The 57235-nt window shown below is 64.5% G+C and carries 51 protein-coding genes and 1 tRNA gene (1 of these 52 running past the window's edge); 22 read left to right on the forward strand and 30 right to left on the reverse strand.

The window, feature by feature from the left end; genetic code table 11:
- Positions 1-48, reverse strand: partial view of a peptidase domain-containing ABC transporter gene (locus Q0L25_RS17380; protein ID WP_296616457.1) — the 5' portion only. It extends 2097 nt beyond the left edge of the window; only the first 48 of its 2145 coding nucleotides appear in the window; the start codon lies at positions 46-48; the stop codon falls past the left edge of the window.
- The gene (locus Q0L25_RS17385; RefSeq protein WP_296616459.1) at positions 45-1196 is read right to left on the reverse strand and encodes an HlyD family efflux transporter periplasmic adaptor subunit; all 1152 of its coding nucleotides are present in this window, start codon (positions 1194-1196) and stop codon (positions 45-47) included. The genes Q0L25_RS17380 and Q0L25_RS17385 overlap by 4 nt, the downstream gene beginning before the upstream one ends.
- A gap of 291 nt (positions 1197-1487) precedes the next feature.
- Here Q0L25_RS17385 and Q0L25_RS17390 point away from each other — a divergent pair, with 291 nt between their 5' ends.
- From Q0L25_RS17390 to Q0L25_RS17405, 4 genes are all read left to right on the forward strand, one after another.
- Positions 1488-1631, forward strand: coding sequence for a hypothetical protein (locus Q0L25_RS17390; RefSeq protein ID WP_296616460.1), 144 nt, complete (start codon positions 1488-1490; stop codon positions 1629-1631).
- Positions 1632-1914: 283 nt separating this feature from the next.
- Positions 1915-2814, forward strand: coding sequence for a HEAT repeat domain-containing protein (locus tag Q0L25_RS17395; RefSeq protein ID WP_296616462.1), 900 nt, complete (start codon positions 1915-1917; stop codon positions 2812-2814).
- 9 nt (positions 2815-2823) lie between these two features.
- Positions 2824-3729: a hypothetical protein gene (locus tag Q0L25_RS17400; protein WP_296616465.1), complete on the forward strand. Its 906-nt coding sequence runs from the start codon at positions 2824-2826 to the stop codon at positions 3727-3729.
- Between the two features lie 35 nt (positions 3730-3764).
- Positions 3765-4109, forward strand: coding sequence for a hypothetical protein (locus tag Q0L25_RS17405; RefSeq protein WP_296616466.1), 345 nt, complete (start codon positions 3765-3767; stop codon positions 4107-4109).
- Between the two features lie 48 nt (positions 4110-4157).
- On the opposite strand, the gene Q0L25_RS17410 is transcribed toward Q0L25_RS17405, so the two are convergent.
- From Q0L25_RS17410 to obgE, 6 genes are read right to left on the reverse strand one after another with little or no spacing between them, the layout of a single operon-like run.
- Complete coding sequence (locus Q0L25_RS17410) at positions 4158-6104, reverse strand: ATP-binding protein (protein ID WP_296616468.1); 1947 nt, start codon at positions 6102-6104, stop codon at positions 4158-4160.
- 49 nt (positions 6105-6153) lie between these two features.
- The gene (locus tag Q0L25_RS17415) at positions 6154-7416 is read right to left on the reverse strand and encodes an aminotransferase class I/II-fold pyridoxal phosphate-dependent enzyme (protein WP_296616470.1); all 1263 of its coding nucleotides are present in this window, start codon (positions 7414-7416) and stop codon (positions 6154-6156) included.
- A 23-nt stretch (positions 7417-7439) separates the two neighbouring features.
- The gene (locus Q0L25_RS17420; RefSeq protein WP_296616472.1) at positions 7440-7685 is read right to left on the reverse strand and encodes an acyl carrier protein; all 246 of its coding nucleotides are present in this window, start codon (positions 7683-7685) and stop codon (positions 7440-7442) included.
- Between the two features lie 60 nt (positions 7686-7745).
- On the reverse strand, positions 7746-8651 hold the full coding sequence (locus Q0L25_RS17425; protein ID WP_296616475.1) for an NAD(P)-dependent oxidoreductase: 906 nt from the start codon (positions 8649-8651) through the stop codon (positions 7746-7748).
- The gene (proB, locus tag Q0L25_RS17430; RefSeq protein ID WP_296616477.1) at positions 8648-9766 is read right to left on the reverse strand and encodes a glutamate 5-kinase; all 1119 of its coding nucleotides are present in this window, start codon (positions 9764-9766) and stop codon (positions 8648-8650) included. Before proB ends, Q0L25_RS17425 begins: the two co-directional genes overlap by 4 nt.
- Before the next feature lie 49 nt (positions 9767-9815).
- The gene (gene obgE / locus Q0L25_RS17435; protein WP_296616480.1) at positions 9816-10862 is read right to left on the reverse strand and encodes a GTPase ObgE; all 1047 of its coding nucleotides are present in this window, start codon (positions 10860-10862) and stop codon (positions 9816-9818) included.
- A gap of 134 nt (positions 10863-10996) precedes the next feature.
- Between obgE and Q0L25_RS17440 the strand changes: the two genes are divergently transcribed.
- A complete protein-coding gene (locus Q0L25_RS17440; RefSeq protein WP_296616481.1) occupies positions 10997-12004 on the forward strand; it encodes a helix-turn-helix domain-containing protein in 1008 nt (335 codons plus the stop codon).
- 209 nt (positions 12005-12213) lie between these two features.
- Here the strand turns inward: Q0L25_RS17440 and Q0L25_RS17445 are convergent, their stop codons facing one another.
- From Q0L25_RS17445 to hspQ, 6 genes are all read right to left on the reverse strand, one after another.
- Entirely contained in the window at positions 12214-12810 is a 597-nt protein-coding gene (locus Q0L25_RS17445; protein WP_296616483.1) for a helix-turn-helix domain-containing protein, read from the reverse strand.
- 73 nt (positions 12811-12883) lie between these two features.
- Positions 12884-13435, reverse strand: a complete 552-nt coding sequence (locus Q0L25_RS17450) for a GNAT family N-acetyltransferase (RefSeq protein ID WP_296616485.1) — start codon at positions 13433-13435, stop codon at positions 12884-12886.
- Positions 13436-13604: 169 nt separating this feature from the next.
- Positions 13605-13874, reverse strand: coding sequence for a 50S ribosomal protein L27 (gene rpmA / locus Q0L25_RS17455; RefSeq protein ID WP_066585833.1), 270 nt, complete (start codon positions 13872-13874; stop codon positions 13605-13607).
- A gap of 18 nt (positions 13875-13892) precedes the next feature.
- Positions 13893-14270: a 50S ribosomal protein L21 gene (gene rplU, locus Q0L25_RS17460; RefSeq protein ID WP_296616487.1), complete on the reverse strand. Its 378-nt coding sequence runs from the start codon at positions 14268-14270 to the stop codon at positions 13893-13895.
- A 139-nt stretch (positions 14271-14409) separates the two neighbouring features.
- The gene (locus tag Q0L25_RS17465; RefSeq protein ID WP_296616489.1) at positions 14410-16851 is read right to left on the reverse strand and encodes a TonB-dependent receptor; all 2442 of its coding nucleotides are present in this window, start codon (positions 16849-16851) and stop codon (positions 14410-14412) included.
- A 164-nt stretch (positions 16852-17015) separates the two neighbouring features.
- The gene (hspQ, locus tag Q0L25_RS17470) at positions 17016-17396 is read right to left on the reverse strand and encodes a heat shock protein HspQ (protein ID WP_296616491.1); all 381 of its coding nucleotides are present in this window, start codon (positions 17394-17396) and stop codon (positions 17016-17018) included.
- A 135-nt stretch (positions 17397-17531) separates the two neighbouring features.
- Here hspQ and Q0L25_RS17475 point away from each other — a divergent pair.
- Positions 17532-17621 (forward strand) — tRNA-Ser (locus Q0L25_RS17475).
- A gap of 81 nt (positions 17622-17702) precedes the next feature.
- On the forward strand, positions 17703-18389 hold the full coding sequence (locus tag Q0L25_RS17480) for a DUF4336 domain-containing protein (RefSeq protein WP_296616493.1): 687 nt from the start codon (positions 17703-17705) through the stop codon (positions 18387-18389).
- A 63-nt stretch (positions 18390-18452) separates the two neighbouring features.
- Here the strand turns inward: Q0L25_RS17480 and Q0L25_RS17485 are convergent, their stop codons facing one another.
- Entirely contained in the window at positions 18453-18641 is a 189-nt protein-coding gene (locus Q0L25_RS17485; protein ID WP_296616494.1) for a hypothetical protein, read from the reverse strand.
- Between the two features lie 112 nt (positions 18642-18753).
- Positions 18754-20877, reverse strand: coding sequence for an AsmA family protein (locus Q0L25_RS17490; RefSeq protein WP_296616496.1), 2124 nt, complete (start codon positions 20875-20877; stop codon positions 18754-18756).
- Positions 20878-20967: 90 nt separating this feature from the next.
- On the opposite strand from Q0L25_RS17490, the gene Q0L25_RS17495 reads away from it, so the two are divergent.
- The 6 genes from Q0L25_RS17495 (at position 20968) to Q0L25_RS17520 (ending at position 30137) form a co-directional block, all read left to right on the forward strand.
- Positions 20968-21702 carry a copper homeostasis protein CutC gene (locus tag Q0L25_RS17495; protein ID WP_296616497.1) on the forward strand — a complete coding sequence of 245 codons (735 nt, stop codon included), beginning with the start codon at positions 20968-20970 and terminating at the stop codon, positions 21700-21702.
- Positions 21699-22703, forward strand: coding sequence for a N(4)-(beta-N-acetylglucosaminyl)-L-asparaginase (locus tag Q0L25_RS17500; RefSeq protein WP_296616499.1), 1005 nt, complete (start codon positions 21699-21701; stop codon positions 22701-22703). Before Q0L25_RS17495 ends, Q0L25_RS17500 begins: the two co-directional genes overlap by 4 nt.
- A gap of 138 nt (positions 22704-22841) precedes the next feature.
- Positions 22842-23366 (forward strand): RNA polymerase sigma factor, encoded by a 525-nt coding sequence (locus tag Q0L25_RS17505; RefSeq protein WP_296616500.1) that lies wholly within the window; start codon positions 22842-22844, stop codon positions 23364-23366.
- A gap of 36 nt (positions 23367-23402) precedes the next feature.
- The gene (locus Q0L25_RS17510) at positions 23403-24344 is read left to right on the forward strand and encodes a FecR family protein (RefSeq protein WP_296616502.1); all 942 of its coding nucleotides are present in this window, start codon (positions 23403-23405) and stop codon (positions 24342-24344) included.
- A complete protein-coding gene (locus Q0L25_RS17515) occupies positions 24341-26785 on the forward strand; it encodes a TonB-dependent receptor (protein WP_296616503.1) in 2445 nt (814 codons plus the stop codon). Before Q0L25_RS17510 ends, Q0L25_RS17515 begins: the two co-directional genes overlap by 4 nt.
- Before the next feature lie 142 nt (positions 26786-26927).
- A complete protein-coding gene (locus tag Q0L25_RS17520; RefSeq protein ID WP_296616504.1) occupies positions 26928-30137 on the forward strand; it encodes an autotransporter domain-containing protein in 3210 nt (1069 codons plus the stop codon).
- A 98-nt stretch (positions 30138-30235) separates the two neighbouring features.
- Here Q0L25_RS17520 and Q0L25_RS17525 read toward each other — a convergent pair whose 3' ends face one another.
- From Q0L25_RS17525 to Q0L25_RS17540, 4 genes are all read right to left on the reverse strand, one after another.
- On the reverse strand, positions 30236-32290 hold the full coding sequence (locus Q0L25_RS17525; RefSeq protein WP_296616506.1) for an NAD(+) synthase: 2055 nt from the start codon (positions 32288-32290) through the stop codon (positions 30236-30238).
- Between the two features lie 50 nt (positions 32291-32340).
- Positions 32341-33261, reverse strand: coding sequence for a crotonase/enoyl-CoA hydratase family protein (locus Q0L25_RS17530; protein ID WP_296616508.1), 921 nt, complete (start codon positions 33259-33261; stop codon positions 32341-32343).
- Between the two features lie 114 nt (positions 33262-33375).
- On the reverse strand, positions 33376-35214 hold the full coding sequence (locus Q0L25_RS17535; RefSeq protein WP_296616509.1) for a biotin carboxylase N-terminal domain-containing protein: 1839 nt from the start codon (positions 35212-35214) through the stop codon (positions 33376-33378).
- Positions 35211-35714 carry a nuclear transport factor 2 family protein gene (locus tag Q0L25_RS17540; protein ID WP_296616511.1) on the reverse strand — a complete coding sequence of 168 codons (504 nt, stop codon included), beginning with the start codon at positions 35712-35714 and terminating at the stop codon, positions 35211-35213. Before Q0L25_RS17540 ends, Q0L25_RS17535 begins: the two co-directional genes overlap by 4 nt.
- A 76-nt stretch (positions 35715-35790) precedes the next feature.
- Between Q0L25_RS17540 and Q0L25_RS17545 the strand changes: the two genes are divergently transcribed.
- Positions 35791-36225 (forward strand): endonuclease domain-containing protein, encoded by a 435-nt coding sequence (locus Q0L25_RS17545; RefSeq protein ID WP_296616513.1) that lies wholly within the window; start codon positions 35791-35793, stop codon positions 36223-36225.
- 20 nt (positions 36226-36245) lie between these two features.
- Here the strand turns inward: Q0L25_RS17545 and Q0L25_RS17550 are convergent, their stop codons facing one another.
- Positions 36246-37847 carry a carboxyl transferase domain-containing protein gene (locus tag Q0L25_RS17550; RefSeq protein ID WP_296616514.1) on the reverse strand — a complete coding sequence of 534 codons (1602 nt, stop codon included), beginning with the start codon at positions 37845-37847 and terminating at the stop codon, positions 36246-36248.
- Between the two features lie 111 nt (positions 37848-37958).
- Here Q0L25_RS17550 and Q0L25_RS17555 point away from each other — a divergent pair, with 111 nt between their 5' ends.
- From Q0L25_RS17555 to Q0L25_RS17565, 3 genes are all read left to right on the forward strand, one after another.
- Positions 37959-40034: a M13 family metallopeptidase gene (locus tag Q0L25_RS17555; protein ID WP_296616516.1), complete on the forward strand. Its 2076-nt coding sequence runs from the start codon at positions 37959-37961 to the stop codon at positions 40032-40034.
- 5 nt (positions 40035-40039) lie between these two features.
- On the forward strand, positions 40040-41536 hold the full coding sequence (locus Q0L25_RS17560; protein WP_296616518.1) for an acetyl-CoA acetyltransferase: 1497 nt from the start codon (positions 40040-40042) through the stop codon (positions 41534-41536).
- A gap of 88 nt (positions 41537-41624) precedes the next feature.
- Positions 41625-44876 carry a DUF3857 domain-containing protein gene (locus Q0L25_RS17565; protein ID WP_296616520.1) on the forward strand — a complete coding sequence of 1084 codons (3252 nt, stop codon included), beginning with the start codon at positions 41625-41627 and terminating at the stop codon, positions 44874-44876.
- Positions 44877-44879: 3 nt separating this feature from the next.
- Here the strand turns inward: Q0L25_RS17565 and Q0L25_RS17570 are convergent, their stop codons facing one another.
- Positions 44880-46493 (reverse strand): DHA2 family efflux MFS transporter permease subunit, encoded by a 1614-nt coding sequence (locus Q0L25_RS17570; protein ID WP_296616521.1) that lies wholly within the window; start codon positions 46491-46493, stop codon positions 44880-44882.
- A gap of 56 nt (positions 46494-46549) precedes the next feature.
- Between Q0L25_RS17570 and Q0L25_RS17575 the strand changes: the two genes are divergently transcribed.
- The 3 genes from Q0L25_RS17575 to Q0L25_RS17585 are packed head-to-tail and all read left to right on the forward strand — an operon-like array spanning position 46550 to position 48698.
- Entirely contained in the window at positions 46550-47143 is a 594-nt protein-coding gene (locus tag Q0L25_RS17575; RefSeq protein ID WP_296616523.1) for a TetR/AcrR family transcriptional regulator, read from the forward strand.
- Positions 47140-47580, forward strand: coding sequence for a PaaI family thioesterase (locus tag Q0L25_RS17580; protein WP_296616524.1), 441 nt, complete (start codon positions 47140-47142; stop codon positions 47578-47580). The genes Q0L25_RS17575 and Q0L25_RS17580 overlap by 4 nt, the downstream gene beginning before the upstream one ends.
- On the forward strand, positions 47577-48698 hold the full coding sequence (locus tag Q0L25_RS17585) for an HlyD family secretion protein (RefSeq protein ID WP_296616526.1): 1122 nt from the start codon (positions 47577-47579) through the stop codon (positions 48696-48698). The genes Q0L25_RS17580 and Q0L25_RS17585 overlap by 4 nt, the downstream gene beginning before the upstream one ends.
- Here the strand turns inward: Q0L25_RS17585 and Q0L25_RS17590 are convergent.
- From Q0L25_RS17590 to Q0L25_RS17605, 4 genes are all read right to left on the reverse strand, one after another.
- Positions 48673-49239: a DUF4199 domain-containing protein gene (locus Q0L25_RS17590; RefSeq protein ID WP_296616528.1), complete on the reverse strand. Its 567-nt coding sequence runs from the start codon at positions 49237-49239 to the stop codon at positions 48673-48675. The two genes, Q0L25_RS17585 and Q0L25_RS17590, sit on opposite strands and share 26 nt — an antisense overlap.
- A 95-nt stretch (positions 49240-49334) precedes the next feature.
- The gene (locus Q0L25_RS17595; RefSeq protein WP_296616529.1) at positions 49335-49748 is read right to left on the reverse strand and encodes a LuxR C-terminal-related transcriptional regulator; all 414 of its coding nucleotides are present in this window, start codon (positions 49746-49748) and stop codon (positions 49335-49337) included.
- 6 nt (positions 49749-49754) lie between these two features.
- A complete protein-coding gene (locus Q0L25_RS17600) occupies positions 49755-50381 on the reverse strand; it encodes a glutathione S-transferase family protein (RefSeq protein ID WP_296616530.1) in 627 nt (208 codons plus the stop codon).
- 12 nt (positions 50382-50393) lie between these two features.
- A complete protein-coding gene (locus tag Q0L25_RS17605) occupies positions 50394-51548 on the reverse strand; it encodes an isovaleryl-CoA dehydrogenase (protein WP_296616532.1) in 1155 nt (384 codons plus the stop codon).
- A gap of 85 nt (positions 51549-51633) precedes the next feature.
- Here Q0L25_RS17605 and Q0L25_RS17610 point away from each other — a divergent pair, with 85 nt between their 5' ends.
- On the forward strand, positions 51634-52218 hold the full coding sequence (locus Q0L25_RS17610) for a hypothetical protein (protein ID WP_296616534.1): 585 nt from the start codon (positions 51634-51636) through the stop codon (positions 52216-52218).
- Between the two features lie 35 nt (positions 52219-52253).
- The gene (locus Q0L25_RS17615; protein ID WP_296616536.1) at positions 52254-53684 is read left to right on the forward strand and encodes an amino acid permease; all 1431 of its coding nucleotides are present in this window, start codon (positions 52254-52256) and stop codon (positions 53682-53684) included.
- A 3-nt stretch (positions 53685-53687) separates the two neighbouring features.
- Here Q0L25_RS17615 and Q0L25_RS17620 read toward each other — a convergent pair whose 3' ends face one another.
- The 4 genes from Q0L25_RS17620 to Q0L25_RS17635 all read right to left on the reverse strand — a co-directional run bounded on the left by Q0L25_RS17620 (position 53688) and on the right by Q0L25_RS17635 (position 57035).
- Positions 53688-54515 (reverse strand): oxygenase MpaB family protein, encoded by an 828-nt coding sequence (locus Q0L25_RS17620; RefSeq protein ID WP_296616537.1) that lies wholly within the window; start codon positions 54513-54515, stop codon positions 53688-53690.
- Positions 54516-54696: 181 nt separating this feature from the next.
- Positions 54697-55005, reverse strand: a complete 309-nt coding sequence (locus Q0L25_RS17625) for a zinc ribbon domain-containing protein YjdM (protein ID WP_296616539.1) — start codon at positions 55003-55005, stop codon at positions 54697-54699.
- Between the two features lie 22 nt (positions 55006-55027).
- Entirely contained in the window at positions 55028-56728 is a 1701-nt protein-coding gene (locus Q0L25_RS17630) for a SulP family inorganic anion transporter (protein ID WP_296616541.1), read from the reverse strand.
- Positions 56712-57035, reverse strand: a complete 324-nt coding sequence (locus Q0L25_RS17635) for a helix-turn-helix transcriptional regulator (protein WP_296616543.1) — start codon at positions 57033-57035, stop codon at positions 56712-56714. Before Q0L25_RS17635 ends, Q0L25_RS17630 begins: the two co-directional genes overlap by 17 nt.
- Between the last annotated feature and the right edge of the window lie 200 nt (positions 57036-57235).

Here is a 57235-nt window from a genome sequence, read left to right on the forward strand (position 1 = left end):
GCGCACGCGAGATTGCCGCCACATTCCTAAGTCGAGGACGGCGTTCAACGCGAGCGTACCGCGAACAGCGGTTCGAAAAGCCATCCGATCAGGCTGCGCTTCTCCGTGACGATCCGCGCCGAAAGCGTCATGCCGGGAAGCAATGGCTGCCGACGACCGAACGCCTTCACCCATGGCTGGGGTATGGTCGCAGTGACTAGGTAAACCGGAATCGCGCCGCTCTGCGTCTGCCTCGCTATGGTCGAACGGGAAATGGTGAGAATCCTGGCCTGAATCGTTCCGAACGTCTGATAGGGGAACGCATCGACGGACAGACGCACTTCCTGTCCGGACGCAATAAACCCCGCTGCGGTCGTTGGCACGTAAAGTTCCACGCGCGGTTCCGACTTCGCCGGAACCACTGCCATCAATTGCTGTTCCGGCGCGACCGACTGTCCGAGCCGGACCGTCATCGCGGTTACTACTCCGTCGACGGGCGAGGTCAGCGCATAGCCGCGGGCGAGGTCGGTTTGGACTCGTTGCTGCGAGAGCGAGGCACGAGTCGATTGCGCGCTCGCCGCTTGTGCTTGGGCCGAGATTGCCGATTGGGCAAGCGCCCATTGCGCTTCGGCAATTTGCGCGCGCGTGTCGGACAACGATTGCTCCAATTGTGCCAATTGCTGTCGCCGCGTCAGAATGGTGGCTTGACGCTGGTCCATGTCCCGCTTGCTGATATAGCCCCGCGCTGCGACTTCCACCGAATTGTCGAAGTCCGCTTGGGCGGACGCTATCAACCTTTTCTGATCGGCAATTTGTGATTCCAGCGTGGTGATCGCTGCCAGGTTTCCGCTAATCTGAGCTCGCAACCGTTGCTGATCAGCCATGGAGGCGTGCAGCAGCAACGTGCGCTGGTCTGCCAGTTGAGCATCCTGTTTTTCGATCGCGTCCGTGATCCGCTCCGGCCCGGTCGCGCCGCCGATCATTCTTTCCTCCACGCGAACGACCGCAAGCTTCTCGCCGGCCAAAACGGGCTGGCCCTCGGCCACTAGAACGCGCTCAATGACGCCGGCGCGCGTCGGGATGATCGTGGCCACGCCCCGGTCGAGCGCGACGACGCCGGAAACCGTCTCGATACGCGAATATGAAGCTACGCCGAGAAATATCGCTGTCGCGATCAGCGCAATGAATAGGAGGAACCCGACGACCTGCCAGGCCACCGGAGTGGCGATAGTGACGCTTCCGTGGAGCCGTTCCTCGCGGTGACGCAACGCCTCTGGTCTGAACAACGACCGACTATGTGCGTTCATCGACTCCGCTTCCACTCGCGAGTGCCCGCAGGTCACGCCGCCTAGTCATTCAACCCATTGTTCAATAGCTTTCTCTGTAGCGGAGAGCCAAGATAATTGGCACCATTTTGAATTGAAAAGTCGTTGCTGAAGGGAGGGGGGCAACCTAGCGTTTGACGCCCACAAAGATTCCTTGGGCGTTACTTGATGCAGGAGCTTACAATGGCGAACAATTCTTTGGATATTGAAGATCTGACTCTGGATGAGGCGGATGTCGTGTCGGCCGGCGCTCTGGAAAACCCGACACTTATTGAGGCAGCTGGCGTTTTCGGAGTAATCGTCGTTGCCGTTGTTATTTTTCTCTAAATAGCGATCTTAGGAGTACGGGTTCAGCTTCGCTGATCCTGTACTCTTCAGTTCATACCTTTCCACGGAAGAATTGTGACCTTGCGTTTCGCTGGCAGTTCAGAAGTCGCCGGATTGGAAAGCGCCAATCGGTTTTGAGTCGAGCGCTCGCCATCTGTGCAAATGGAGGGTCGGCCGAGGTTAGCGGCGGCCCATGCCGCCGAAGCTTGGGAATATGCTGCATTGGGCGGCCATCCCAGCCTGAACAGGTGCAGGGACAACGACCGCGGTCGGAGAGATGTTTGTGGATAATATTGAGAAAAAGTCAAAATATATTCCCTCCAAGCCCGACTTCGATCCGAAGGCTTGTCCGAATTTCCATCGTGTCGCCGAAATATTGGAAAAAGCCGATGGGGGAATTTCGTCAGTCCCGGAAATTCAATCAGCGCTGGACGCTTTTGCCGGTAGTCGGGAACTCACTGTTTTGGTTAGGAACGAAGTCCGGCGCCTCGCGGACGGCGGCGGCGGTCATCAACCGACGAACTGGAGCCATCTCACTCTCTATCAGGATGAGAAATTTGAACTGATCGTCGAGAGTCTGCAGCCGTTTTCGCCGGCCGGCTTTCTTGTGACGGCCGCAACCAGCAAGGAAATGAGGGTCGTCGGAAAGGGCGTGATCGAGTTTACGGTCTACCGAATTCCGGCGGCGACGGACATGGCTACGCTCGACAAGACGCTCCGGCCGGAATTCATCGAAAAGAAGCTGCTCACGCCCGACGCGCCAGGCGCGTCCGTACATCTCCTGGATATCGTCGACATCGGCGTGCTCTCACCCTCGATTACCATCGTTCTCTCGGAGCGTTCCCGCGCGCCGTTCACCTGGTCATTCGATCGCGAAAGCCTGGAACCGCTGATGGTATCGGCCTCGCAGACATCGCTCACGCGTTTTAGGACGCTCGTCGATTTGGTCGCGGCGTTTCAGGGAACCGAATTTCAATCGCCAGCAGCAGAGGAATTCCTCCTGCAACTCGGCAACCATGAACTGCATTTCTTGCGGTGGAGAGCATGCCAGGCGCTAGCCAAGATAAATCTTTCCAGAGCGCATCCGTTACTCACGCGCCTCGCGGATGATGCCCATCCGCAGATCAGGCGATTGGCGGCGGTAGCGTTGCAAAGAATCAATGAAACAACTTTGGCCGGGTAGGATTGACCTATGGCGTTCTCTTATACCTTCGAAGAAAACAAGCAGCTAACGCTGGAAGAATACATTCATTTCATCGAAGACAACATCGACGTACAAGATGAAGATTCTTTAAAAGAATCAGCGCGGGCGCTGAACGGATTGTCGATGAACAAATCTATATTCGACAAAATGATAGAAGATTCCGTAAAGAGAAGCGCTTCTTCGGGCGGGCTGCAGGATTTGAACACCTACACGGACGCCACGTTCATTATTGGAGACAGCCCAACAAAAACCTTCTTTGTAAGGGCCAATATATGGAAGCAGCCAAAAGAACTCATGGGGGCGATCGATTACGAGAATCGGTTATATTCCTATCATGAACCTCATGATCACAATTTCGATTTTGTGACGGTTGGATATTTTGGTCCGGGCTACACTACCCGGATATATGAATATGAGCATTCGCGCGTAGTACCCCGACTCGATGAGCCCGTCGATCTGCGGTTTCTCGAGGAAACCGGGCTCCCGGTCGGCAAGGTCATGATGTATCGGAAGTCGGTCGACATCCATACGCAGATGCCCCCGCCTTCGACCTCGATCTCCCTCAACCTGATGGTGCCTCAATTGCCGGGATGGCATGCTGAGCAATATTATTTCGACCTCGAAGCCAGCACGCTCAAGGGGTTTGTACGTGGTCGATCGGCCTATCAGGTGTCGATCCTGTCGCTGGCGGGGGATATTGGAGGCGAGGACGTTCTGGACCCCCTGATCTCGATTGCCCAAGGAAGCCCCTGTGAGCGTACGCGCGCCGCCGCTGTGGACAGCGTGCTTCGGATATCGCCATCGGCTGCGAGCTTGATGCTGTCTCGTTGTGGTGCCGACCCCAGTCCGTTGGTCGCGGATGCGCTCAGCGGGGCGCTTCAATCTGCGAAGTGAGCGATATGGCCGCGTGCCGGAGGGAGTGATGCAGGATGAACGCTGGTTCCATGATGGTAGAACACCTCGCTCCGTCCGGCGTGCTGGTCTGGATAACAGCAGCGTTATTGGGGATAAAACTTCTCTCGACCGTCGTCCTTCTGGCTCTACCGCGCGATAGCTGGTTCGATTCGCGGTGGACCGCCGGCCTCTGGTGGGCATCCAAGATCACGCCATTACTTGCTGTCCCCTGTATGATCGTCCTGGCACTCAAGGCGCAGCAATATGGCTGGGCGAGGGTGTTTGCGTGCCTGATGCTGTTCGTCGTCGTTGCGGTCCCGGTGAAGATCTGGCGGCGGTCCTACCGCGGCAGCGGAACGGGCAATCGCGCGGCGGGTTGAGGGTTGCTCCGTTGTCAGAAGTGCGCGATGATCCGCAGTGTGCCCAACCTATTCGGCGGCCAATTGGTCGGTCGGTGTCGGCCGGTCCGCGACCGCATCGGCGATCGCGCGTTCCAGCCCGGCGATCGTGAACGGTTTGCGCAAAACCGGTCGCCCGCCGAAATCGGCCGCCGACCCTTCGCCGGCATAACCGGTGACGAACAGCACCGACAGATCGGGCCGGCGTCCCAACAACCCGGCGATCATCTCGGGCCCGGTCTGGCCGGGCATCAGCACGTCGGTGATGACGAGATCGAAGGGCCCGAGATCGTCGAGGATGCGCGGCGCGTCCAACGGGTCGGGGCAGGGTACGGCTCGGTGCTTCAATTCCTCGAGCGCGCCGATCGTGGCGTTGAGTACGCGCGGATCGTCCTCGACCACCAGCACGCCGAGGCCGCGAATGGACGGCGGCGCGGACGGCGTCGCAATGTCCGCTTTTGCCACCACGTCTCCGGCGCCCACATGACGGGGGAGGTACAGCGTCACCGTGGTCCCTTCGCCCTCGACTGAGGTGATCGCGATCTCACCACCCGATTGACGGACAAAGGCGAAGATCTGGCTGAGCCCGAGGCCGGTGCCCTTGCCGACCGGCTTGGTCGTGAAGAACGGTTCGAACACCCGCTCCAGAACCTCGGGCGCCATGCCGCAGCCAGTGTCGCTGACCGCGATCGCGACATGGTCGCCCGCCAGGCAATGGCCGATCTCATTGGCCGCGAGCGTTCTGGCGCTGGCCCGAATCGTCAGCCGCCCGCGGCCATCCATCGCGTCGCGCGCGTTGACCGCAAGGTTGAGGATGGTGTTTTCGAGTTCGTGGCGGTCGGCCCAGACATGCCAAGACGATCCGTCGTCGCTCGTTTCCACCGTGATCGCGTCCCCCAACGTGCGGTCGAGCAGGTCGGACATGCCCTCGATCGTGGCGATCGGCGCGAGCGGCTCGGGGTTGAGCGCCTCCTCGCGCGAAAAAGCGAGCAGGCGCCGGGTCAGCGCGGCGGCGCGATTAGCGCCCTCGGTGGCATTGTCGAGATGACGACCGACGCCTGCCGGATCGCTCTTCAAGGTGCGTCGGGCGAGTTCGAGACCGCCCAAGACAACGGCGAGCATATTGTTGAAATCGTGGGCGATGCCGCCAGTCAACTGACCGACCGCTTCCATCTTCTGTACCTGGCGCAGCTTGGCCTCCTGCGCGCGCAAGGCCTGGGTGGCTTCGTTCACCGCATCCTCGAGCGCCGCCGACCGTTCGCGTTCGATGTCGGCGTCGGCTCGCGCGACGGCGCGCTCGCGCATCACACCGATCGTCAACCAGCCGAGTACGACCGCCGCTATCAGGATCAGCATGCCGAACACGGCCAGGATCATCGCTACGGTGTTGGACCGCTGGATCGACGCCGCGGCGGCTGCGACGCGTTGGTCGAGCAGGCCGTGTTCGGAATCGATGATTGCGTCGAGCTGGCGGTCGATATCGCGCAATGTCGCCGATTTGCCGGCGGCGTAGAAGCGTGAATAGGCTTGGCTGTCCTTCTTGTACGACGTGCTGAGCGCGGTGATCGCCAATTCCTTGCCGCGTTCCTCATAGGTCGCGCGCAACTGGTCGATCAGATGCTGCTGCATGGGATTGTCGCTGGTCAGCGCATCCAGCCGGTCGATCTGATTCCGCGCTGAACTCCATTCGTCGTAATATTCGCGGCCGACCAATTGGTCGCGGCTCATCACATACCGCCCCAGCGCCGCTTCGGCATGCGCGATCGTGCCCGACAGCGTGCGCGCCAGGATCATGACGTCATAGCTATGGCTCTGCGCCTTGAGCGCGCGATCGCGCTGCGCGGTCGTATCCGACAGGATGACGATCAGCGCGACGACGATGCCGGTGCCGAGTAACGCCATGACCGCCAGGGCTATGCCCCGCCAGACCGCGCGTGCCTGATCGACGAGCCTCGGCTCGGCGTCGTTCCCGCTCATGGCCGCCTTGTACCGAATCGCTCGAATCGATGAAACCCCGCAGGTTCCTTCAACTTAGCGCGTGCGCTGCCCGCCCTGCCGCTTCGAACCGCTCCAGCACAGTCGCAATCTGATCGGCTGTGTGTTCCGCGCACAGCGAGCACCGCAGCAGATAGGTGCCCGCAGGCGTTGCCGGCGGGCGTGCCATGTTCACATAGACCCCGCTGTCGAGCAGTGCCTGCCACATCATCACCGCTTGCGTCTGGTCGTCCAGGATCACCGCGACGATCGCGCTATCGGGATGTCCGGTGCCCAGCTTGAAGCCGAGCCGGGTAAGCCCGCCATGCAATTGCCGCGCGTTTTCCCACAGATGTGCGCGCTTGTTATGCGCGTGCTGCAGCTTGCGGATCGACATCGCGGCGGTGGCGACGACCGACGGCGGCAGGCTGGCAGTGAAGATATAGGGCCGGCAGGCGAGGCGGATCGCCTCGAACTTCGGATGGTTGGACACGCAGAAGCCGCCGACCGTGCCAACCGACTTGGAGAAGGTGCCGACGATGAAGTCGACATCGCCTTCGCAGCCCTGCGCCTCGTACACGCCGCGGCCATTGGGACCGTAAAAGCCCATCGAGTGCGCTTCGTCCGACAACACCATCGCATTGTGCTTCTTGGCGACCGCGACCATCTCCTTGAGCGGGGCGACGTCGCCGAGCATCGAATAGACGCCCTCGAGCACGACCAACTTGCCCGGCTCCTTGGGCAGGCGGCCAAGCCTTTTGTCGAGATCCTCGATATCGTTGTGCCGGAACCGCACAATCTCGGCATAGCCTTGTTTGCAGCCGTCATAGATCGAGGCGTGGCTGTCGGCGTCGAGGACGACGTATTCGCCCTTGCCGGCGAGCGTCGAGATCATGCCGAGATTGGCCATATAGCCGGTCGAGAAGACGATCGCGCCCGTCGTGCCATAGAAATCGCGCAGCGCTTGCTCGACTTCCATATGGTCGCGGAAGGTGCCGTTGAGCATGCGGCTGCCGTTGGTGCCCGACCCGAACTGGTCGAGCGCGTCCTTGCCGGCCTGGATGACGTCGGGATCGAACGTCATGCCCATATAATTGTAAGTTCCGAGCAGGATCGTGTCCCTGCCCTTGATCACCGCCTCGGTCGGCGACTTGACCTGCTCCATCACGATCGCGAAGGGATCGGTCACGCCGCTGTCGAGCAATGCCTGGCGCTCGGCGATCAACCCGTCGAATTTCGACATCAGGTCGGTTTCCGGCGCGATCGGCACTGGGTTCTCGGGCAGGGCCTCGGCGGTATCGATGGCGTCGGTCATAGTATCTTCCTCATCCACCGAGTTCAGGCGGCCTTGAGCTTCTGGACGGCGTCGACGAGCTGGCCGACCGTCTCGATCTCGGCCTGCATGTTCATGGTGATGATGATGTCGAACTCGTCCTCGATCGCCGCCACGAAATCCATCACGGTCAGCGAGTCCCATTCCAGATCGTGCTGGAACGTGGTCGCGTCGGACAGTGAGACGCCCTTCTTGTTGAACGGCTGGATCAGGCCGGTGACGGTCTCGAAAATTGCTGCGCGGTCGCTCATGGTTGTTCCCTTGTTCTCGCGAAGGCGTTGCCCGCCAAATGCGGCGGGAATTGGCCGGCGTTATAGCAACCCTTGGGCGCGATACCATTGCGCCGTCGCTGCCAGCGCCGATAGGGTGTCCTGCCGGGGTGCCCAGACGTCCTCCGGCGGCGTCTTATGGCTGACCCAATCGGGGTGGCAGAAATAGGCGACGCGGTCGGGAGTCAGCTTGGCGTTCTTGCCGCGCAACAGGCCGTCGAGTGCGGCGATGGCGTTCAGTACCGGGCGGGGTAGGGGAAGAGGCAGGATTTTGCTGCCCATCGCCGTGCCGATCGCCCGGGCGAAGTCGCGATGGTCCCAGCCGTTGGGCGCGCCGTCATCGGGCTCTATAATCTCGCGGATCAAGGCGTTGCTGGCCGGAAGCGCCAGCAACAGGCGGACGAGTTCGCCGACCGCGATCGCCGACATCCGCCCGCCGGCCGGCGGCAGCGGCACGATGTGGCGCTTCGCCAGCTTGAACAGTTCGAGCATTTCCTGGTCGCGCGGGCCGAAGATCGCGGGCGGGCGCACGATCGTCCAGTCGAGCTTGCTCGCCATCAGCAACCGGTCCGCCTCGGCCTTCGACCAGCCGTAGAGCGACAGATCTGGTTCGCGCGCGGTCAACGACGAAACCTGGACGAAACGGCGGATCCCGGCGGCTTCGGCCGCGGCGATCAGGACGCGCGTGCCTTCGATATTGCCTGCCGCGAATCCCGCGCGATCGGGCGCGTTGATCACACCGGCAATGTGCAGGACGGCGTCCGCGCCCCGGACCAGGGCCGCCATGCTGTCGGCATTGCCGAGCGCACCTTCGACCCAGGTCACGCCGGCGCGGTCGGGCTGCGGCCGGCGCGTCAGTGCCCGCAATTGATAGCCTTCGGCAAGCGCGTGCTCGATCAGGTGACTGCCGACGAACCCTGTGCCGCCGGTGACTGCTATGAGCGTCACGCCAGCACCATATGGTTGCGATGGACCAGGGCAGCGCGCGGTGCATAGCCCAGGATTGCCGCCGCCTCGTCGCTGCGCTTGCCGGCGATCCGCGTCGCCTCGGCGGCGTCATATTCGGCGAGTCCGCTGGCGACGAGGCCGCCGGGACCGGCGATCGCGACCAGGTCGCCGCGGACGAATGCGCCTTCGATCCGCGTCGCGCCGGCGGGGAGCAAGCTTTTGCCTTCGTTGAGCGCGGTCACCGCGCCGGCGTCGATATGGATTGTCCCGCGCACCGTCAGCCGCCCGCCGAGCCACGCCTTGCGTGCCGGCGCGCTGCGCTGCGCGGGGAACAGTGTGCCGTGCCCGGTCTCGACATAGCGCGCGAAAGGATGGTCGACCCGTCCCGAAGCGATCGCCAGCGCGATGCCCGCGCGCGTGGCGATCTTCGCCGCCTGAATCTTGGAGATCATGCCGCCCGAGCCCATGCCGGACAATGACCCGCCGGCCATCGCCTCGATCGCACCATCGATCCGCGTCACGCGCTCGATCAGGGTCGCGCCGGGCCGAGAAGGATCGCGGTCGTAAAGGCCGTCGATATCGGACAGCAGCAGCACGCCCTGGGCGCCCGCCGCCTGCGCGACCCGCGCCGCCAGCCGGTCATTGTCGCCGAAGCGGATTTCCTCGGTCGCGACGGAATCATTCTCGTTGATCACCGGCACCACGCCGAGCCCGAGCAGCCGGCCCAGGGTTGCCGCGGCATTGAGATAGCGGCGACGATCCTCGAGATCGTCGAGCGTCACCAGCATCTGGGCCGCGGTCAGCCCTTCGGCGCCCAGACATTCGGCCCAGACCTGGCTCAGTGCGATCTGGCCGGTCGCCGCCGCCGCTTGCGCATCTTCGAGGCTCGCGCGTCCGCCCTTGGCGAGCTTGAGCCGCCGTGCGCCGAGCGCGATCGCACCCGACGAGACGATCGCGACCTGCTGTCCGTCTCGCGCTGCCGCGGCGATGTCGGCGGCGAGCCCCGCTAGCCAATCGCGTCGTACCTCGCCTTCCGGTGTCACGAGCAGCGACGACCCGACCTTGACGATCAGGCGCGGGCAGCGCGCGGCGGCAAAAGGCGAAGTCTCCTGCATCGCGCTTGCGCTTAGCGAGCGCCGCGCCGGCCCGCTACCGGCGAAACGATCAGAGCGGCGACCATTGCACTTCATCCTCGGCACCGTCGTCGTCGACCGGCGACTCGTTGTTCGGGATCGCTTCGAGCAATTTGTCGAGCACCCAATCCACCCCGACGCCACTCGCGCCGGAGATTGGGATCACCTGGGCGCCGCTCGCTTCTTCCAGTTCGGCGGACAACGCCTTAATCAACTCGTCGTCGAGCGTGTCGATCTTGTTGAGCGCGACCACCACCGGTTTGTCGATGAGCCCGCCGCCATAGGCTTCGAGCTCGTCGCGCACGACGCGATAGCTTTCGGCCACGTCGGGATCGTTGGCGTCGACCAGATGGAGCAACACGCGGCAGCGCTCGATATGCCCCAGGAAACGGTCGCCGATCCCGGCACCCTCGGCCGCGCCTTCGATCAGCCCGGGAATGTCGGCAATGACGAACTCGCGTCCCTTGTGCCGCACCACGCCCAATTGAGGCCGCGTGGTGGTAAAGGCATATTCGCCGACCTTGGCCTGGGCGTTGGTCACCTGGTTGATGAAGGTCGACTTGCCGGCGTTGGGCAATCCGACCAGCCCGGCATCGGCGAGCAGCTTCAGCCGCAACCACACCCATGCCTCTTCGGACGGCCAGCCGGTGCCGTGCTGGCGCGGCGCGCGATTGGTCGATGTCTTGTAGCTGGCGTTGCCGCGGCCGCCGTCCCCGCCGCGCAGGAACACGATGCGCTGTCCTACGCGCGTGAGGTCAGCGAGCAGTGAACGTTCCTCGTCATCGGCGAGGATCTGGGTGCCGACCGGCACCTTGATGACGAGATCGTCGCCGCCGGCGCCGGTGCGGTTCGACCCGGCGCCGCCGGTCCCGCGCGGGGCGCGAAAATGCTGGGTGTAACGGAAGTCGATCAGCGTATTGAGCCCGGCGACCGCTTCGAACACGATGTCGCCGCCCTTGCCGCCGTCGCCGCCATCCGGGCCGCCATATTCGATAAACTTCTCCCGCCGGAAGCTGACCGCGCCGGGGCCGCCGGCGCCCGAACGGACGAAGATCTTGGCCTGATCGAGAAAATGCATGGCCCGCTGTAGCGAGGGAAGGGCGTGCTGCTAACCCCCAACCGCCAATCCCGAAGTTGGACCGGATGGGCAATGCGATATTTACCTAATTTGTTGCGGCGCACATAAGAGAATCGGCGAGGGGGCGCGTCGTAGTGAATTGTATCCAATATCCAATCGGAACGGCGATCTTCACCGGGCGCTTTTCCACGGCCGACCTTCCGGAAAAGGATCGCCACGACGCGTGGCGCAGCCGGTCGCCTTCGACCGCCGGCCGTCTCTACGAAACGCGCCCTTACGAGCCGTTCGACATGACCACCGATCTGGTCACACTGGGACCGCTCAAGATCCATTTCTCGACGATCACCGGCCAGCATTTCGAGCGTACGCGAGCCATGGCGGCGGCCGATGGGGTCGACGACCTGGTGGTCAACGTCCGGTTCCGCGGCGGCGCGCTGGGCGATATGAACGGTACGGCGCTCGACGCGCCGGATGGATCGATCGTTCTCACCGACATGGCGCAGCCGCAAGGACATTTGTCGGACGCAAGTTCCACTGCCTATTTCCACGTGCCGCGGTCGCTCGCCGAGCAATTCCTGCCCAGCGTTCGCTCGCTGCACGGGCTGATGATCGCACCCGATACCGCGACGTTGCTGCGTGAGCATTTGCTGCAGGTCTGGCGCGGCGCGGATCGCCTGCCGGTCGAGCAAGGAGATCGTCTGGCGGGAACGGTGCTCGATCTGCTCGCGGTTGCCATCGCGCAGGATAACGGCGGGCAGGCGGCGTCCGATGCCGTTGCCGGGGCGGCGCTGATGCGGGCGCGCGCGGAAATCGAGGCGCGGCTTGGTTCGGCGACGCTTTCCGTCGCCAATCTATGCCGCACGCTGGGCATGTCGCGATCGGCGCTTTATCGCTTGTTCGCCGCGGAGGGCGGCGTCCACGCCTATATCATGCGGCGACGGCTCGAACGCGTGGCCGCAACGCTAGGCGATCCGTCCGCTCACGATCGGATTGCCGATATCGCCGAGCGCTGGGGTTTCTGCGACGCGGCCTATCTGGGGCGGTTGTTCCGCGAACGCTTCGGCATGACCCCGTCGGATTATCGCGCGTTCAGTCGCGGGCGTCCCCAGACGTCCGCCAGCCTGGCGCGCCACGTGGCCTGAACAGGTCGGTGCCGCAGCGTTTGCACTGGGCGCGATAACCGTCGCCCTCGTGCCAGACGCGCTGCGAGCGGCGATGGCCGAAGATCCGGCATATCAAACGATCAGTTTCGGGTACGAAAGGCATAGCCGTGATCTAGGATGCCTGACCCCTGCAGGAAGGCGGTCAGCGTCCCACCAGCTATTGACCGTGTTCCAATCGCGCCGGGACGTCAGCCTCTGATCGAATTTCCGGCGGCCAATGCCTCGAAGGCGAGCTGGCGCGCGCGGTCGCGCGGCAGGCCGAGGGCACGGGCGAGGGGCGCGCCGAACAAGGCGTCGCCCAGCGCCATGATGACGAGCTGCAATGTCTCGTCCTCGATCGGGCGATCCTGTTTCGAATGGCCTTCGGTCAGTTCGTCGACCAGATCGTGAATGGCTTTCAGGATCGGGTCGAGCGCATCCTCATTGCCCGACAGGATCATCCAACTGGCGAGCGCTCCCGCGCCTCCGGTGTCGAATGCGTCGAACGCCAAGTCGACGACTTCGCGCGGATTCTGATCGCCGGCGCGCTGGCGAATCACGGTTTCGCGGATGGTGGTCGAGATGAACTCCGCCATCCGCTCGATCAGCGCTTTCTGCAGGCCAGCCGCGGAACCGAAATGATGGAGCAGATTGGCATGCGTCCGGCCGATGCGCGCGGCTACCGCCTTCAGCGTCACCGCCTGCGGGCCAAGTTCGACCAACAGGTTGCGGGCTGCCTCCAGCGCGGCCTCGCGCGATTCCTCGGGGCTCAGGCGGCGGCGGATCGGAAGCGGGGTTACGGACATGGATGACCTCTCGGCGCTTCCGGGCGCGAAATCAATCCGCCGCCCGGCGCGGATCCGGGCGGCGGACCGAGACTCAGGCCGCGATCGGCATTCGGCAAAGCGGCGCATCCGCGTCGAGATCGAGCGCCAGCGTGACACTCTCGACCTCGCGGCCGCGCGCGAGGCTGTAGGTGTTCATCCGTCCGGTCGGCTTGAAGCCGAGCTTCCTCAACACGTTGCCCGAAGCTGGATTGTCCACGTAATAGCGCGAACGCAGAACCTTCAAGCCCATCGCATAGCGCGCGATGCCTAAGACGGCGCGGCCTGCCTCGGTCGCATAGCCACGGCCCCAGGCGTCCGGGGTCAGCCAATAGCCGAGCTCGTGGCCGTCCATATCCTCGGCAGGGTGGATGCCGATCCCGCCGACCAGCCGCGGCGTCGCTTCCTCGTGCGCGAGGATCGATAGCGACACATTGTCCTTGGCCCGCGGCGTCGCCAACCATTCGGCGGCATGCGCCTCGGTATAAGGCCAGGGCACCCGCGACAGCTTGGTCACGACTTGCTCATGCCCGATCGCCCGGGCGATCGCGGCGGCGTCCTCGGGCCAGTCGGGGCGTAATGTCAGTCTCTTGGTCCGCGCGAACATCTCACTCTCCGTGTCGTGCCGGGCCGCTCGCACGTCGATATGACGTTTCCGCGACCCGGAAGTGGAGGGAGCATGAAAAAAGGGAGCCGGGGCGACCCGTCTCCCTTGTTCGGTCTCTGGTTAGCCCGAGACCCGGGTCGCCCTGGTGGGCAACCCGTGCGGTTGCCCGTTATTCTGCGGCTTGCGCCATAATGTCTACCGAGCAGAACTTTCGGCCGAGCTTGCCCTCGTGGAAGGTCACGCGACCGTCGGTAAGCGCAAAAAGGGTATGATCCTTGCCCATGCCGACGTTGCGGCCGGCATAGAATTTGGTCCCGCGCTGACGCACGATGATGTTGCCGGCGACGACTTCCTGTCCGCCGAACTTCTTCACACCGAGGCGACGGCCAGCCGAATCGCGACCGTTGCGCGACGAACCGCCTGCTTTCTTATGTGCCATCTCTACTCTTCCTCGAACTTAAGCTTCGGCAGCCGGGGCTTCAGCGCCGGCCTCGTCGGTCTTCTTGGCGGCGGCCTTCTTGGGCGCCTTCTTCTCGGCGGCGCCGATCGACACGATCTTCAGGATCGTGTGGTTCTGGCGGTGGCCGTTGCGGCGACGATAATTGTGACGACGGCGCTTCTTGAAGACGATAACCTTCTCGCCCTTCGCCTGCGCGACGATCTCGGCGGCGACGGTCAGGCCGTCGGTCGACTGCAGGTCCGAGCCCTCGCCGGCGAGCAGGACGTCGCCCAGCGTCACCGAGCTACCGGCTTCTCCGTCGATCTTCTCGACGACGATCTTGTCTCCGGCGGCGACGCGATACTGCTTGCCGCCCGTGCGCACGACTGCGAACATGGCCCTATTTCTCTTTCAAATCCGTATGCCCGCGAAGGCCGGGGCCCCACGGTTGAAGGGGCGCGCCTAAGGTAGCGAGGTGATTCTGTCAACCGTGGCGGCGCGGTTTTGTGACCGCGCCGCCATGTCTTGCGTGTCCTTACCAGTTGAAGCCCACGCGCGCGTAGAGATAGCGCCCGTTGAAGCCGAACGGCGAATAGTAGGGGAAACCGACCACACCGGTGCTGTTATTCGCCGCAATGGTTCTATCTGGATAGACGTCGAACAGATTGTTTACCCCGAGCGCGACCTGCGCGCCCTTCTTGGGCTGATAGCGCAGTTCGAAATCGGTGATCGCGTGCTGGCCGGTATGGATATCGGCGGAACCGCTAGCGGCCGTGCCCGGCTGGTTGACGTCGCCATAATAGGTGACGCGGGCGGTCGCCGCGAGATTGTCGAGCGACCAGTCGATCGACCCGGTGATCTTCTCGCCCGGCGTGCCCTGCTCAAATGTCAGGATACGGCTGCGCGCAAACAAAGTAGGCGCCGGATTGAGGTTCACCGCGGTCGATGTTGGTACCTTGGTGATGTCTACCTTGTTGACATTGGCCGCGACGGTGAAGTCGAAGGTGCCGGCGCCGTCCGACTTCAGCCGGTAATGCGCCACCGCGTCGATGCCCTGCGTCGTCGATGCCAAGCCGTTAATGAAGAAACGCGCCGCCTGCACGCCGTAGGGCGCCAGGATTCCCGCGACTTGCGGGCTGAAGCTCGCCTGAATGTTCTCCGACAAACCGATCTGGTCGCGAATCTTGATGTAATAGCCGTCGACGGTCAGGTCGAACCCACCCACGCGGATCACCGTGCCCGCAGAGAAGTTGGTCGACTTTTCCGGCTTGAGCGGCAAGCCGCCCAACGCCGTCGCCACCGGCGAAACCGATGGATAGAGACCTGTCAGCAACGGCGATCCGTTCTGAATGACGGAGGCGACCGACGTGAAATATTGCTGCTGGAGCGCGGGTGCGCGAAAGCCGGTCGACGCCGTGCCGCGCAACGCGAACCACGGCGCGAAGTCGTAGCGCAAGGAAACCTTGCCGGTGCCCGTCGTTCCGAAATCGGAGTAATCCTCGCCGCGACCGGCAATGCCGATCAGGAACTTGTCCGTCACCTGCGCTTCTAAATCGAGATAGATCGATCCGTTTTGACGATGCCGCTTGATCGCGTTGACCGGTGCGAAGCCGACAAATCCCTGCGCGCCGGGCTGGGCGAGCGGGAACACCGTACCGGAATTGTATGACGCGGCCTCACCCGACTCGATCTGGAAGCCTTCGCGCCGCCCCTCGACACCGAAAGCGACGTTGAGCGATTGGAAAACGTCGAACTTGCGCGACACGTCGAGGCCGCCGACCAACTGGTCATAGATCAGCGCGCCGTCGGAGAAGCTGGTCTGTGTCGACGCGCCGTAAGTGTAGTTGGCCGAGTTCAGCGTGCGGAACCCGATCTTGTTGCGGCCATAGGAGACGTTCAGGTCGACGTCCCAACCGGCGACATCCCCCTTCAGGCCGAGCGCCGTGTTGAGATCGCGCGACTTGGTATTGATGATCGGCAGGAAACCGTTGGGATATTGCGTCAGTGTGTTGCCCACGGTGTTCGCGCCGGAGATCACGACGGTCCGCAGGCGCGGAAAGGCTGCACTGCGGCTATCGCGATCCTGATAGCCGGCCCAGCCATAAAGCTTCCAATTACCGCCGATCGACGTGCCGAAATTGGCGAACAGGCTATACTGCGTAACCTCCGGGTCGCCGAAGCGGCCGGTCACTACGCTGGGCGTCACGCGCGGGTCGAAATCGGCGCGATTGGTCGGCTGGCGGTTAACGAACTCGCCCGAGATGGTCAGATAGCCGTCCTGGCCAAAGCCGATACCCTGCCATCCCGACACCGATACGGTGTGCTCGCCATTGGTGTGGCGATCGCCACGCGCGGTCTCGATATCGGTATTGTAGAAACCGTAGGTGGTCGACACGCCGCCACCCGAACGCGCTTCGCGCAGGCGAAGGTTGACCACGCCGGCGATCGCGTCGGAACCGTATTGCGCCGATGCGCCGTCGCGCAGCACTTCGATGCGATCAAGCGCTACGGTAGGGATGGTGTTGAGATCGGTCGCGGCCGAGCCGCGGCCTACTGAGCCGTTGATGTTGAGCAGCGCGGAGGTGTGCGCGCGAACGTTGTTGATCAGCACCAGCGTCTGGTCGGGCGACAGGCCGCGCAGCGTTGCCGGGCGGATCGCGTCTGTGCCGTCGACGGCTGACGGGCGCGGGAAATCGATCGACGGAGCGACTGCGGCGAGCGCGGCGCCAAGTTCGGTCGTTCCCTGCTGACGAAGGCTGTTTCCGCTCAGCACGTCTACTGGCGACGCGGTGTCGAGCTTGGTCCGGCCAGCCACGCGCGTGCCGGTTACGATGATCTCCTGGCCAGGCGCCGCCTGATCCTCGGCTGCGGCCGCGGCATCGGGGGCCGGGGGCGTTTCCTGAGCGAACGCGGCATGGCTGGCTGCGAGCGCGATCGAGGAAGCGGCTATCGCCAATGCGGTACGGTTGAGCCTCATGATGTTACCCCTTTATACGCGGGGACGCACGCCCCCGATCACCCTGTCGCGACGAATATCGTCACAGGCCGGTAACATTCCTAGACGTGGGGCAGCACGAAGCACCGCAAGTTTTTCTTGCGGTGCACAAAAGTCACACATCGGTCGATCTGGGGGCGGCTGCCCTAGTGCCGATGCTCGCGGCGCAGATTGTAGCGGCCGTCGGCAAAGCCGGTGAACAGTCCGTCTATCGCCGGATGATCGACCGGTTCCTCGCTGTCATCGTGGAGCAGGTTCTGCTGGCTGACATAGGCGACGTAGCTCGACTCGCCGTTCTCGGCGAGCAGATGATAGAAGGGCTGGTCCTTCGACGGGCGCAGATCCTCAGGGATCGATTCATACCATTCGTCGGTATTCGCGAAGACCGGGTCGATATCGAAAATCACGCCGCGAAAGTCGAACATGCGGTGGCGAACAACATCGCCGATGGTGAACCGCGCGGTCGCGACGGCCGGCATAGGCACGCCGGATTGCGAAAGCACATCATAGGGTTCGGAACGAGTCATGATTACAATGTAGAGTTTCTTCGGCGCCGCACAAGCGGACCGCTTGCGTAGACGGACCGCGTACGTTAGAGGCGCCGCCTTCGACCGGCACCCGCGCTGTTCAGGCAGTGCATATGGGTGCGGAACCCCCAGCGCGGAGAGGTGCCAGAGAGGTCGATTGGGACGGTCTCGAAAACCGTTGTGCGGGTAACCGTACCGTGGGTTCGAATCCCACCCTCTCCGCCACCTAGCCTGAGAATTCGCGGCTGCCTCATGCGGCCGCCACGGCATTCGCAACAAAGTGGGACCAATCGGCATTTGCTCGACATGATGCTCGAGCAATTCGGCCCTTCGCTCTATCTCGCCAACGGACCGGACGTGTCGTTCCTCGGTTTCCCCTATCCCACGCGGATGGCGGTCGCGCGGCTTTCGGATGGTACGGCCTGGATTTGGTCGCCGATCGAATTGACCGCAGAATTGGCCGATGCAGTGCAAGCGGTCGGCCCGGTCTGCCACATCGTGTCGCCCAACAAGCTCCACCATCTGTTCCTCAAACAATGGGTCGAGCGGTGGCCTGAAGCGAGGGTATTTGCGCCGCCTGATCTGGCACGCAAACGGCCCGATCTACGGTTCGACGGCACGCTCGGCGATATGCCCGATCCCCGCTGGGCGGCGGACATCGACCAAGTCGTGTTCCGCGGCTCGTTCGCGATGGAAGAGGTGGTCTTCTTTCACCGCGCCTCGCGCACCGCCATCGTCTGCGACCTGATCCAGCGCTTTCCGTCGTCTTACCTCACGGGGCTCAAAGGCCTGTTGGTGCGGCTCGACGGACTGGCTGGTGACCGTGGCAGCACGCCCCGCGATTGGCGCGCAAGCTTCCTTCGTCGAGGCCCCGCGCGCGCCGCGCGTCGGACGCTGCTCGATTGGCAGCCCGAGCGGTTGCTGATCGCGCATGGCGTGTGCGCGCCCGCCGACGCGACCCGGATCATCCGCGACGCGCTGCGCTGGATTTGAGTGCCGTGCGGCCAGGCGGTATCGCCTGGCCCATCGACGGAAACCCAACGACCACCATCGGTATCACCACGCCCGTGGTGAAGATCCTACCCGCAGGGCGACCGCCGCTTCGATTTCATTCAGCTGCGCTTGCGACAAGACGCCGGCCAGTAGCAACCCGCGCATCAATTCGTCGGCCAAGGCGGCGAGGAAATGCACCTCGGCACGCTCGGCATGCGTATCTTCGCCGTCCGCGTTCACGTCGCTATCCATGCATCTCTCCTCCGGCGCAGCTGTCGCAGGTGCGTGAACGATCGATCAGCAAATTCGACGCAAACGGGCAGAGCCTCGGCGATTGTCGCGCTTGGCGCCTGCGTGTTTGCGTTCAGAAAATACCGAGAAACTTCTTCCTTTGTTTCTTGCGATCGGCGGCCGACTCCTTGCCGCTTTCCGATTTGGCAGTGGTACCATTCCCTACGTCGTCGCGCGGCTTGCCCTTCGTGGTCCGCATCGCCTGGGCGTGAGCGCCGGCCAGGATCGGCCCGCATGCAGCGCTTTTCGCGTCACCTACATCGATAAAGGCGAGAATGGCGGCGAGGGGACTGGCGACGGTGGCCAAACCTACGCCGCCGCCGGCGCGCGCGAGCAACTCCGGGCTGATCACCTGAATGCCCGGCCTGGCGAAATAGCCGTTGAGGCCGACCGGCGACTGGGCGGAAAACAAGGAGAATTGCTTGCCGTCGGCGCGAAATGCGAGGTCGAGGCTTTCATTCTTGAAGCTCAGCCCGCCACGGCCGAGGATGACGTTCTTCTTGGTGTCGATGATGATCGGATCGGCGGCGGCGATCCCGTCGCGCACGGTGAACGCGATGAGCCCGCAATTGATCTGCACCGGTTCCTTCAGTTTGTGCTCGAACATCTTCTGGATGAACGTGCCGATGTCGAGTTCCGACAGCTGGGCGTTCCGCGTCCAGAAGCTGCCGCTCGGCATGATGAACGCCACACGGCCGGAAGACGTCGCGAGCGAATCGTGGATGGTGTCGCCGCGCCCCTTCAACTGGATGCGACCCTTTATCGTGCCGCTCGTGCCTGACTCGTCAACGCCATAGCCGGCCAGTAGTCGGCCCATAGGCGTGGGCGATAGACGAATGTCGTAGGTGTCGAGGGCCGGTCGCGATCGTGTGTCGAAGATCAGGTCCGATGCGACGTTACCGCGCGCCATCGCGAAGCTCAGCGGCGACAACGCCAACCGTCCGCGGTCGAGCGCCAGCGTCAAGTCAACATGCGAAATGGGGACGTTGCGCGACTTGATATCCTGGATCGTCCAATGGAGCCCGGCATCGAAACGTTGCAATTCGGCCACCGGCAGCGCGGCATCGGGCAGCACGCGCTGGGGCGCGGCCCCGGTTGCCGCGGCGGCTGCCACCGCGCCTTTTGCCGCGACGATATCTGGATTGTATCCGATGAACGGTGCGGCATCGACGATATCGAGTTCACGCGTCGCCAATGCCGCATCGAGCCGCAGCCGCTCTCCATTGACGATCGTCAGCCGTCCGGCGAGGTCGCTGTCGCCGAACCGGCCGGCCATGTGCGTGAAGCGATATTCGGCTCCGTCCTTCACCAGTTGCGCGCGCAACGCATAGTCCCGGGTATTGGGCAGGACCACGCCGATAATGCCGAGCAGGTCGGCGAGGTTGCGGCCCCGTGCCCGCATGCGCAACGGCACATGCTCGATGTCCGTTGCCGAAGGCAGCGTGCCTGCGACATCGATGACATTGCCTGCGGCCCAGGCACGCGCGACCAGCTTGTTCTCGCCGCGATCGAGCGTCGCGTCGGGCGACTTCAATTGCGCGACAAGGCGAAACGGCGTGTCGCGGATTTGCCCAGTCCCGTGCAGTTCGACTTCCTTGCCGATCTGCTTGTTCGTGGCGGCGATCGGATCGAGCCCCAGATCGGCGAGCAGCCGCATCCGTGGATCGATATAGCGCACCTTTGTGCCGACGACCGTAGCGCGATCGATCCGCGGCAGTTTGAACGGCTTGCCGCCGGTGTCGGCGAACGTCCAGGTGTTGGCGGTATGGTCGGTATTCCATTCGAGGTCGCCCGAACCTCCGGTCAGGTCGAGCCAGTAGATACGGCGATTGCCGAACAGCAGGCTCAACGGCGAAACCCGCATATCGATCTTCTGTGCCTGAAACAGATTGGGCCTGCTCGCCCATTTCGGATTGGCGATGCTCAGGCCCTCCGCGTAAAATTTGATTTTCAGCGGCGCGAAATAGAGCTGGAAGTCTCCACCTACCTTTACATCTCGGCCCGCCATCCGCGTCGTGACGCTCTCGAAAGGCTGCTTCAGGAAGCGCCCCTTGGTGACGAACAGGACGAGCCAGATGATGAAGAGAGTCGCGAATATGCCGACCAAGGTGTTGCGAAGGATCCGCCAGGCGCGGCTGCCAAAAAAGCCCGTCGCCGGCGTCTCACCGGTCACGTCCTTGGGAGGAGGCGCGGTCATATCCATCGCCGCCTGAATCGCGCGAATGCCTTGAAAGGTTCATTCGCCACCACGCTGGCAAGATGGGCCGAAGCCGCCTAGGAATGAGCTGTGAGCGCTATCCTGGAAATCTGTGTGGACGATGCGGCTGGGGTCGATGCCGCGGTCGCCGGCGGGGCCGATCGGATCGAGCTTTGCTCGGCGCTCGAGCTCGGCGGCCTGACGCCGTCCGCGGCCCTGCTGGATCATGCACTGCGGACCGGGTGTCCGGTGCACATGATGATCCGCCCGCGCGCGGGCGGCTTCGTCTATAGCGAAGACGATGTGGCGTTGATGGTCGAGGAGATTGGCGCGGCCGGGGCGCGAGGCGTCGACGGAGTGGTGGTCGGTGCGTTGCGCCCCGATGGCGAACTCGACCGCGAAGCGCTGGCGCGGTTCCGTGACGCCGCGGGGGAGGCGGTGATCGTCCTGCACCGCGCGATCGATCTCGTCGCCGATCCCGTTGCGGCTGTGGGCCAGGCGATCGCGCTCGGCTATGACAAGATCCTGAGTTCGGGCGGGGCTGCAACCGCGGTCGAAGGCATGACAACGCTTGCGGCGATGGTCGCGGCGGCCGGGGAGCGGCTGTCGATCATCGCGGGATCGGGCATCTCGCCCGACAATGTCGAGCGGATCGTTGCCGCCACCGGCGTGCGCGAAGTCCATGGATCGGCCAGCCGTCCCGGCCCTGAACCCGACGAGGCGACGTTGCGGCTCGGCTTTGCAGCCGGGCCGCGACGCGCGACCGACCGGGCCATCGTGCAAAGGTTGCGCACGGCGCTGACAAAAAAGGGAAGTGAGACATGAACGACGGCATTTCACGGCGCGGTGCATTGGCGATCGGCGCGGCGGCCGTCTTCGCGGCAAGCGCGGCAGATGCGGCTGAGAGCGATCCGGTCGCTATCCTCTCTACTTGGGATTTCGGCAAGGCCGCCAACGAAGCGGCACTCGCGCGCCTCAGGGCCGGCGGCTCGGTGCTCGATGCGGTCGAGGCTGGGGCCAAGGTGCCGGAGGCCGATCCTACAAATCATTCGGTCGGCTATGGCGGTTATCCCGATCGCGACGGCCATGTGACGCTCGACGCGATCATCATGGACGATCGCGGCGGCGTCGGCGCGGTCGCCGCGCTGGAGGATATCGTCCACGCCATTTCGGTCGCGCGGTTGGTCATGGAAAAGACGCCGCATACGTTGCTGGTCGGGGAGGGGGCTACTCGCTTCGCTCTCGACCAGGGCATGAAGCGCACCAACCTCCTGACCCCCGAGGCCGAGAAAGGCTGGCGCGAATGGCTCAAAACCGCGAAGTATCAGCCGATCGCCAATATCGAGAACCGCCTCCCCGGACCGCCCGGTTCCAAGCTCAACCACGACACGATAGGGATCATGGCGCGCGGCCTGGACGGCGCGATGGCCGCGGCCTGCACGACGTCGGGCATGGCATTCAAGATGCGCGGGCGGGTCGGCGACTCGCCCCAGGCCGGGTGCGGGCTGTTCCTCGAAAAGGGGGTAGGTGCTGCCGCATCGACCGGCGTCGGAGAGGAAGTGACCCGGATCGCGGGGACCGCCCGAGTTGTCGCCTCGATCCGCGCCGGGCTGTCCCCCCAGGCGGCGTGCGAGGAAGCGGTCAAGCATATTGCCCAGATGCGCGGCGACGCGATCAAGGGATTGCAGGTGGGCTTTCTGGCTTTGGGTCAGGATGGCCGGGTCGGCGCCTATGCGCTGCTTCCCGGCTTCACTTATGCCGTGACGCGGCATTCGGGCGCGACCGAAGTGCTGCCTTCGGCCAGCCTGTTCAGCCAAGCCCCATAATCGTGCTTGCAGTCCAGGGGTCGCGGTCCAAGGTAGCGACTCGGCTGGGTGTTGCCGCCTGCAATGGGGCTGGATAAGCGGCGGCGCAGGCCGTACTGGGCGTCGCCATCCCTTTCGGGTTCATGCTCTTCGCCGCCTATGGACGATGTTCCTCCCTCCGGCCTTCAGGCCGTCATCCTCGCGAACAGGGAGAAGCTGTTGCGATTCCTGATCTCGCGCGGCGCCGGGGACGCGGCGGAAGACGTGCTTCAGGATCTCTATGTGCGGGTCGCGACCACCGACGGCGGACCGGTCGCTCAGCCTTTGTCCTATCTCTATCGCGCGGCAAACAATTTGATGGTCGATCGATTTCGCTCGCGGCGCCAGGCCGAGCGGCGCGAGCAGGATTGGAGTGATGCGGCGGGGCCGACAGAGCCCGACCGGTCCGACGCGCCGCCGCCCGACCGCAGTCTGGTGGCGCGCGAGACGCTGGCGGGCGTGCAGGCGGTGCTGGACGGATTGGGCGCGCGCACCGCGACGATCTTTCGCCGTCATCGCATCGATGGCGTCCAGCAACGCGATATCGCGCGCGAATTGGGGGTCAGCCTGAGCACCGTGGAAGCGGATCTCAGGCGCGCCTATCGCGCGCTGCTCGACTATCGGAGGTCGATCGATGAGGTTTGATCCGACCGAGTCCGTCTTCACCTACAGGAGGCGGACATGACCGACTGGACGCGCGAGATGGAGGAGGAAGCCATCGCCTGGCTGATCCGCCAGCGCGATCCCTCCTTTGACGACTGGGAAACGTTCGAGGCATGGCTTGCCGCGGACGCCGCGCATGCGCTTGCTTACGCCGAAACTTCCGCCGCCGACCGCGACCTGGATAAGCTGTTGGCGGGAGTGAGCTGGCCGGCCGAAGCCGAACCCGAATTCGACGACCCGATCGTGCCGACGCGTCGCCGCTGGCTGGGCGGTGCTCTCGCGGCCTCGGTCGCGCTCGCGGTTGCCGCCGGCTCCTGGCTCGCCTGGCCGTCGCGCGACCTTTACTCGGTGCAAACCGCCGCCGGCGAACGCCGCACCTTGGTCCTCGCCGACACCAAGCTGGAGTTGAACGGCGAAACCAAGATCGAGCTCGATCGCAAGGATCAACGGTTCGCGCGGATGGAACGCGGCCAGGTGCTATTCACCGTGAAGCACGATCCCGCGCGTCCATTCCGGCTGGAAACCGCCGACGCGACTCTGGTCGACGCCGGCACCACGTTCGAAGTGACGACCGGCGGCGGCGCGCTCGATCTCGCAGTGAGTGAAGGCATGGTCGTGGTCGATCCCGGCAAGGCGGATATCGACGTGCCGGCGGGCCAGCGCTTCACACTCGCCAAAGGGCAGCGCGCCGGCCGGCTGAGCGCAGTTCGGCCGGCCGATGTCGGTGCATGGCGTAGTGGCCAGCTTTTCTACGACGGAGCGCCGCTGTCGCGGGTCGCCGCCGACCTGCAGCGTAATCTCGGGGTGCCAGTCAGCGTCAGCGATGACGCCGCCGCGCGGCCGTTCCGTGGCGTCGTGCGGCTCGACGGTGGTGTCGAGCCGACCATGGCGCGGCTGAATATCCTTCTCGGCGCGAATGTGCGCCGTTCAGGCAAAGGGTGGGTGATCGCCGGACCATGAGGGGTTTCGCCGGCCCCGCGGCGCTGGCGGGGCTCTGCCTGATCGCATCGCCGGCCGAGGCGAAGGATCAGGCGATCGACATTCCCGCCGGGACGCTCGGCCAAGCGATCGCGGTACTCGGCGCGCAGGCGCGCGTCAGCATCGTCGTTGCGGTGAACGACCCCGGCTTGCTTCGCCGCCCGGTCGGCGCGGTGCGCGGTACGATGGGCGCAGGACGCGCCCTCTCGCTGCTGTTGAGGGGAACGTCGGCTCGCGCAGTATCTCCGGCGCCCGGCGTGTGGCGGATCGTCCCCGCTCCACCGCCGAAGCCCAAGCCGATCCCTCGCGCCATCGCGGCGAAACGGCCGGCTTCCCCACCGCCTGCGCCCCAGCCGCAGGCTGCGGACGATATCGTCGTGACCGCAAGCAAGCGCGATACCCGGCTGCAGAACTTTCCCGGCGCGGTCACCGTGATCGGGGGGCTCGACCTGGGCCGCGATCCCGATAATGGCACCGACGCCATCGTCTCGCGCGTTGCGACCGTGTCCTCGACCTATCTCGGTGCCGGCCGCAACAAGCTGTTCATCCGCGGCATCGCCGATTCGAGCTTCACCGGACCGACCCAGGCAACCGTCGGCCAATATTTCGGCGACGTGCGCCTGACCTATAACGCGCCCGATCCCGATCTCAGGCTTTACGATGTCGGGTCGGTCGAAGTGCTCGAGGGGCCGCAAGGAACGCTGTACGGCGCCGGATCGCTCGGCGGCATCATTCGTGTCATTCGCAACACGCCCGATCTCACGACTATCGGCGGGTCGCTGACCGGCGGCGTCTCGGCGACCTGGCACGGCGCGCCCGGGGCCGATCTCGCCGGGGTCCTCAACCTGCCGATCGCCGAGGATGCGCTGGGCATTCGGGTGCTCGGATACGGCATTACCGAGGGCGGCTATATCGACAACCCGCTGCTCGGAAAGAAGGATATCAACCGCTCCAACATCTTTGGCGGGCGTGCGACGCTGCGTGGCAAGGTCGGCGGCTGGACGATCGATTTGGGCGGCACCTATCAGAAGACGCGCAACCTCGACAGCCAATATGCCGATCGCGATGCGCCGCCGCTCACCCGGGACAGCCTGCTCCCGCAGGGGAGCGATGCGACCTATGCGCTGGGTGAGTTGGTCGCGAGCCGTCGCTTCGACAGCGGCTTGCTATTTGTCTCCTCGCTCGGGATCGCGCGCCAGAGGCTCGACGAGCGTTACGACGCCACCGAGCCGAACGGTCCCGAGCGGCTGTTCAAGCAGAACAACCATACCGACCTCTTCTCCTTCGAAAACCGCCTGTCGCGGCCGATGACCGATGGTCTGGGCTGGGTGTTCGGTGCCAGCGTGGTGCGCAATACGACCAGGCTCAGTCGAGCGATGGGCAATCCCGACATGCCTTTGCCGGCCACTGGCGTGGTCAATCGGATTACCGAGGCGACCGGCTATGGCGAAGTGTCGGTCGAATTGCTGCCCAAGCTGACGCTGACCGGGGGCGGCCGCTACAGCCATGTCTGGTTGACGGGCGAGGGGGCCGACGTCGTGCCGCTAATCGCCCGGCTCAATGCCGACGTGACGGCCGAACGCGAGGAAAGCGCCTTCCTGCCGTCGTTCGCGCTGTCGGCGACACCGCTCCGCCGGTTGACACTCTACGCCCGCTACCAGCAGAGTTTCCGGCCAGGCGGCCTGGCAATCGAGGGCGATTTCGTCCGGCGGTTTCGCAATGACCGCGCGGAGACGTTCGAATTCGGCATGCGGCATGGCGTGCCGGGCATCGACCCGATCGGCGTCTCGCTCAGCGTCTCGCGGACCCTGTGGCGCAACATCCAGGCCGATTTCATCGATGGCCGTGGGCTGCCGAGCACGGCCAATATCGGCGACGGGCGGATCTGGACGGTTTCCGCATCGGCCGACTGGCGCCCGGGGCCGGGGCTGAGCCTCGAGGCCGGCATTTCGCTGAACGACAGCAAGGTGGTCAATCCCAGCCCGTTCTTCCTCAGCTTCGTCATCCCCGGTCCGAACAGCCAGCCAGCTACATCGCACATCGTCAACGCGGTAGCCGCTGACGCGGTGACCTATGGGCGTGTGCCCAACATCGCCAATGTGGTCGCGCGCGGGGCGGTCAAATACGAATTCGCGGTGTCGGATACGGCGCAAATCTCGCTCGCGGCGTCGGCGCGCTATACCGGCCGCTCGCGATTGGGCGTGGGGCCGATCCTGGGAGCGGAGCAAGGCGATTATCTCGATACGCGGATCTCCGCGCGCCTGTCTTTCGATCGCTTCGCGGTGACGGCCAGCGTCACCAACCTGACCGATGAGGTCGGCAACCGCTTCGCGCTGGGCACGCCGTTCGCGGTCCCCAGCGAACAGCAGATCACGCCGCTGCGCCCGCGCACCGTCCGGATCGGGTTCGACGCAGCATTCTAGCCGCCGAGTCCCGCATGAAGCGCTCGGCGGACCTTTCATTCCCAAAAATTTACCTCGTGCTTCAAGGCTGCGCCGCCGCGGCGCCGTCATCGCCTTTGAACGGGTGCCGCTCCCCAACGGGCATCCGAAAAAGGGATTGCAGATGCGCGTATTGCTTGCTTCGACTTGCCTGACCCCCGTCATCCTGTTCGCCGCGACGCCTGCCGCGGCGCAAAGCACGATCTCCACCGCGATCACGACGCCGGTGAAGACGTCGACTGCGAATAACGGTGCGCCTTCCGACGTCAGCATCACCTCGGCGGGATCGGTGACCGTCACCAGCGGCACGGCGGTGACGATCGACAGCAACAACGGCGTCAGCAACGCCGGCACGATCCAGATCACCAATTCGGACAACGCGACCGGCATCGGCGCGGCTGCCGGAGTGACCGGTTCGATCAACAATACCGGCAAGATCATCGTCGACGAGACCTATACGCCGACCGACACCGACAATGACGGTGACCTCGATGGCCCGTTTGCTTCAGGCACCGGACGCGCAGGCATCCGCACCGCCGGTACCTTCACCGGCGGGATCACCAATGCGAAAGGCGCTTCGATCACGGTCGAGGGCAACAATTCCTACGGCATCCTGCTGGGTGGAACGCTCAACGGCAATTTGTCGACCGACGGCACGATCACGGTCACCGGCAACAATTCAGCCGGCGTCAAGACCGGCGATATCAACGGCAATGCGCGCATCGCCGGCACGATCACCGCGCAAGGGGGCGGGTCGAGCGCGGTACTGATCAACGGCAACGTTTCCGGCGCGCTGACGTTGCAAGGTACCATTTCCAGCACCGGCTACCGCTATACGACGGTGCCGAGCGATCCGAGCAAGCTCGACGCCGATGATTTGCTTCAGGGGGGACCCGCGGTCTCGATCACCGGCAATGTCGGCGGCGGCGTTATCCTCGCCGTAGCGCCGACGGCCAGCACGACCGATCCGGATACCGACAAGGACGGCATCCCCGACGCCGACGAAGGCTCGGCGGCGATCACCTCCTACGGCTCGGCTGCCGCGCTGCAGATCGGCGCAGCCGGTAACTCTGTCACCTTGGGGCCCGTCGCCAACACTGCCGGCTATGGCTTGATCGTCAACGGCACGGCGAGCGGCAACGGCCTCTATGCTGGCGTGAACGCCAATGGCGTCGTGATCGGCGGCCTGGGCGGGGCGGTCACCGTCACCAACGGCATGCAGGTCACCGGGGGCATAGCGGCGACCGCCAACGCGGCAAACGCGACCGCGTTGCGCATCGGTGCCGGCGCGACGGTCCCGACCATCGTCAATTCGGGCAAGATTACCGCCACGGGCGCCTCGACCGCCGGCCAGTTGTCGCAGGCCGTCGTGGTCGACGCCGGCGCCAACGTGACCTCGATCCGCAACACCGGCACGATCTCGGCGACTGCAGGAACCGCCGCCGGCGCGACCGCAATCGTCGACAAATCGGGCAGTGTGACCCTGGTCGAAAATGGCGGCGCGATCACTGCCAGCGGCGCCGACGCGGCATCGACCCGCAACATCGCCATCGACCTCAGCGCCAATACGACCGGCGCGACGGTCCGGCAGATCGTCGTCGCCAGCGGAACCGCGCCTTCCATCGCCGGCGACGTCCGCTTTGGTAGCGGCAACGATACGCTCGATCTGGGCGACGGCTCGCTTGCCGGCAATGTCACATTCGGCGCGGGCAATAACCTGCTCACCATGTCGGGCGACGCGACGATGACCGGCAACACCACATTCGGCGCGGGCAACGACACGATGACCCTGGCCGGCACGGCTGCCTATACCGGTGCGGTCGATTTTGGCGGCGGGTCGGACACGCTGACGATCGGTGGGACCTCGACCTTCTCGGGCACGCTCGCCAATGCGTCGGGCCTGGCAGTCACGGTCAACGGGGGCAAGTTCACCAACACCGGCACCACGCCGGTATCGATCGGCTCGCTGGCGGTGACCGGCGGCGGCACTCTTGGCGTCACCGTCAACACCACCACCAATACCGCGACGCAGTATAACGTCGCCGGGACGGCCAGCTTCGACGCCAATTCCAAGCTCGCGATCAAGCTGACCGGGCTCGTCACCGGGACCGGTCACTATACGATCCTGACGGCTGGCACGGTCACCGGCGCGAGCAATCTGACGACCTCATCCGTTGCGCTGCCGTACATGTACAAGACCAGCATCGCGACCGGCGGTCCCGCCAACCAGATCGCGATCGACATCGCCGCCAAGACGGCGAGCGAACTAGGCCTCAACCGTTCGGGTTCGGCGGCTTATGGCGCGATCTATGCCGCGTTGAGCCAGGACAGCAAGGTCGCGAATTCGTTCCTCAACATCACCGACGGCACTGCGTTCCAGACCGCGATCCGGCAGATGCTGCCCGATCATGCCGGTGGCACCTTCGCGGCGGTCAGCGCGGGCTCGCGCGCGATCGGCCGGATGCTGACCGACGGCGGCGCGCCCTATGTCGACAAGGGGCATTGGGGCTATTGGATCGAGGAAGTCGCCTATGGCGGGTCGAAGAGCTTCCTCAACACCGCGTCGTACGACATTAACGGCTGGGGCACGTCCGGCGGCGCCGAATACAAGACCAAGCTCGGCAATTTCGGCCTGTCGCTCGCCTATCTGCACGGCAACGACAACGACAACGGCACCGACAACACGGTGTCGTCCGACCAGTATGAGGTCGCCGCTTATTGGCGCGGCGAGTGGAGCGGTCTGCGTCCGTTCGCTCGCGTCTCCGCGGCGCGCGTCAATTTCGCCAGCGAGCGCAGCTTTACCGGCAACGACGGCACCAGCACGGCGGTTGCGCTCAAGAACAGCTCGAAATGGAACGGCAACCTGTTCTCGGCCACCGGCGGTGCCTCGTATGAGGGCGCGGTCGGCCACCTGACCTTCCGCCCGATCCTGTCGGTCGATTATTACCGCCTCGACGAGGACGCCCATACGGAAACCGGCGGCGGCAAGGCGTTCGACCTGTCGATCGCCAAGCGCACCAGCGACGAATTTGCCGCCAATGCGACGATGGCGGTGGGCCTCAGCTTCGGGTCGACCGAGGATGGCTGGTTCCATACCGAGATCGAGGCGGGTCGGCGCCAGATACTCGGCGGCGAACTGGGCGCAACCACCGCGAACTTTGCGGGCGGCCAGGCCTTCACCCTGATCCCCGACAAGCGGACCGATGGCTGGGTCGGCCGCTTCCGCGCTTCGGGCGGTTCGCCCGGCTTCCGCATCGGTGGCGAAGTGGGTGCCGAGGAGCAGCAGAGCCGCGCCGCGATCTCGCTGCGCGCGACGCTTCAGATCGGACTCTGATGTCGGTTGCGGTGCCGGTCCGTTTCCCACCCGGTCGGGTGGGAGAGCGGGCCGGCACCGTTCCCGTTTCAGTTCGGTTGAAACGGCATGAACGCGCCCTACGGTAGGTTCGCGGTCAACTCGTCGAGAAATGGCTGGGCAGTGCCGTCTGACGGCGCGCGCCAGTCGCCGCGGGGGGACAGCGCGCCGCCCGCCGAGACCTTGGGGCCATTGGGGATCGCCGAGCGCTTGAACTGGCTGATCGTGAAGAAGCGGAACAGGAACTTCTCCAGCCACAGGCGGATCGTCGCAAGGTCGTAAGCGTGTCGCGCGGCAGCGGGGAAATCCCGCGGCCAGCGGCCCGCGCTCGCATCTTCCCATGCCTTCAACGCTAGGAAGGCGACCTTCGACGGCACCAGGCCGTGACGCACGATATAGTGGGTGAAGAAGTCGTTGAGTTCGTACGGGCCGATCTTGCTCTCGGTAGACTGGATCGCGCCGTCGGCACCGGCCGGAACCAGTTCGGGCGAGATTTCCTGCGCCAGGATAGCGTCGAGCACGCGGTCGGTTTCGCCGTCATATTGGTCGGTGCGGATGCACCAGCGGATCAGGAACTGAATCAGCGTCTTGGGCACGCCGGCATTGACGGCATAATGGCTCATCTGGTCGCCGACGCCATAGGTGCACCAGCCGAGCGCGAGCTCGGACAGGTCACCAGTGCCGACGACCAAACCGTCATGCTGATTGGCCAGCCGGAACAGATAATCGGTCCGAAGGCCGGCCTGGACGTTCTCGAACGTCACGTCATAGACCGGTTCGCCATTGGCGAACGGGTGCCGCATATCCTCGAGCATCTGTCTTGCCGCCGGCCGGATGTCGATCTCGTCGCCCGCCACGCCGAGCGCGCGCATCAGCGCCCAGGCGTTCGATTTGGTCCCCTCGCTGGTCGCGAAGCCGGGCATCGTATAGCCCAGGATATGGTCGCGCGATCTGCCCAGCCGGTCCATCGCCTTGGCCGCGACGATCAGTGCATGGGTCGAATCGAGTCCGCCCGACACGCCGATCACCAACCGCTTGGCGCGCGCCGCTTCGATCCGGCGGATCAGCCCGGAGACCTGGATATTGAACGCCTCGTAGCAATCGCCGTCGAGCTTCTCGGGCGCATTGGGGACGAACGGAAAGCGCCGCACATCGCGCTTCAACCCGACATCGGCGAAATCGGGTTTTGCCTCGAAATGGATGAAGCGGAAATCCGAGTCGCCAACCCCGGCGAACCGGGCGGCGTCGGCAAAGGTGCTGTTGCGCATTCGCTCGTGCCGGACACGTCCACAATCGACATCGGCAACCAACAAGCCCGATGTCGCCGGAAAACGGTCGGACTCGGCAATCAGTTCGCCCAATTCATGCACCATGCCCTGGCCGTCCCAGGCGAGATCGGTGGTGCTTTCACCCGGACCCGCGGCGGAGAAGACGTAGGCGCACACCGCCCGGTCGGACTGCGATCCGGACAGGAGCATGCGCTGCCGCTCCTTGCCGATCAGGACGTTGGACGCCGACAGGTTGCAGCAGACGAGCGCACCAGCCAGCGCCGCCCAGGTCGAGGGTGGGACAGGCGCCCAATAATCCTCGCAGATTTCCGCATGGAAAATGAAATGCGACAGGTCGCTGGCGGCGAAGATCAGGTCGGTGCCGAACGGAATATTGGTTTGTCCGGCAATGTCGATCTCCGCCCCGACCACACCTTCGCCGCTCGCGAACCAGCGTTTCTCATAATATTCGCGATAATTGGGCAGGAATGTCTTCGGGACGATGCCCAGGATCCGGCCGCGATGGATCGCCACCGCGCAATTATAGAGCCGGCCATTGCGCGGGACCGCCGCGCCGACCAGCAGCACCGGGCGCAATTTGGCGGTCGCCTCGGCGACTTCGGTCAGCGCTGCTTCGGTCGCGCGCTGGATCGTCTGCTGCAGATGCAGATCATCGATCGCATAGGAGGTGAGATTGAGCTCGGGATAGACCAGCAGGTCGCACGCTTCCTTGTGACCGCGCTTCGCCAGCGCGATCGTCTCGCGGACATTGGCGGCGATGTCGCCGACGCTGGCCACCGGCGTGCAGGCGGCCACGCGCAGGAATTCATGCGTGTGGTGCGAGAAGAAACGATGGGTCTTCGCCATACCCGCCGCTTAGGCCTCACACTGGCCTATCGCAAGGTCGTGGCGGCGGCTCAGGTCGTATCCTCGCGCCACTCGAGCGGATCGAGCCAGGGCGAGAAATGCGGCAGGTCGGTCGAGACCTTGTCAGGATAGATGGCCGAGCGCTTTTCCAGGAACGAGGCGACGCCTTCCCGCGCGTCGGCACTGGCGCCGCGCGACCAGACGAGCCGGCTGTCGAGCCGGTGCGCGTCGATCGGCGAGGGCGCACCCATCATCCGCCACATCATCTGGCGCGTGAGGGCGATCGAGACCGGAGCGGATTCCGCGGTGAGCTCGCGGGCAAGCGCGCGCGCGGCGGTGAGCAGATCCGCCTGGGCATGGACCGAGCGCACCAACCCGGCGTCCTTCGCTTCGGCGGCGGCAACCAGGCGCCCCGAATAGCACCAGTCGAGCGCAGTCGAGATGCCGACCAGCCGCGGCAGGAACCAGCTCGATGCCGCTTCGGGAACGATGCCGCGCCGCGCGAAAACGAAGCCGAACCGCGCGCCCTCGGCGGCCAGGCGGAAGTCCATCGGCAAGGTCATCGTGGCGCCGATCCCGACCGCGGCGCCATTGATCGCGCCAATCACCGGTTTCCTCGACTGGAATATGCGCAAACTGAGCAGGCCGCCGCCATCGCGAATGCCTTCGTGGTCCCAATCGACCGTGCCGTCTGGACCGACCGGCGACCCCGCGTCTGACCAGCGCGGTCCTTTGGCATAGTCGAACGTCGCCCCGCCGGCGGAGAGGTCCGCGCCCGCGCAGAACGCGCGATCGCCGCCGCCGGTGACGATCACCGCGCGGACATCATCGTCCTTGTCGGCGCGGTCGAACGCCGCGACCATCTCGCGCATCATCTGTGCGGTGAAGGCATTCATCGCCTTCGGGCGGTCGAGCGTGATCGTGAGGATGTGATCGGTGACGTCGACGCGGATGTGTTCAGGCTCGTTCATCGACCATCTTCCAATCCGTCATGCCGGACTTGTTCCGGCGTCCAATCATCAACAGAGGATGGCGCTTGAGGCGCATTGGACCCCGGAACACGTCCGGGGTGACGAAAAGGTAAGTCACTCCGCCTTCTCGATCCGCACCAGCAAGGCGTCCACCTGCACCTGCGATCCGACCGTCGCGTTCAACTCCACGACTATTCCGTCGAATGGCGCAGTCAGGCCGTGTTCCATCTTCATCGCCTCGAGCGTCAGCAACTTCTGGCCCTTCGTCACCGCGGCATCGGCCGCGACGTCCACGGCGATCACTCGGCCCGGCATCGGCGCCAGGATCGCGCCATCCGCCGAGGCGCCCGCCGCACCCCCAGCCGCACGCCAGCGGCTCAATTGCCAGACCTGCCCGCCCTCGGCGATCAGCAGGCTGTCGACCGGTTCCGATCCGGCTTCGCCCGCGCCATGCTCGATCGCGACCGTCGCGCCGTCGAGCAGGAAGGTATCGGTGCGCCGAGGCTGGGCGTTGAGGCGGAAGCCCGCCATCGGCACTTCTCCGATCAGCGCAGCGGCGGCGTCGGCCAGCGCTTCGTCGGACGGCAGCGCGGGCGGCATCAGCGCATCGCCCTCGCGCGCGATCAGGCCGGTATCGACATCGCCTTCGGCGAACGCTTCATGTTCGAGCGCTTCGACCAGGAAGCCGGCATTCGACCGTACCGGCCAGACGATCGCGTCGGACAGCGCATCGGCGAGCAGCTCGCGCGCTTCCTCCCGATTCTCGCCCCAAGCGATGACTTTGGCGATCATCGGATCGTAGAAAGGCGAGATGTCGGCGCCTTGCTCGACGCCGGTATCGACCCGCGCATTCTCGCCCAGATCGAACGCTTCGAGGCGGCCGATCGAGGGCAGGAAACCCTTGGCGGGATCCTCGGCATAGAGCCGCGCTTCCATCGCCCAACCGTTGATCTCGAGCTCGTCCTGTGCCGCCGGCAAGGGTTCGCCCGACGCCACCCGGAGTTGCCATTCGACCAGGTCCTGGCCGGTGATCTCTTCCGTCACCGGATGCTCGACCTGGAGGCGGGTGTTCATTTCCATGAACCAGATGCGGTCGGCGCGGAGCCCTTCGCTCGCATCGGCGATGAACTCGATCGTGCCGGCGCCGACATAGTCGACCGCCTTTGCCGCGCGCACTGCTGCGGCACAGATTGCCGCCCGCGTGTCTTCGTCCATGCCGGGGGCTGGGGCTTCCTCGATCACTTTCTGGTGCCGACGCTGCAACGAGCAATCCCGCTCGAACAGGTGGACGACATTGCCATGGCTATCGCCGAACACCTGCACTTCGATATGGCGCGGGCTCAGGATGTACTTCTCGATCAGCACGCGATCGTCGCCGAACGATGCGGCCGCCTCGCGCTGGCAGGAAGCGAGCGCGTCGGCGAAGTCCTCCGAGGCGTCGACCCGGCGCATGCCCTTGCCGCCGCCGCCCGCGACCGCCTTGATCAGGACTGGGTAGCCGATCTTGTCGGCTTCGGCCTTCAAATGACCGGGCCGCTGATCCTCGCCGAGATAGCCCGGCGTTACCGGTACGCCCGCCGCGATCATCCGCTCCTTGGCAGCGTCCTTCAATCCCATCGCGCGAATGCTGTCGGGATTGGGGCCGACCCAGATCAGGCCGGCGTCGTTCACCGCCTTCGCGAAATCGGCATTCTCCGACAGGAAGCCATAGCCGGGGTGGATCGCTTCGGCGCCGGTCTGTTGTGCGGCGGCGATGATCTTGTCGCCGACGAGATAGCTTCCCCGCGCCGGCGACGGCCCGATATGCACCGCTTCGTCGGCTTGTCGAACGTGAAGCGCGCGGGCGTCGGCGTCTGAATAGACCGCGATCGTGCGGATACCCATCGCGCGGGCGGTGCGGATGATACGGCAGGCGATCTCGCCGCGATTGGCGATGAGTAGGGAGGTGATCACGCCTCTGGGCACTCCGTCGTGCGCTGCGACCAGGTCACGTTCTGGACCTTCCACTGGCCGTTCTCGCGGATCAGGTCGAAATGGTCGACGCCGCAGGTCGCGACCTTGCCGTCGACCGACAGAGTGAACTCGCCCCAGACCATCGCGATGTCGCCGTCGATCTCGATCGCCGGCCGGCCGGTGAATTGCTCGTGATAGCGATGCTCGCCAGGCTTCACATTGGCGAGATATTGTTCCCAGGTCATGTGACGGACGATCTTGCTGCCGTCCGCCTTGGTCGCCGCGACGGTCGCGCCGCCGCCGCCGTCCATGCGGAGCTGCGCGCGGATCGCGTTGGCGTCGGCCGCATCGATCGCGGCGAACCAGGCATTGAGCGGGACCATCACCTGCGATTCCTCGCTGACCGGCATGGGCAGCGGGTTCGCGGGGGGAAGCTTGTCGTTGGATTTCTGGTCTGCGGCCGAGGCGAGGAGAAGGAGGGGGAGAAGAACAAGGTTCATTGTGGTTCCTTCAATTCCTCCCCGAGCTTGGCTCGGGGAGGGGGACCATGCGAAGCATGGTGGAGGGGCAGGGACTATGTTCAGAGACGTCGCACCGAAGGGAAAGGTGAAGGCGGTTCGACAATCGCGTCGGCTCCGTCGCGAGATGACGCTGCCAGAAATTCTGCTTTGGCAAGAGTTGAGAAAGCGGCCCGGCGACCTGAAATTTCGACGACAGCGCCCTACAGGTGAAAAGCTTAGTCTCGACTTCTATTGCAGTGATGCGCGGCTGGCGATCGAGGTCGATGGCGAAGCGCACAGCCGTGGAGACCGGCCGCAACGCGATGCTCGTCGAGATGCTTGGCTCGCATCTGCTGGTATCGCGACATTGCGAATAGCGGCGATAGACATACTCAGAGATATTGAGGGCGTAGTAGGCCATATTGTCGTAACTGCACGTGCGCGGTTGCCCCTCCACCACCCGGCGGTGCCGGGTGGTCCCCCTCCCCGAGACGAGCTCGGGGAGGAATGAGGAGGGCTCGCCACCCGTCATCACATCCGGAACACGCCGAAGCGCGGCGTCTCGGGGATCGGGGCGTTGAGACACGCAGCAAACGCCAGGCCCAGGACGTCGCGAGTCTGCGCCGGGTCGATGATACCGTCGTCCCACAATCGCGCGGTGGCGTGCCAGGGGTTGCCTTGCGCCTCATAGTCGTCGCGGATCGGCTGCTTGAAGGCTTCGGCCTCCTCGGGCGTCCATTTTGCTGCGTCGCGATGGACCGTTGCCAGCACGCTCGCCGCCTGTTCACCGCCCATCACGCTGATCCGGCTATTAGGCCAGGTGAACAGGAAGCGCGGTGAATAGGCGCGGCCGGCCATGCCGTAATTGCCCGCGCCGAAGCTGCCGCCTATCAATACGGTGACCTTGGGCACGCTGGCGGTGGCGACCGCTGTGACCAGCTTGGCACCGTGCTTGGCGATCCCCTCGGCTTCGTACTTCCCGCCGACCATGAAGCCCGAAATGTTCTGCAGGAACAGTAGCGGAATGCGGCGCTGGCAGGCGAGCTCGATGAAATGCGCGCCCTTGACCGCGCTTTCCGAGAACAGCACGCCGTTGTTCGCCAGGATCGCGACCGGCATGCCCCAGATGTGCGCGAAGCCGCAGACCAAGGAGCTGCCGTAGAGCGCCTTGAACTCCTGGAATTCCGATCCGTCGACCAGCCGGGCGATGATCTCATGCACGTCATAGGGCGCGCGGACGTCCTGCGGGATGATGCCGTAGAGTTCGTGCGGATCGAACTTGGGCGGGCGCGGCTCGCGCAATTCGATGTCTGGTTTGGCATCGGGCTGCAGTGTCGAGACGATATCGCGGACGATGGTCAGCGCATGCTCGTCATTCTCGGCAATATGGTCGACCACGCCCGATTTGCGCGCATGGAGATCGCCGCCGCCCAAATCCTCGGCCGAGATCACTTCGCCAGTTGCTGCCTGGACGAGGGGAGGGCCGGCGAGGAAGATCGTGCCCTGGCTGCGGACTATCACGCTCTCGTCGGACATGGCGGGGACATAGGCACCGCCAGCGGTGCAGCTGCCCATCACGCAGGCGATCTGGGGGATGCCCTTGGCCGACATATTGGCCTGGTTGAAGAAGATTCGGCCGAAGTGGTCACGGTCGGGAAACACCTCCGACTGATGCGGCAAATTGGCCCCGCCCGAATCGACCAGATAGATGCACGGCAAGCGATTCTGTTCGGCGATCTCCTGTGCGCGGAGATGCTTCTTGACCGTCATCGGATAATAGGTGCCGCCCTTCACCGTGGCGTCGTTGCAGACGATCATTGCCTGGCGCCCCGATACGCGCCCGACGCCGGCGATCATCCCAGCACCGGGCACTTCTCCGCCGTAGAGATCGCAGGCGGCGAGCTGACCGATCTCGAGGAACGGCGAGCCGGGGTCGAGCAGGCGTTCGACACGATCGCGCGGCAACAGCTTGCCGCGCGCCGTGTGGCGCTCGCGGCTCTTTTCATTGCCGCCCAGAGCGGCCGCCGCGACGTCGGCGCGCAAACGGTCGACGAGCGCGCGATTGTGCGCAGCATTGGCGCGGAACTGGTCGCTGTCGGGGGAGAGGCGGGTGTCGAGAACAGGTGCGCTCATTCCGCCTGCCTAGCCTTGCAGATTGCCGTTGGGAAGCCGCGCGGGCCCCTAGCGCGGCAAACTGTGTTGGTGTAGCCAGCGAGTCATACACCAGACAAAAGAGGGTTCCCGATGAAGCGCTCAATTCTCGCCGCCATGCTGCTCGCCACCACCGCAGGCGGAGTCGCCATGTGGCAGGCTCCCGCTCTCGCCCAGGCGGTAATGGGGACCAAATCGGGCGTCGACCAGTCGCTGATCGACCATAGCGTCAAGCCCGGCGACGACTTCAATGCCTATGCCAACGGCACGTGGTTGAAGACCGCCGAAATCCCGGCCGACCGCTCGTCGATCGGCGTCGGACTCGACGTGTTCAAGGTCGCCGAGGCGCGCAACGCGGACATCATCAAGGGGGCAGCTGCATCGAAGGCGAAGCCGGGCAGCGACCTTCGCCGCATCGCCGATTATTACGACGCCTATAACAATAGCGCCGCGATCGAGGCGCGGGGCACCGCTCCGCTGAAGCCGATCCTGGCGCCGATCGCCGCGCTCAAGACCAAGGCGGAATTGTCGGCGATGCTCGGCGCCAACATGCGGGCCGACACCGATCCGTTCAACAACAACAATTATGCGTCGACGGACAATCTGTTCGGCCTGTTCGTCGGGCAGGATCTCAACAAGCCGACGATCAACGCGCCCTATCTGATGCAGGGCGGCGTCGGCATGCCCGACCGCGATTACTACCTGTCCGACAAGAAGGAGATGGCCGAGCTCCGCGACGGGTATAAAGACTATCTGGAAAAGATCTTCACGCTCGCCGGGATGAGCGATCCCAAGGCGCGCGCCGGCCGCGTCTTCGCGCTCGAGACGAAGATCGCCCAGGCGCAGACGGACATCGTCACCGCGCAGGACGCGCATAAGGGCGACAATCCCTGGACCCGCGCCGATTTCGCCAAGAAGGCGCCGGGCATCGACTGGAACGCCTATTGGACCGCGGCGGGGCTGCCTAAGCAGCAGAATTTCATCGTCTGGAATCCCGAGACGACGACCAAGCTCGCCGGCCTGGTCGCGAGCGAGCCGATGCAGTCGTGGCAGGACTGGCTCGCTTTCCATCGCATCAACGAGGTCGCCTCTACTCTGCCCAGAGCGTTCGACGACGCGAAGTTCGACTTTTTCGGCAAGCAGATGACCGGCACGCCGGCGCAGCAGCCGCGCGACAAGCGCTCGATCGGCGCGGTCAACGGCGCCTTGGGCTATGAGGTCGGCAAGATCTACGCCGCCAAATATTTCCCGGCATCGTCCAAGGCGGCGATTCAGACGATGGTCAAGAATATCGTCGCGGCGTTCGACAAGCGCATTGCCGCGCTCGACTGGATGGCGCCTGCCACCAAGACGGAGGCGCGCAAGAAGCTGTCGGTATTGAAGGTCGGCGTCGGCTATCCGGACGTCTGGCCGATGCGTCCTTATTATGCGGTCAGCGCGACCGATCCGGCGGGCAATTTGCTGCGCGCGAAGCTAGCCAATTACCGCTATCAGATCGGCAAGCTGGGCAAGACGCCCGATCGCGGCGAGTGGTGGATGACGCCGCAGACGGTCAATGCGGTCAATTTGCCGCTGCAGAATGCGCTCAATTTCCCGGCGGCGATCCTCAATACACCCTATTTCGATCCGACCTTCGATCCTGCCGCCAATTACGGCGCGATCGGCGCGGTGATCGGGCATGAGATCAGCCATTCGTTCGACAATCTGGGATCGGATTTCGATTCGACCGGACGCCTGCACAATTGGTGGACGCCGACCGACCTGGCGCGGTTCGAGGCGTCAGGCAAGGCGCTGATCGACCAGTATAACAAGTACGAAGTGCTGCCGGGCCTCTATGCCAATGGCCAGCAGGAACTGGGCGAGAACATTGCAGACACCGCCGGCCTGACCGCCTCGTATGAGGCGTATCATGCGTCGCTGGGCGGAAAGCCGGCGCCGGTGATCGACGGGCTGACGGGGGATCAACGCTTCTTCCTCGCCTTCGCGCAGAGCTGGCGGACCAAGATGCGCGACCGCGCCATGCGCGCGCGGATCGCGACCGACGTCCATGCGCTGGCACCGTTGCGCGTTGAAACGGTACGCAACCTCGACGCCTGGTACGATGCGTTCGGGATCAAGCCGGGCGACAAGCGCTATCTGGCGCCGGGCGACCGCGTCCACGTCTGGTAAGGCGCGTGACGCCGGACGATCGCACGCCCGTCATCGTCGGATGCGGCGAGGCGGTCGATCGTCCGGCGGCGCTCAGCCACGCACTGGATCCGATCGAGCTGATGACGCTCGCCGCGCGGCGAGCGGAGGACGATGCCGGCAGTGGCTTGCTCCACCGGATCGACCGGCTCGATGTCGTCAACCTGGTAAGCTGGCGCTACGCCGACCCGCCCGCCGAGCTCGCGGCGCGGCTGGGGATCGCGCCACGGTCGCTCAGCTATGCCGCGATCGGCGGCGAGACGCCGACCAAATTGGTTCACGAAGCCGCGCTGGCGATCGCCCGGGGCGAAGCAAAGGTCGCGCTGGTCGCGGGTGCCGAAGCTCAACATAGCGCCGCGCGGGCGCAGAAGGAGGGTGTGGAACTTCCCTGGCCTCCGTTCGCGCACGACGCGCCGGGGCGGATCGAACGTGCGACCTATCTCCATCCGCTGGCGGTCGCGCTCGGCGCGTCGATGCCGGTTAACGTCTATCCGTTCTACGACATGGCGAGCGCCCACGCCTGGGGGCAGACGCCGGCCGAAGCGCAAGCGGAATCGGCGGAATTATGGGCGCGTTATTCAGCAGTCGCGGCCGATAATCCGTCGAGTTGGCTGAACAGGCGTTACTCGGCTGAAGACATCGCCCGCGTCACCCCCGACAACCGCCTGATCGCCTGGCCCTATACGAAGCTGATGGTCGCCAACCCGATGGTCAATCAGGGCGCGGCGGTAATCGTCACCAGCCTGGCCATGGCGCGCGAGGCCGGGATCGATCCGGCGGCGATGATTCATCTGGTCGGCGGCGCTGCGGCGGACGAACCGCGCGATTATCTTGCGCGCGACGGCTATGCCGGGAGCGCCGCACAAGATGCCGTGCTGACGCGCGCGCTCGAGTTGAACGAAGGTCGCGGCTTCGATGCGGTCGAGCTCTACAGCTGCTTTCCCTGCGTTCCCAAGATGGCGCGGCGGACGCTCGGCTTGGGCGCGGATGTTGTGCCGACCGTGACGGGCGGGCTGACCTTCTTCGGCGCGCCGCTCAACGACTATATGCTCCACGCCGTCGCGGCGATGGTGCGGCGGCTGCGGTCGGGCAGCGGCACCGGGTTGCTCTATGGACAGGGTGAGTTCGTCACCAAGCACCATGCATTGGTGCTGAGTGCCACGCCCCGCGACCGTGCGCTCGATCAGGACTATTCGGTTGCCGGCGATGCCGAGAAGCGGCGGGGCGCGATACCGCCGACCGTGATGCCGGCGGATGGCAAAGCGTCGCTCGAGACGGCGACGATCCTGTATCGCCGCGATGGCACGGTAGATCACGCCGTGGTCATCCTCCGGACAGACGACGGCGCGCGAACGATGGCGGCGGTTGCGCCCGACGATCGTGCGACACTGGCGGCGATCGTCGATCGAGATCGCTATCCGGTGGGGCGGGCGGGGGTTTTGACACTCGGGGATCTCCCGCGCTGGACGGCAGCGCCGGATTGATCGCTCCGAAACGGGTGGAATCTCTTGATTGTCTTTGCCGACCGGTGCCCTAATCTGCCGGAAAGCTGTTGTTTTCGGGGGCGGAACGATGATCCGGCTATTGCTGGTCCTGACATGTGCTGTGTGGAGTATCGGTCAGGCGCGCGCGGATGATGTTCTGCATTTCGGGGCCCAGCCGGCTTGGGTAACGCGGATCGACGTGCCCGTTGCCAAGCCGGCCGATGGAGCGCTCACGCGCCGCGTCCTGGACCTGCAGGTCCGCTTCGACGATCACGGTATGCACCAGTTCGTGCGTCAGGTCCTTCGAGTGAACACGCCCGAGGGATTGCTCGCGGTCGGCAATGTCGGCGTCGCCTGGCAGCCTGGGCTCAGCAGCGCGACATTCAACCGCATCGTCATCCATCGCGGCGCCGAGACGATCGACGTTCTGAAGGATGGCAAGGGCTTCCAGATATTGCGCCGCGAAAAGAGCCTGGAATCGTTTACGCTGGATGGCGTTCTGACCGCGGTCATGGCCGTTCCCGACTTGCGGGTGGGCGACGAAGTGGAGATGGCCTATACGATCGACGCCTTGAATCCGGTGCTGCAGGGCCATGCAGAGGCGACGTTCCCGCTGGCCACCCCACTGCCGATCGACCGCCTGTCTCTGCGCTATAGCTGGCCGATCGAACGCGCGATGAACTGGAAGGCCGGCCCGTCGGTCCCAGCCGCCACGCTGACGAAAGCGAGCGGGTTTCAGACGGTGACCTTCGCCCGCGATGGCTGGACTTCGCCTCCGGTCATCCCCGGGGCGCCGGCGCGCTATTCCAACGGACTGGTAGTCCAGGTGGCCGACTTCACTGATTGGGGCGCGGTCGCCGCCGTCATGCGTCCGCTCTACGCCAAGGCGACGACGATCGCACCGGACTCGCCGGTCATGGCACAGGTGAAGCGCATCGCTGCGCTGTCCGCCGACCCGGCGGTGCGCGCGTCGGAAGCGTTGCGCGTCGTGCAATCGCAGGTCCGCTATATGGCGCGGCTCGACGGATTGGGCGGCTATACCCCTGAAAACGCGGACACGGTCTGGACGGGCAAGAGCGGTGACTGCAAGGGCAAGACCGTACTGCTCCTTGCGATGCTGCACGCGCTCGGCATCACAGCCGAGCCGGCATTGGTGTCGGCGACCGAAGGTGACGGGCTCGACCTTTCGTTGCCGCTTCCTGGACGATTCAACCATGTGATCGTGCGTGCGACCATCGCCGGCAAGGTCTATTGGCTCGATGGCACGCGGTTGGGCGATCGCGGCATCGATACGATCGCGGTGCCGGACTTCAAATGGGCATTGCCGATCGAAACGTCGACCAAGGCCCTGGTCGCGCTGGCCGCGACTGAACCGGCTCTGCCCAATATGGAGACCAAGCTGGTTCTCGACGCGCGTGAGGGCCTGGGCAAGCCGGCCAAGGCGAGTGGGACCCTTATCTATCGCGGGGATGTCGGCGCGCAGATGCGGATCGCGCTGACGGCTATGGACGCCAGCAAGCGCGACGAAATGCTGCGTTCCGCCTGGGCCGGACAAGGTGGCGTAACGGTCAAGACCGTCGACTGGGCCGTCGACGACAAGACCGGCGACGTCAGCATGAGCTTCACTGGCACCGCCGAAATGACCTGGTCGACCGCGGGCATTGATGGTGCGCAGCGATATGAAGCGGATAATGCGCGTTTGGGGCGCGATCTGGCACCGAAGCGCGATACCGATCCCGACGCCGCGCCGGTTGCGGTTGAGGGCAATTATGTCCTCAATCGAGAAGTGATCCTGTTGCCGCAAGGCGGCCGCGGCTTTTCGGTGGAAGGAGATCCGATCGACCGTACGATTGCGGGTGTGCATTATACACGAACAGCGTCCCTGTCGGGTGAGCGGTTCGAGATGACCGCCGCGACCCGGACGAAACCGGCCGAAATCAGCTACAGCGACGCAAAGGCCGCGGATAAGCAGACCGACGTGCTGTTTGCGAAGGCGTTGTTCGTGCGCGCTTCGGCGGATTTCGCCGGAACCACCGCGGAAACCGGAACGAAAGACCTCGCGGCGGCAACGGGCAAGTCCGAGCCGGCGGATTCGAGCGACGCCGAAATCAATCGGTTGGCCCTGGCCGGCAAGAACCAGGATGCGCTTTCGCTGGTCGATCGGCGTATCGCGGCGGGCGAAAAGGGCGCCGCGACCCTCGCGATGCGTGGGTTGCTGTTGCGCAAACTCGACCGCAAGGAAGAAGCATCGATCGCCTACGATCGGGCGCTCGCCACCGACCGCCGCAATCCGCAGGCGATAATCGGCAAGGCGGAAATGCTCGTCGATGCCGGCCGCAACGAGGATGCGCTCATCCTTTACGACCGGCTTGTCTTGATCTGGCCGGACGCGGCCGAGGCCTATCGTCGCCGCGCGGCGGTCCGCAGCGATGTCGGCGATAGCATTGGGGCCGTGGCTGACCTCGATATCCTGCTCAGCAAGATGCCCAATGACACCGAGGCATTGAGTTCGCGCACGACGCTGAACCTGCAACGCGGCAAGCTCGCCGAAGCGCTTGGCGATGCTCGCGCCGCCGTGAAGCTACTCGGTGACAAGGCCTGGACTCACTCGTTGCTGGCCAACGTGTTGGCAGCGCAAGGCAATCGCGCGGAAGCTGTGGCGGAGAGTGACAAGGCCTTGTTGCTCGATCCCGACGATTACACCTATCGCGTGCGGTTGAACTATGGGCTCGAGGCGGACAGCAAGGGCAGGCTCGCCGACATGCTGGCGCTCATCAAGCTCGGGCCCGATACCGCGGTGCCGATTCCGGCATTGAAGGCGCAGGTCGCCGACAAGCCATCGCGCGATGCGATCCTGGGAGCTTATGCAGCAGCCTTGGCGGTCGATCCGGACAATGATGACATCGCGCAACAGCGCGACTTCGCGCTGGCCCTGGGCGGCGATCCGAAACCGTATATCGCACGGATGGAGGCACAACTCGCCGCAAAGCCGGACGACGCGAATGCGCTCAACGGAGCGTGCTGGGCGCGCGCGATGTTCCGCGCGGAGCTCGATAAGGCATTGTCCGAATGCGATAAGGCGCTGAATGTGGGCCGCGACGCCTATATCCTCGACAGTCGGGGCATGGTCCAATTGCAACGCGGCGATTGGACCAAGGCGGAAAGCGATTACAGCGAGGCGATCGGCATTCAGCCCAATCTTGCCAGCAGCCTGTTCGGCCGCGGTGTTGCCCGCAAGCGGTTGGGGAACGCGGCCAGTGGCAAGGCTGACATTGCCGCCGCGACGTTGATCGATCCTCAGATCGCCGACACCTATGCCAGCTACGGCGTGAAACCCTGAGCCTCAATGCGCATCCGGCGGGGCCGCCGCCCCGGGGCGCGGCGGTCGGCAAAACGGGACCATCACGAGTGCCGCGAGGAACAAATACGCCATCAGGCGGAAGACGTCGTCAAACGCCAAGGTCAGTGCCTCGCGTCCGACGATCCGGCTCATCAGGCCCTGCGCCATCAGCAGCGCTTGTGCCGGGTCCGGCGTAACTGCGCCGAGTTCGCGCGCCAGGGCTGCAGCCGTGTCGTTCGCGGCCTTCGCCGATTGCCCCAATGCCTCGCTCAGCCGTAGCGCGTGGAGCCGCGTATTGTCGGCCAGCCAGGTATTGACCAGCGCGATCCCCACCGCGCCGCCGGCGTTACGCATCAGGTTGAAAAGGCTGGACGCATAGCGCAATTCCGGTCCCTCGAAATTGCCGAGCGCGAGGCCCACTGAGGGCACGATGCACAGCATCACCGCGAAGCTGCGTACGACTTGCGGCCAGAACAATGCGGCAAAACCCCAGTCGGGAGTCATCGTCGAGAACAACCATAAGCCGAGCGCGAAAAGCGCCAGGCCGACAGTTATGACGATCCGCTGGTCGACGCGTTGCGAGAGGCTGGCGGCGATCGGCACGCCGAGCAATTGCGCGCATCCGGCGATGACGACCGTGCTGCCAACCTCCGACGCATTGTACCCGCGCACCCGGCCGAGGAAGAGCGGGATAAGGTAGGTGCCTGCATAGAGTCCGAAACCGATCACCAGGTTGAACGCGCAGGCGAAGACGAAGGTCGGCTTACGGAATGGCGTGAGCTTGACGATCGGACCGTTGGACCGGAACGATCGTTCAAGGAACAGCACGAACGCCACGATCGACAGCCACGCGCCGATCTGGATGCGGATGTCGGTGAACCACTCGTTCTTGGGTCCTTCCTCCAGTACATATTCCAGGCCGGCCAGCGCCACCGCCATCGAAGCCAGGTGGACCCAGTCGATCCGTTTGAGCATTGCTAGGTTGGGGGCGTCGACGCGGATCAGCGCGAGCGTCAGCGCCGTCACCAATATGCCCGGCGCGACGTTGATGAAGAACACCCAGCGCCATCCCATCGCATCGGTGATCCAGCCGCCCACCGTCGGGCCCAAGGTCGGCGCCAGCACCGACACCATGCCGAGAATCGCCGGAATCATCGCGCGCTGCTTTCCCGAGAACAGGACATAGCCGGTCGCGAAGACGGTCGGGATCATCGCGCCGCCGACAAAACCCTGGACAGCGCGCGACACGATCATGGATTCGATATTCCAGGCGAGCCCGCACGCCATGCTCGACAGCGTGAACAGCCCGGCCGACAGCGCGAACAGCCAGCGCGTCGACAAAGCCTGGGCAAGGAACGCCGAGAAGGGGATCATCACCAATTCGGCCATCAGATAGGCAGTCTGCACCCAACTGATTTCGTCTGGCCCGGCCGATAATCCGGCCTGAACCTCGTTGAGCGAGGCGGCAACGATCTGGATGTCGATCAACGCCATGAACTGGCCGAACGCCATGACGCCGAAGATCAGATATTTCTGACGATTGGTCAGGCGAGAGGGATCGAACGGTGTAGCCGGAGCGCGCGCCGATCCCTGGGGGGAGAGTGGTATCGACGCCAATATACTTGCCTCCGGCTGCGTTTATATTATATGCGTCATATAAAGGAGGCGTTCAAGTGCGCTATTCGAACGAGCACAAGGCAGAGACACGCCGAAGGGTGTTGAAGGAAGCCGCGCAGGAAATCCGCGCGAAGGGACCCGATGGCGTCGCCGTGGCGGGCGTGATGGCACGCGCTGGCCTCACGCATGGCGGCTTCTATGCGCATTTCGAGTCCAAGGACGCGATGATCGCCGATGCGATCGGGACGATGTTCGATGATGCGCGTGAACGGTCGGACGCGATCGAGCAGACAGAAGATCCGCGCGCCGCGCTCAAGGCCTATATCGACTTCTATCTCAGCCCGGCGCATCGCGATCGGCGCGAGCGCGGCTGCCCCCTGCCGACCCTGTCGGGTGATCTGGCGCGGTCGGGGGAACCGCAGCGCGAGCGCTTCGGCAAGGGCGTGGAAGCGCTGACCATGCGGCTGGCCAAGGCTCTGGGCGGCATCGGTATCGCCGATCCGCATGCCGAAGGATCGGCAATGCTGGCGCAAATGGTCGGCGCGGTGGCGTTGTCGCGGGCGGTTGCCGATCCGGCGCAGTCGGACGCGATCCTGGCCGATGCGCGTTCCGGACTGGTCGTGCGTTATGGTTTGGAGGGGCGCCAATGAGCGAAGTGATCGACGCCCCTGACGGTCTTCAACAGGTTCGCGACTTGCTCGCCCGCGGCGCCCAGCCGCCGATCGGACGGACGCTCGATTTCTCGCTGATCGAGGTCGAGCGAGGACGGGCGGTGTTCGAGGGAACGCCCGATCAGCGCCATTATAATCCGATGGGCGGCGTCCATGGCGGATATGCCGCAACGTTGCTCGATTCGGCGTGCGGGATCGCCGTTCATTCGATGCTGAAGCCCGATCAGGGCTTCACCACGCTCGAACTCAAGGTCTCTTACCTGCGCGGCATGAACGACCGAACGGGGCCGGTTCGCGCCGAGGGCAGGGTGGTCAATATCGGCCGCCGCGTCGCCTTTGCCGAGGCGGACATCCGCGATGCAGATGGTCGCGTGATGGCGACCGCGACGTCCACCTTGCTGGTGCTCGCGAAATGAATGCTCCTTTCGGCTCGACCGACGCCGCGACGGCGTCCGAACTCCCCACCAAAAAGCGTTTCGCGGTCCCGCGTAGCGCCCTGGTCATGGGGCTGGTCGCGCTCGCGGTGGCGATTGCCGGCATCCTGTGGTTGACCGCGCCGAGGTCGAGCGAGTCGACGGACAATGCCTATCTTCACGCCGATTCGAGCGCGGTCGCGCCGAAGGTCGGCGGGCTGGTCGCGGCTGTACTGGTGAAGGACAATCAGATCGTGCACGCGGGCGATCCGCTCGTTCGCATCGATACACAGGATTACGATGCAAAGGTGCAAGCTGCCCAGGCCGCGCTGGCCGATGCCGAAGCCGGTGTTGCCACGGCGCGCGCGTCGCTCGCCGCGCTCGATGCCGATGAGCGCCTCGCCTCCGCGCAGGTCCGCGCCGCAAGCACGGTAATCGCCTCGGCGGACGCAGAATTGATCCGCGCGAACGCCGACAAGGTGCGATACGATTCGCTGCTGGGTCAGGGCTTTGCCACGCGCCGCGACGCCGAACGGATCAAGGCGACGGCGATCGGCGCGGCTTCAGCTGCCGAGAAATCGCGCGCCGAGCTGGGCGTGACCAGCGAACAAGCGGACGTGACGCGCGCGCGGCGCCCGGTGCTCGAAGCGCAAGTCGCCTCCGCCGAAGCAGCAGCCCAGAAGGCGCGCGCCGCGCTCGACCTCGCGCGCCAGGATCGCGGGCACACCTTGGTTGTCGCACCGATCGACGGTGTGGTCGGCAACCGCCAGGTCCAGGTCGGCGATTTCGTCCAGCCCGGCAGCCGCGTGTTCACGGTCGTTCCGACGCGCTCGCTCTATGTCGTCGCCAATTTCAAGGAGACGCAGACGCGCGGCATGCGCGAAGGGCAAAAGGCGAAAATCTATGTCGACGCACTGGGCGAGACGCTGACCGGCACGGTCGAAAGCTTCGCGCCCGGATCGGGCAGCGAGTTCACCCTGCTGCCGTTCGAGCCGGGATCGGGCAATTTCACCAAGATCGTCCAGCGCGTCGGCGTGCGTATCCGGCTCGACCCGGGCCAGGCGGCGCTGGCGACGCTCAGGCCGGGCCTGTCGGTCACCGCGAAGGTGATGCTGCTCTGACATTCTCGCGTGCGGGCAGCAGCCTGGGATTGCGCAGCAAGGCCGCGGAGAACAGCGATACCGCCAGCCCGACCGGCGCCACCTCCATCGCGGTCATCGGCAACCGGACCAGCGGATTGGCGTACATCGCCCGCATGCCATCGAGTTCGGCGCTCATCCGGGCGATCTCCGCAGCACTCTTGCCGCCGGCGCGCGCCTTGGCGAGCAGCGACGCGATATAATCGTCCATGAAGCGATAATGCGTCGCCGCCAGATACATTTCCCAGATCACGGTATAGGCGATGGTTGCGATCAGCGCGATCAGCAGGGCCAGGCCGAGCGCGGGCAGGAATCCGATCACTCCGCCGCGCTCGACGTCGCGATAGCGCTTCACGCCGACGAAGATGAAGCTCATCGCCACCAGCATAACCGAATAGCCGAAGGCCAGGGTCGCGACCCATTGCACCTTGTGGTTGAGGAAGGCGGTCACCGCTATGAAGGCGGCCAGGACCGTACTGGCCAGCCCGCCATAGATGAGCGAATAACGAAGCGTCGGAGTCATGGATGTTCCCCCTTGTTGCGGAGGACGATCTCATCGCCGTCCGCATTGGCGGATACTATCGCCCGAACGGGTGATTTTCGCGAATCCGGTATCTTTTATTCGATCAATGCCAGGAACCGCGCTTTCTCGATTGCCTTGACCCTGCGATCCACCTCCAGCTTGGCGAACAAGTTGGTGAGGTGGGTCTTCACGGTGTTGGGCGACACGCCGAGGGTGCGCGCCAATTCCTTGTTCGACTGGCCCGAAGCGAGCAGATCGAGGATCTCGCATTCGCGCGGCGTCAGGCTGAGCGAGGCGATGGCGGCCTGGTTGCGCTCGAACGGCCCGCGCGGCTTGCGGGCGGTCAGGCGGTGGCCGACCCAGAGGCCGAGCGCGGTGAAGCCAATCGCGAGCAAGCCGACATAGAAATCGGTCGAAATCTCGCTGGCGGCGTAACGGAATTTGAGTTGCTCGAGCGCAACCGCGGCGACGGCCAGGCCCAGCGCATAGAGGATGGCCGTTCGCCACATCGTGCGTCAGGCCTTGGGTGGCGTGAGCTGATAGGGTTGATAGATTGCGCGGAATGCGGGCATCTCTTCGCAGGTTTGCGAATGCGCCACGAGCGCCGGCCAGCGGTCGAGGTCGAACTGATCGGCCAATGCCTCACTGATGAAGCGGAAGACGGTGGCCGTCAGCAGGTCGGCATGGCTCATCGACGAACCGCCCAACCATTTGCCCGCCGCGCCGCGTTCGCGGTCGAGCAGGTCGAGCGTGTCCGTCACCTGGGCGCGGCAGCGGTCGACCCACATCGGCAGACCGTCGCGGAACGCTTTCTCATAGACCAGGCTGACGCCCTTGTCGGCGGCGCCGGCAGCGAGCGCGCACCAGCGCAGCATGGTCCTGAGATCCGCACCGGTCCGCGTCAATACGGCGTCATTGGCCGCCATCTCGTCGAGCAAGGTGACGATGACGCTGGAGTCCATCACCGACACGCCATCGTCGAACACGAGGACGGGTACGCGCCGCAGGGGATTGTACGGCGCGATCTTGTCGGCATCGCCGAAGGTCGACCAGGGCAGATGTTCGAACGCGATGCCGTAAAGCGTCAGCGTAATGCCGACGCGACGGACGAAGGGCGAATCGTACTGGCCGATCAGCTTCATGCTGGCTGGCTCCTATGATCCGGCGCCGATCAGTTCGCGACCGATCAGCATGCGGCGAATTTCGTTGGTGCCGGCGCCGATGTCGAGCAGCTTGGCGTCGCGCGCGAAGCGCTCGACCGGCCAGTCCTTGGTATAGCCCGCACCGCCGAGAGCCTGGATCGCTTCCAGGCTGACCTTCACCGCATTCTCGCTCGCCAGCAGGATCGCGCCGGCCGCGTCGAACCGCGTGGTCTTGCCGGCATCGCAGGCACGCGCGACGGCATAGACATAGGCGCGCGCGCTGTTGAGTGCGACATACATGTCGGCGATCTTGGCCTGCATCAGCTGGAACGTGCCGATCGACTGGCCGAATTGCTTGCGCTCGCGGACATAGGGGACGACCACGTCGAGGCACGCCTGCATGATGCCGAGCTGGATGCCGGCGAGCACGGTGCGCTCGTAATCGAGTCCCGACATCAGCACCCCGACGCCGCCGTTGAGCGGGCCCATGACATTCTCCTCGGGCACTTCGCAATCGTTGAACACCAGTTCGGCGGTCGGCGAGCCGCGCATCCCCATCTTGTCGATCTTCTGGCCGATCGAGAAGCCGGGCATGCCCTTCTCGATGATGAAGGTGGTGATGCCGCGCGACCCTTCGCCCGTCTTGGCATAGACGACGAGCGTGTCGGCATAGGCCGCATTGGTGATCCAGAATTTGGTGCCGTTGAGCACATAGCCGCCCTGAACTTCCTCGGCGCGGAGCTTCATGCCGACGACGTCCGATCCGGCGCCCGCTTCGGACATGGCGAGGCTGCCGACATGTTCGCCCGAGATCAGCTTGGGGAGATATTTGGCCTTTTGCTCAGGGCTGGCCCAGCGGCGCAGCTGGTTGATGCAAAGGTTCGAATGCGCGCCGTAAGAAAGACCGATCGAGGCCGAGGCACGGCTGATTTCCTCGCAGGCGATGACGTGTTCGAGATAGCCGAGTCCGAGCCCGCCATATTTCTCTTCGACCGTGATGCCGTGCAGGCCGAGCTCGCCCATTTGCGGCCACAGCTCCTTGGGGAACCAGTCCTCGGCGTCGATCTTCGCGGCAAGCGGCGCGATCTTGTCGGCGGCGAAGCGCTGGGTCGTCTCGCGGATCATGTCGGCGGTCTCGCCGAGCGCGAAATCGAGGGTGGCGTCCATTATCGTCTCCTGTGTTGATCCGGGCTGTAGCGCGCCGTCGGTGGCCACGCTAGCGTCCCACCCGGACAGCACGGGGGAGTGCCGCTTGCAGGGGTTCGATCTTGTTTTCGCGATGTTCGGGCTGGTCCTCGGGCTCGCCGTGACCGAGGTGCTGGCGGGCTTCGCCCGGGTCATCAAGATGCGGCGCAAGGCGCATGTCGGCTGGCTCACGCCCTTGCTCGGCCTGTTCGTGCTGATCGACATGACCACCTTCTGGAACACGGTCTACGCCCATCGCGAGCATCTCCACGCCAATCTCGCGACGTTGCTCGTCGTCCTGGGCTTCGTCGGCAGCTATTATCTGATCTCGACGCTGATCTTTCCCGACGATCCCGACGAATGGCCGGATTTCGACGCGTGGTACGATCGGCACAATCGGCAGGTCTTGGGTGGCGTGCTGGGCCTGACGATCGCGCTGATCGTGGTGACGGCGATCACCAGCGCGATGGGGCTGACGGTCAAGGCCGACACTCAGGCAGGCCCGCATGGCTGGGTCGCGCTCGTCGCCGGACTGTTCCATATCCCGCTGCTGGTCTTGTTGCTGATCGTGAAGTCGCGCGGCCTCAATGTCGCGTTGCTCGCCACGGAAATCGCGCTGATGCTGATCGCGGCATTTGCCTGGGTGGTTTGACGCGTTAGTCTCATCCGAAACGATCAGGGGCTCGCATGACCAGTCTTCTCCGCCGCAAGACGATTACCGAAGCCGCGCCAGAGCATCAGCTCGCGCGCACGTTGAGCTGGCCGCATCTGGTCGCGCTAGGCGTCGGTGCGATCGTCGGCACAGGTATCCTGACGCTGATCGGGGTCGGAGCGGATCGCGCCGGACCGGCGGTATTGCTGAGCTTCGTCGTGGCGGGCGCGATCTGTGCGGCGGCGGCGCTCTGCTATGCCGAGATGGCGACGCTGATCCCGGCGTCGGGCAGCGCGTACACCTATAGCTACGCGACGTTGGGCGAGGTGATCGCCTGGGTGGTCGGTTGGTCGCTGATCCTTGAATATTCGTTGGTGGTGGCAACCGTCGCGGTCGGCTGGTCAGGCTATGCCGTCGGATTTTTAAAGGGGTTGGGTATCGTCCTGCCCGACGCGCTGACGCACGGACCGAGCCTCGCCGGGTCAATCGCCGACGGAACGCTCCACCTTGCAACGCCGGGTATCAACGTCCCGGCGATTTTCATCATCGCGGTGGTGGCGGGACTATTGATGCTGGGCACTCGCGAGAGCGCCCGGATCAACACCGCGCTGGTGGTACTCAAGATCGTGACCTTGACCTTGTTCGTCGCGGTCGCGCTGCCGCATTTCGACGCGGCCAACCTGCATCCCTTCGCCCCGCTCGGTTATGGCAGCACGCCCGGCGCGGGCGGCGTCAAATACGGCATGATGGGCGCCGCGGCGATCATCTTCTTCGCCTTTTACGGGTTCGACGCGATCTCGACCGCGGCGGAGGAAGCCAAGCGCCCGGAGCGCGATCTCGCCATCGGCATCGTCGGATCGATGTTGGCCTGTACGGTGATCTACATGGTCGTCGCCGCCGCGGCGGTCGGCGCGCTCCATTATTCCAAATTCTCGAACAGCCCCGAGCCGCTGGCGCTGATCCTGCGCGAGATTGGGCAGGGCGGCGTCGCCACTGTGGTAGCCGCGGCAGCGGCGATCGCACTGCCAACCGTGATCCTGGGGTTCCTCTATGGCCAGAGCCGAATCTTCCTGGTGATGGCGCGCGACGGCTTTCTGCCGGCCGGCCTGGCCAAGGTGTCGACTCGTGGCACGCCGGCACGGATCACCGCGGTGACGGCGGTGCTGGTGTCGGTGCTGGCCGCGCTCGTCCCGCTCGACGTGATCGCCAGCCTCGCCAATGCCGGGACCTTGTGCGCGTTCGTCGCCGTGGCGGTGTGCGTGCTGGTATCGCGTCGGCGCGACCCGGGGGCGCGGCGGCCTTTTCGCACGCCTCTGGTCTGGCTGGTCGCGCCGATCGCGATCCTTGGCTGTCTCTACCTCTTCACCAGCCTGCAGAGCATCACGCAGATTTCGTTCTTCGTGTGGAACGGGATCGGGCTGGCGATCTATTTTCTCTACGCCCGGCGCCGCGCCTCGATCGCTTAGCGTTCACGACTTCAGCGCCCAGCGCACGACCTCGGCGATACCGCGCGTACCCGCATGGACGACCGGGCGGCTCAAGCTCGGACGCCGAAGGCCGTGCATCCGTCGTGCCCATTCGGGCAGCAAGTCGATCGCGGCACGCATCGTCATGGCCTGGAACGGCACCAGCATCAGGCTGGGCGGCGGCTGGTCGAGCAGGATGTGCAGCACTTCATGGCTGCGCGCATCGGCTTTCAGCTCAGGCAGGAAGTCGCGGATGATCGCCTCCGCCTCCGCGCGGCTGCGCGGAACCGGGTCGGCGCCAAGCAAATCCCCGATCAGCGCGACTTCGGCATAATAAAGATCCTGGTCGGCAATGCTCATGTCGGGTTCGCCATAGCGAATCCAGCCGGCGAGGAAGCTCGACACTTCGGCGACATGGACCCAGGCAAGGAGATGTGGATCGCTTGCCCGATAGAGCGTCCCGTCTGGCAGCGTTCCCGATACGGCGTCATGGATATGGCGGACGCGCGCGATCTGCGCTTCGGCGGACGCGCGCGTTTCGAAGGTGGTCTGGGCAATGAAGCGCGCCGTTCCTTTGAGACGGGCATTCATATCGTCGCGAAAGCTCGAATGGTCCCACACGCCGGCCAGAACCCGCGGATGGAGCATCTGCAGCATCAGCGCGGCGATGCCGCCGACCATCATGCCGGTGACGTCGATATGAACGCGCCAGCTGACCGAACCGGGCGCGAACAGCCCGCTGCCGTCGAGCGCGCGGACGATCGGCGGATTGGCGGGATCGGACAGCAAGCCGCGAACCTGACGTGCTATGGCGGAGCGAAGGCCGATCATTCGGGATGCATAGGCAAAGTCGCTGCCGCAGGCGAGCCGCCACTATTGGTGCGAGAGATCAAGGATCGCAAGAACGGCAAGAGCGGGGTGGTGCGGCACTTGGCTCTAGATTTCGCGCTCGCACCGCGCTGGCCCAACGTGCCGCCGCGAGGTTGGATTCCGCACAGGTCTAAAGCCATGGTCAGCGCTTGCGAACGAACTCCGCGCGCAGGACCAAGCCCTTGATGCCTTCGTAACGGCAGTCGATTTCCTGGTCGTCGCCTGTCAAACGGATCGACTTGATCACTGTGCCCCGCTTCAGCGTCTGGTTCGCGCCCTTGACCGTCAGGTCCTTGATCAGGGTCACGCTATCGCCGTCCGCGAGCAGGTTGCCGACGGCGTCGCGGACTTCGACGATATCGGGATCCTGCGCGTTCGCCGCTGCTGCGGAAGCGCTGATCCACTCGCCGGTGGCTTCATCATAGACGTAATCGTCATTGGTATCGGTCATGATCGGGCTTTCGGTCCAGCTATCAGTTGAGCGCGGTCGGCGCGGCGTTGGTTGCGGTCACGATGCCTGCGGCGATCCGCAGCGCTTCGGGAAAGCTTTCTGCGTGGATGACGCCGGCATTGTCTCGCCCGAGACGAACCCGATCGAGCATGGCGAGGGGCTGCGGCTGCACGCCGGACAAGATGATCTGAGCGCCGGCGCCGCCCGATCGATGCACGATCTCGGCGATGGTCGTCGCGCCGCTTGCGTCGAGCAGCGGCACCCGCCGCATGCGGAGGATAATGACCTTGGGCGTCTGGCCCATCCGCCGCAGCGTATCAAGCAACTCGTTGGCGATGCCGAAAAAGACCGGCCCATCGATCCGGAATACTTCGACGCCGGCGGGAAGCGCGTCGCGCTGATGGACGTCCTCGCCCTCGTCGCCTTCCGGCGCACCGCCGGTATCGATCTGGACCGTCTCGCTCATCCGCATCATGAACAGCAGCGAGGCGAGGGTGACACCGACCGCGATCGCCATCGTGAGATCGACCAGGACCGTGAGCCCGAAGGTGAGCAACAGGACCGCGCGGTCGCCATTGGGCATGCGAAGCAAGCCGATGAAGCGTTGATGCTCGCTCATTCCCCAGGAGACCATGAACAGGATCGCCGCCAGCGCCGCCATCGGCACGAATGCCATCAGACTGGTCGCGAACAGGATGAACAGGAGCAGGAACAGCGCGTGCAACATGCCGGCGATCGGGGTCAGCGCGCCAGCCCGGATGTTCGTCGCCGTCCGGGCGATCGCGCCGGTCGCCGGCAATCCACCGAACAGGGCCGAAGCGATGTTGGCGACGCCTTGGCCGACCAGCTCTTGATTGGAGCGGTGCCGCGATCCGATCATCCCGTCGGCCACTACCGCCGACAGCAACGCCTCGATCCCCGCAAGGAACGCAATGGTGAAGGCGGAAGGCAGGATCGCTTGGAACTTGGCCAGCGAGATCGACGGCAGCGCCGGCGCGGGCAGGCCAGCCGGAATGTGCGGAAACCGAGAACCGATCGTTTCCACGGGCAAGTGCAAAAGCGCGACTGCCAAGGATGCGACGACTATCGCGACCAGGAAACCGGGCACGCGTGGCGCCACCTTGCGCAATCCGATAATGAGGAGGAGCGACCCAACGCCGATCGCCAGCGTCGTGGCATGGATGCTGCCGAGCGCTCCGAAATAGGCTTGCCATTTCGGCAGGAAATCCGCTGGAACCTTGTCGATCGACAGGCCGAGGAAATCCTTAACCTCGCCCGACGCGATGATGACGGCGATGCCTGCGGTGAAGCCCGTGACCACAGGGTGTGGGATGAACTTCACCAGCGCGCCGAGCTTGGCATAACCGGCGACAATCAGGATAAAGCCGGCGACCAGAGTGGCGAGTAACAGCCCGTCATAGCCGTGCTGCGCGATCACGTTGAACACGACCACGACAAACGCGCCGGTGGGCCCGCCGACCTGCGCTCGCGAACCGCCCAACGCGGAGATCAGGAATCCGGCGACGACCGCGGTGATCAGACCTTTGTCGGGTGACGCACCGCTCGCGATGCCGAGCGCCATCGCTAGGGGCAGGGCAACGATGGCGACGGTCAGGCCGGCTATGGCGTCGCGTTTGAAGCGATCGAACGTATAGCCTTCGCCGAGAACGGTGATCAGCTTGGGCGTATAAGCCGTCCAGCGCGCGTCATTCAGCACTGCCACTGGCTCCCGACGTCTGGTCGAACAACATGGACGGCACGTGCTTCGTCGAATCCCCGGTCAGCGTCTCTTTCAGCCGCACGCCGCGCCCTACCCCGATGCTCGGGGCATTCTCTCCGATCAGTTCGATGCCGGCGTGCTCGAGCGCGGAGATCACCTTGACCAGCGTATCCACGACACCCCTCACTTGGCCGCCCGATGCCTCCATGCGCTGGATGGTCGGCAGCGACAGTCCCGCGAGCTCGGCGAGTTGGCGTTGGTCGATCTCGAGAAGGGCGCGGGCCGCACGCATTTGCTGAGACGTGATCATGGTTCCTCATGATGTATAAAACATCAGGTAGCAGATTTGATCTGTAATCATGCAGATATAGTATTGGCAATCTGATTTGCCAATCCGATGCGACGACGCCTGCTTAAATCGGTCGGCGGGTCAAACGCCGGCCCCGCCCGAACTTTCACGAGAAGATCTTGGGCACGGCAAAGCCCCTTGGCGCTGCTTTATGTCGCGCT

This window comes from Sphingomonas sp. (assembly GCF_024508665.1).
Taxonomy (GTDB): Bacteria; Pseudomonadota; Alphaproteobacteria; order Sphingomonadales; family Sphingomonadaceae; genus Sphingomonas.

Excerpts from the sequence above, each read along its gene's own strand:
- Q0L25_RS17390 (WP_296616460.1), top strand. The coding sequence starts at position 1,488 with ATGGCGAACAATTCTTTGGATATTGAAGATCTGACTCTGGATGAGGCG.
- Q0L25_RS17400 (WP_296616465.1), top strand. The coding sequence starts at position 2,824 with ATGGCGTTCTCTTATACCTTCGAAGAAAACAAGCAGCTAACGCTGGAA.
- Q0L25_RS17405 (WP_296616466.1), top strand. The coding sequence starts at position 3,765 with ATGAACGCTGGTTCCATGATGGTAGAACACCTCGCTCCGTCCGGCGTG.
- Q0L25_RS17410 (WP_296616468.1), bottom strand. The coding sequence starts at position 6,104 with ATGAGCGGGAACGACGCCGAGCCGAGGCTCGTCGATCAGGCACGCGCG.
- Q0L25_RS17415 (WP_296616470.1), bottom strand. The coding sequence starts at position 7,416 with ATGACCGACGCCATCGATACCGCCGAGGCCCTGCCCGAGAACCCAGTG.
- Q0L25_RS17420 (WP_296616472.1), bottom strand. The coding sequence starts at position 7,685 with ATGAGCGACCGCGCAGCAATTTTCGAGACCGTCACCGGCCTGATCCAG.
- proB (WP_296616477.1), bottom strand. The coding sequence starts at position 9,766 with ATGCAGGAGACTTCGCCTTTTGCCGCCGCGCGCTGCCCGCGCCTGATC.
- obgE (WP_296616480.1), bottom strand. The coding sequence starts at position 10,862 with ATGCATTTTCTCGATCAGGCCAAGATCTTCGTCCGTTCGGGCGCCGGC.
- Q0L25_RS17445 (WP_296616483.1), bottom strand. The coding sequence starts at position 12,810 with ATGTCCGTAACCCCGCTTCCGATCCGCCGCCGCCTGAGCCCCGAGGAA.
- Q0L25_RS17450 (WP_296616485.1), bottom strand. The coding sequence starts at position 13,435 with ATGTTCGCGCGGACCAAGAGACTGACATTACGCCCCGACTGGCCCGAG.
- rpmA (WP_066585833.1), bottom strand. The coding sequence starts at position 13,874 with ATGGCACATAAGAAAGCAGGCGGTTCGTCGCGCAACGGTCGCGATTCG.
- rplU (WP_296616487.1), bottom strand. The coding sequence starts at position 14,270 with ATGTTCGCAGTCGTGCGCACGGGCGGCAAGCAGTATCGCGTCGCCGCC.
- Q0L25_RS17465 (WP_296616489.1), bottom strand. The coding sequence starts at position 16,851 with ATGAGGCTCAACCGTACCGCATTGGCGATAGCCGCTTCCTCGATCGCG.
- hspQ (WP_296616491.1), bottom strand. The coding sequence starts at position 17,396 with ATGACTCGTTCCGAACCCTATGATGTGCTTTCGCAATCCGGCGTGCCT.
- Q0L25_RS17480 (WP_296616493.1), top strand. The coding sequence starts at position 17,703 with ATGATGCTCGAGCAATTCGGCCCTTCGCTCTATCTCGCCAACGGACCG.
- Q0L25_RS17485 (WP_296616494.1), bottom strand. The coding sequence starts at position 18,641 with ATGGATAGCGACGTGAACGCGGACGGCGAAGATACGCATGCCGAGCGT.
- Q0L25_RS17490 (WP_296616496.1), bottom strand. The coding sequence starts at position 20,877 with ATGACCGCGCCTCCTCCCAAGGACGTGACCGGTGAGACGCCGGCGACG.
- Q0L25_RS17500 (WP_296616499.1), top strand. The coding sequence starts at position 21,699 with ATGAACGACGGCATTTCACGGCGCGGTGCATTGGCGATCGGCGCGGCG.
- Q0L25_RS17505 (WP_296616500.1), top strand. The coding sequence starts at position 22,842 with ATGGACGATGTTCCTCCCTCCGGCCTTCAGGCCGTCATCCTCGCGAAC.
- Q0L25_RS17510 (WP_296616502.1), top strand. The coding sequence starts at position 23,403 with ATGACCGACTGGACGCGCGAGATGGAGGAGGAAGCCATCGCCTGGCTG.
- Q0L25_RS17515 (WP_296616503.1), top strand. The coding sequence starts at position 24,341 with ATGAGGGGTTTCGCCGGCCCCGCGGCGCTGGCGGGGCTCTGCCTGATC.
- Q0L25_RS17520 (WP_296616504.1), top strand. The coding sequence starts at position 26,928 with ATGCGCGTATTGCTTGCTTCGACTTGCCTGACCCCCGTCATCCTGTTC.
- Q0L25_RS17525 (WP_296616506.1), bottom strand. The coding sequence starts at position 32,290 with ATGGCGAAGACCCATCGTTTCTTCTCGCACCACACGCATGAATTCCTG.
- Q0L25_RS17530 (WP_296616508.1), bottom strand. The coding sequence starts at position 33,261 with ATGAACGAGCCTGAACACATCCGCGTCGACGTCACCGATCACATCCTC.
- Q0L25_RS17540 (WP_296616511.1), bottom strand. The coding sequence starts at position 35,714 with ATGAACCTTGTTCTTCTCCCCCTCCTTCTCCTCGCCTCGGCCGCAGAC.
- Q0L25_RS17545 (WP_296616513.1), top strand. The coding sequence starts at position 35,791 with ATGTTCAGAGACGTCGCACCGAAGGGAAAGGTGAAGGCGGTTCGACAA.
- Q0L25_RS17550 (WP_296616514.1), bottom strand. The coding sequence starts at position 37,847 with ATGAGCGCACCTGTTCTCGACACCCGCCTCTCCCCCGACAGCGACCAG.
- Q0L25_RS17555 (WP_296616516.1), top strand. The coding sequence starts at position 37,959 with ATGAAGCGCTCAATTCTCGCCGCCATGCTGCTCGCCACCACCGCAGGC.
- Q0L25_RS17565 (WP_296616520.1), top strand. The coding sequence starts at position 41,625 with ATGATCCGGCTATTGCTGGTCCTGACATGTGCTGTGTGGAGTATCGGT.
- Q0L25_RS17580 (WP_296616524.1), top strand. The coding sequence starts at position 47,140 with ATGAGCGAAGTGATCGACGCCCCTGACGGTCTTCAACAGGTTCGCGAC.
- Q0L25_RS17585 (WP_296616526.1), top strand. The coding sequence starts at position 47,577 with ATGAATGCTCCTTTCGGCTCGACCGACGCCGCGACGGCGTCCGAACTC.
- Q0L25_RS17590 (WP_296616528.1), bottom strand. The coding sequence starts at position 49,239 with ATGACTCCGACGCTTCGTTATTCGCTCATCTATGGCGGGCTGGCCAGT.
- Q0L25_RS17595 (WP_296616529.1), bottom strand. The coding sequence starts at position 49,748 with ATGTGGCGAACGGCCATCCTCTATGCGCTGGGCCTGGCCGTCGCCGCG.
- Q0L25_RS17600 (WP_296616530.1), bottom strand. The coding sequence starts at position 50,381 with ATGAAGCTGATCGGCCAGTACGATTCGCCCTTCGTCCGTCGCGTCGGC.
- Q0L25_RS17605 (WP_296616532.1), bottom strand. The coding sequence starts at position 51,548 with ATGGACGCCACCCTCGATTTCGCGCTCGGCGAGACCGCCGACATGATC.
- Q0L25_RS17615 (WP_296616536.1), top strand. The coding sequence starts at position 52,254 with ATGACCAGTCTTCTCCGCCGCAAGACGATTACCGAAGCCGCGCCAGAG.
- Q0L25_RS17620 (WP_296616537.1), bottom strand. The coding sequence starts at position 54,515 with ATGATCGGCCTTCGCTCCGCCATAGCACGTCAGGTTCGCGGCTTGCTG.
- Q0L25_RS17625 (WP_296616539.1), bottom strand. The coding sequence starts at position 55,005 with ATGACCGATACCAATGACGATTACGTCTATGATGAAGCCACCGGCGAG.
- Q0L25_RS17635 (WP_296616543.1), bottom strand. The coding sequence starts at position 57,035 with ATGATCACGTCTCAGCAAATGCGTGCGGCCCGCGCCCTTCTCGAGATC.